The organism is Vibrio sp. 1F255, from assembly GCF_041439145.1.
In the GTDB taxonomy this organism is placed as follows: Bacteria; Pseudomonadota; Gammaproteobacteria; order Enterobacterales; family Vibrionaceae; genus Vibrio; species Vibrio crassostreae_C.
Genome location: NZ_JBGONQ010000012.1, coordinates 1 through 57428, shown reverse-complemented (window position 1 = coordinate 57428; position 57428 = coordinate 1). Strand labels below are relative to the sequence as shown.

Here is a 57428-nt window from a genome sequence, read left to right as displayed (position 1 = left end):
GTTATCGACCCACTCATTAAACAGGTTTGGGTTAAGCAACCAACCAACACTGCCCTCGTAGTAAGATGTGGTGCCCATAGATGCCACGGTGTCACCACCAATATCAATTCGTCTTATACTCGAGTACATCGAAGTGATGTTCTTATCCCAACGCACGAGATCATAGAAAACCTTGGCTTCATTGGCGATATACCACCCTTCAGGATGACCGACATTGCCATTATTCGCCTCGCCCCAGCCGATGCCATTAAAGTAATGCCAACTGGTGCTCAATTTATACTTTCCCCAGTCATTCTTATCTTCGTACATCAGCTTGATTTTAGGCTCGATGATGTAAGCCCAAGCATCAGTATTGAGATATACGCCATCCAGTTGGTCTTGAATAGGCTTTAGCAACGAAGCGCGATATTCATAATCATTGCGGTAGTAAGAGATGTGGTTACCGATTGCAGAGCTGAAGCTCCAATATTCGTCTAGCTGGGACACATTCGCGAATTCGACGTAGCCAGACACTACCGACTCTTTTTGAAAATCGTTTCTGTTTGCTGCCGCGTACTCGACATCGTTCTCGATTCGCAATGCAGACAAGCGTAGCGTCACCTCTTGATGGTTGTCTTCGATGTAACTTGGTAATTCAAATGTGTAAGGCAAACTCAGGGAGGTGATGTTTTGGCGACGACTTACCGAATCATTCGAACCGATGTCTTCATTGTCCAAACTAAACACTTTATTGGGGTCAAAGTTATTGATACCAAAAGTGAAAACATCGGTGTCGTTGAGCAATACACTGGTGGCAAAGCTCTGCTCTAGATCCTTTCGAAAAAGATCAGATAGCGTATTGGCATTAACAGTGGTCGCCAAAGCGGTAAAAAATAGAGGAACCGCAAGCGTCCAAGATGTGTTGGTCATAGAAAATGACTTCGAATGTGGCATTTCTTTTATCACTTAAAGCACTTCCTAGCTCAAACGCTATTAGAAGTATAAATTCAAATATCTAAAAGAGCTCGCCAACTAACGCGCAAGCTCCAAAATGTTACGTTGTACAAAGGTATTTCTACCACTTTGCTTCGCTTGATAAAGCGCTTGATCGACCTTTTCGTAAATAGACGCAATAGATTCGCCACCTTCCGGCACAAATGACAACACACCTTGTGACGCTGTCACTCTATCCGATACCGTTGAGTGTTCATGAGCGTAGTTCATCTCATGCAATGCCTCTTTAACTCGAGTCGCGTGTACCTTAGCGCCTTCACTGTCTGTATCGCTAAGAATCAGAACAAACTCTTCACCGCCATAACGACCTACAAATTCTCCCGCACGAACAAACAGCTGTTTCAAGGTATTAGCAAGCCCTTGTAAGCACTTATCCCCTTGAATATGACCATAATTATCGTTGTAAGGCTTAAAGAAGTCTACATCTAGAAGTATGACTGTCATGGATATATTACGTCTTCCGTGCCACGCTATGCTCTCTTCAAGCTTAGTATCCATATATCGACGGTTATACAATTTGGTCAGGCCATCTTCGTTGGCTTGTTGCTGCAGAAGGATGTTCAGTTCTTCGAGTTTGGCTGTGCTTTGTTTTAGCTCTCGTCTCATGTGCGCGATACGTTGCATCGCAATCAGCTTAGAATTCAAAACAACCTTGTTTACTGGCTTGATCAGGTAATCATCGCCACCAGCGTCAATCGCTTTTGCGATCATCTCAGGTTCTTCGTGACCACTAAGAAAGATGATGGGAACCCATTCTGGGAATCGGCTTCGAACCTCATTCGCCACTTCAAAACCATCCATATCAGGCATGCTGATATCAAGTAACACGAGTTCAGGATCAAAATCAGAATAAACACTCAGGGCTTCTTTTCCGCTACCGACAGCTTCTACAATATGACCCAGTTGCTTGAGTCGGATAGCAAGTTGCATCCTGTCTAGTTGAACGTCATCAACCAGCAATATGCGCATTGAAGATCCCTTTTCTATCATCACATCACCTTTATCTAGTGTTGAATATTCAAAGTAGCTCAAATTTGGGCTTAAATCATGCCCTAATCTCTATATTATATTGACTTTTTTACAGATCTTTTTAGCATTGTTTCTTTTTAAAGAGAAATACTATGTCAGACGCTACAAACAACGAACAACAAGAAATCGATTTAACCACCATCTCACCAGAACTTCGTCAAGTTATCGAATTTGATGGCGTACCAAAAGAGATGCACTTTATGGTTACTTCTATTCACGAAGTGTCTGAAGAAGCAGTACGCGAAGCTTGGGATAGTCTTCCAGCAAGCGCACAAAATGTTTTAGACAACTTCGAGCAGTTCCACGCTCTAATCTCAGTTAGCCAAGCTTTCGCTGGTGTTAACGTGATGGAAGAGTTCCCTACTCTTAAACTTCCAGAAGACATGTCTGACGAAGAAAAAGAAGAGTACCGTGCTCAACTGCTAGACCAAGTTCTACACAACTGTGTAAAAGACATGGTTAAACAAATCAAGAAAGCTCGTCGTGATGCAATCTTGAAGCGTGATTTCAAAGAAGTTTTTACTAAGTAAGTCGCTAGTCGCCTAAACTAGGCTAAGCGCTAACAGTACTACTTAGAATTAAGCCGCATGTTTCTTTAAACACGCGGCTTTTTTATATCCGCTATTTTCTGTTCGTCGATCGTTACGTCTGTATGTTCTTGTTGCTAATGTTCATATGATTCGACAAATCATATGCTTTAACACTCATATAGTGTGGCGCAAAACTGGCAGTATCGCGACAATATCGAAAAGCAAACCTTCTCAGGTTTAATGCGTTACCGCGATATCTCTTTGAGCGACACTCACACCTTTAATTTGAGCGTAAACACGCTGCCCGATTTCTAGATTCAACTCATCCAGCGCCCACAAAGTAATGGTTGCCCATAGATAGCACCCAGACTCTAACTCTAGCTCGACAGCGACACTCTGCTTATTTGTGCCTTGCTGGTGCGTCTCTACACTTTTAATGGTCACTGGAAGGATGTTACGTATAGAAGTCCCTTTCGGCCGTTCTAGCGTGATAGAGACATCATTTGCCCTAACTTGCAGCCTCACTGTCGTACCAAGCTCACTCGATACTTTCTGAACCCATAACGACGTCGACTTTCCTAGCATCAGGCGAGACAGCGCATAATCGTCATTGTGTTCCGCTAATGTCGCTTCAAACAACGAGCTTTGCTCTGAGAAAGATTGCCAAGGTTGCATGGCTCTCGATGCCCAAACCTCTTCCGTCACACCCGACGAAATCACTTTGCCTTGGTCAATAATCACAAGGTGATTTGCCAAGCGTAAAATTTCATTGAGGCTATGAGTGACATAGATGATCGGTATTTGGACGGTTTCGGATAAGTTTTCCAGAAATGGCATCACTTCGCGCTTACGAGGCAAGTCGAGAGACGCTAAAGGCTCATCCATCAACAAAATGCTCGGCTTTGATAACAAAGCGCGGCCAATCGCCACACGTTGCTTCTCACCGCCAGACAAACGAGCTGGGTATCGGTCAAGCAATGAACCCAAAGACAACAGCGAGACTATTTGCTCAAAGTGCGCTTGATCGACGCTTTTCATACCGTATTTAAGGTTCGCTGCCACCTTCATATGTGGAAACAATCGCGACTCTTGGAACACATAACCGACGTTGCGTTTGTGAGTCGGCAAATTAATGCCATTTTCACTATCGAACAGTGTGGTTCCAGATACGCTGATCAGACCTTTATCGGGCTGTTTAAGGCCACTGATTGCATTGATAAGTGAGGTTTTACCCGCGCCAGAACGACCAAAAATTGCCGTAATGCCGCTACTTGGTAATTCCAAGTCGATATCAAAGAACGTTTCACCAAGTTGTTGTTGATATTGGAGGATCAAAGCACTCATGCATTGCCTCCCAAGCGTTGTGCTGACTTTTTGTTGAGCCACTCAGATAGCATCAATGAACCCAGCGCTATCACAATAGAAATGACACACAAACGCGCGGCTTCCATTTCAGCGCCAGGGGTTTCAATAAAAGTATACATAGCCAAAGGAATGGTTTGAGTTTCACCGGGAATATTTGAAACGAAGCTGATGGTCGCGCCAAACTCCCCTAGGCTTCTTGCGAATGAAAGCATGGTGCCGGTAATGACCCCTGGGATCATCAAGGGTAAAGTGATCGTGAAAAACACACGAAGAGGTGAAGCGCCTAATGTAGCAGCCGCCTCTTCAAGCTTACTGTCTACGGTTTCTAGGCTCAATCTAATAGAGCGAACCATCAGCGGCAACGCCACAACCACACAAGCGAGTGCCGCGCCCTTCCAGCTAAAGCTGAATACAATACCAAACACGTCATTGAGCCACGAACCTATGATACCTTGCCTGCCCATCATCACTAGCAGTAAATAGCCAATAACCACAGGTGGAAGTACCAAAGGTAAATGGACAATACTCTCAACAATGCTCTTACCTACAAATTGTTTCTTAGCAAGTAGCCATGCTAAGCCAATACCGATAGGGATAAGCCATAAGATTGCAAACCCAGCGACTTTTAAGCTCAGCATTAAGGCTTGGTATTCGTATTCCGATAAATACATCATTTAACGCACTTCAAATCCAAAACTGTTCAAGGTGTCTTTCGCTTTTTCGCTCTTTAGGAAAGTATAGAACTCTTCTGCCACAACTTTATCACTCAACTTCGCTACAGGGTAACGTATTGGTGTGTGCAGATCTGATGGGAAGGTCGACACTAGGTTTACTTCTTTAGAAAGCAACGCATCCGTTTTGTAGACAATGCCAAGCTTAGCTTCACTGCGCTCGACTAAGGCTAAGGCCATACGAACATTGTTACTTGGTGCCAATCGAGTTTTCACATCGTCCCATACACCTAACGTTTCTAACGCTTCTTTTGCATAGATACCAGCAGGAACCGACATGGTGTTACCCACTGCAAGCCTTTCATTAGTAAGCAGTTTAGCCCATTGTTCACCTTTTGATAGGTCTAACGTTACCGATGTCTCTTTAGGAGCAATCAGCACCAATTCGTTTTCACATAGGTTTGTGACATTGTCACTATAAACCAATTTACGATCGACTAAATGCGTCATCCATTTCTCATTTGCCGAGATAAAAATGTCTGCTGGTGCTCCTCTTTCGATTTGTCGCACCAAAGACGACGTACTCGCGTACACAGGAATCACATCGACAGAATGGTCTTTCTCAAACTCTTCAACCAACAGATTAACCGCATTGGTCATCGACGATGCAGCGTAAACTCGTAGCTTTTCCGCAGCAAAAAGATGACTAGAACTCAATGCCGAAGTTAAAGCCATGGTTAAAAGGAAGACTCGCTTTTTCATTGTTATCACTTATCTATTGTTCGTTTAAGTTCTTTAGCTAACTTCTAAATGGCGGCTTAAGCTGTTAACTCTGGCCAAAGCAGATCAAGATTTAAGTACTCTTCGATGGCATCAGCGATTCGATTAATACCCAGCTCTTTAAGCTGTTCGTGGTCAATCGCGGTCACATCGTTGGCTCCTGCCCATTCGCAAATAAGCGACAACGCATCACTGTTGTCGAATACGCCATGCAAGTAAGTACCAAAAATCGAGTTATCTTGATTCACAGCGCCATCTAGGCTGCCAGATTCTAACTGAACCGGTAAGGCTGTTTCTTTGACATCAGTCCTACCTACGTGGATTTCATACCCTTTTACTTGTGCTGTTTTGCCATCCAGCGTCATGGTGCCGCGTACGTTGGTTAAGGTTTTCTGCTGTGTAAGGGTCGTTTCAGTATCCAGATACCCTAACCCTTCGCTGCTGCCGGGTTCCCCTTCAACGCCATCAGGATCGTGGATGATGTTACCTAACATTTGGTAGCCACCGCAGATACCCATCACTTTGCCGCCTAAGCGCAGGTGGCGTTGAATATCTTTATCCCAGCCTTGTTCTTTTAGGTAATCCAAATCTGCTCTTACCGACTTTGTACCCGGCAAGATAATTAAATCAGCATTGTTTACACGTTCGCCTTTACCGACATAACGTAAATCAATCGAAGGATTCAATCTTAACGCGTCAAAGTCTGTATGGTTGCTGATTCGGGTTAGCACTGGCACCGCCACCTTAAGCTTAGCTTCTCCGTCAGACTCTTGAGCAGAGGTAATGGCATCTTCCGCTTCTAAGTTAAAACCATGCAGATATGGCAAAACACCAATGACTGGCTTGCCGGTTTTTTCCTCTAGCCAATCTAGGCCAGATTGAAGCAGTGCGATATCGCCTCTAAAACGATTTATCACAAAGCCTTTTACACGAGCTTGTTCAGATTCAGACAATAGAGCTAATGTCCCGTAGAGATGCGCAAAAACGCCACCACGGTCAATATCAGCAACGATGAGCACAGGGATGTCCGCTTTCTCAGCAAATCCCATGTTAGCGATATCATTTTCACGAAGATTGATTTCGGCTGGGCTCCCCGCACCTTCAATCATCACGCTTTCATATTCTTCAGAAAGTCGGTCAAACGAATCGATAACTGTATCCATCGCCACTTTCTTGTAATCATGATAACCCGTCGCTTCCATGTTGCTCAGCGCTCGGCCTTGCAAAATCACTTGCGCGCCGGTATCTGAGTTGGGCTTTAGCAATACAGGGTTCATGTGAACGGTTGGCTCTATATTACAAGCTTGCGCCTGAACCGCTTGAGCACGGCCAATTTCGCCACCATCTTTTGTCACAGCACTGTTCAACGCCATGTTTTGTGGCTTAAAAGGTGCCACTTTGATTCCTTTCCTTGCCAAAACACGGCATAAACCTGCCACCAAAACACTTTTTCCGGCATCTGACGTTGTCCCTTGAACCATAAGGGCACTTAATGGTGCTCGCATTTGTACTTAAATCCTTAATTTCTTAATTTTCAATTTATAGCTGTGGGCAATATTTCTCTGCGACCATCTTAACGTCATTGCCGAGTAGATGCTCAATAAAATGAATGGAAAATGAATGTGTTACTCACTCTGGATTCAACCCCAGTGTTGTTTAATAGCTCCATCGAAACGAAGCTTGTGAACGATAACAGGCGCTTCAACAAAAAACGTACTAACGAAAAGAAACGTTTCAAATTCAGAAAAACGTTTCTACTAAAAACAACATTAAGGGATTCACCATGAAAAAAACTGTATTAGCTATCGCATCTACTATTATCCTTGCTCCTACTTTCGCAATGGCTAGTGACCACAACAGCAACAAGCACGAAAGCGCTATTGCTTATACTGGCCCAATTGAAACCGTTTCTGTTGCGACACTACTTGCCGACACAAGCATGTTCGCAGAGCAAGAAGCAATTGTGGATGGCAAGATCGTTCGTCAACTTAAGAATGACACGTTTGTCTTCTCTGATGGCCAGAGTGAAATTCAAATCGAACTTGATGATGATATCCGCCTAGCACAACCACTGACCGCTGATACAAAAGTTCGTATCTTCGGTGAATATGAAGGTGGTAAGACACCTGAAATCGAAGTGGACCACATCCAGGTTCTATAAGCGATTAATATAAAAATACCGACTTCAAATAATTGGCCTGCATATTGCACGCTTTTTTGTATTATACTGCCGCAAAATACAATTTATATGGAGTCACCATGCTAGGTTGCACGAATAAGACTGTCCTTTTAGGACTCGCTGCACTGTGTTCATTCTCTGCGTCTGCAAACAACTTTAACTACAACACATTCGAGCTGCGCATGGGTACTAGCCCAAGTACTTTCGGTGGTGAAGTCACAACAATGTTCACTCAGAACTCTCATTTTGTTGCTCGTATCGATTCAGAATTTGAAAGTGATTGGGATGCAGCGGTAGGTATGGGATTCAACGGCCCAATCAGTCAATTTGCTGACGTTACTGGCCAAATGTTACTGCACAACATTGAACGGAATGACGATAACCACATCAAAACAGAAATTAACCTTGGCTTGAGAGCTTGGTTAATGGCAAACGTTGAAGTTAACGCACGCCTTGGTCAACTGATCGACAACGATGACACTCGTTCAATTTTGGGTATCGGTGCTCGTTTCCATTCAACTGATCAACTGTCTGTTGGTCTTGATATGCGCAATAACGGCACATATGGCCACCAAATCTTAATGTCGGCTCGATTCGGATTCTAATCTAGATTTCAATTACTGAGTAATAAATAGCTAAACGTATTACATAGAAAAGCCCCGAACATATTAATGTTCGGGGCTTTTTTGTTTGTTAGTTTCGCTGGCTTTTAGTCGTTCACGACCTGAGCCAGCGACTTGCTTTATAAGCTAACCATCAGCATCTTTTTCTGGTGATCTAAGTACTCTTCATAAGTACCTTGGAAGCTCACTAGCTGTTGATCTTTTACATCGATGATGTGTGTTGCTAATGAAGAAACGAACTCTCGGTCATGGCTTACGAAGATAAGCGTGCCAGTGTAAACCTTCAACGCGTCGTTCAGGGCTTGGATTGCTTCCATGTCCATGTGGTTGGTTGGTTCGTCCATTACAAGCACGTTGATGTCTTGCATCATTAGCTTGCCGAATAACAGACGGTTCTTCTCACCACCAGAACAGTTACGCGCTTTTTTGTTCGCATCGTCAGCAGTAAACAATAGGCGACCTAGAATGCCACGTACCATAAGGTCATCGTGCTTCACTGTGCGCCATTGTGAGATCCAATCGAAGATGCTCAGGTCGTTATCAAAGTCAGACGTACTATCTTGTGGGCAGTAGCCTACAGATGCGTTTTCAGACCATTTTACGATACCTTCGTTTTGCTCTAGCTCTTGAACTAGGCAACGTAGCAGCGTGGTTTTACCTACACCGTTCTCACCGATAACCGCAAGACGAGTACCCGCTTCAAGCAGCAAGTTACCACCGGCAAACAATGTTTCGCCATCGAAGCCGTGACCAAGGTCTTGAAGTTCAAGCGCTTGACGGTGTAGTTTCTTACCTTCGCCAAAATCAATAGATGGGCTCATACGGCTCGATGATTTCACTTCATCAAGCGTGATCTTATCCATTTTCTTGGCACGAGAGCTTGCTTGTTTTGCTTTAGATGCGTTAGCACCAAAACGGTTTACGAAATCTTGAAGCTCGCTGATTTCAGCCGCTTTCTTAGCGTTGCTTGCTAAAAGCTGTTCACGAATCAAGCCAGATGCTTCTAGGAAGTACTCGTAGTTACCAGGGTAGACACGTAGCTCACCGTAGTCGATGTCTGCCATGTGTGTACACACAGAGTTCAGGAAGTGTCTATCGTGCGAAATGATGATCATTGTACATTTACGCTGGTTTAGCTCTTCAGCAAGCCAGTTGATCGTGTGAATGTCCAAGTTGTTGGTTGGTTCATCAAGAAGCAGGATATCTGGGTTTGCAAACAGAGCTTGTGCCAATAGCACACGCAGTTTCCAACCTGGAGCTACTTGCTGGATCAAGCCGAAATGGAACTCTTCTTCAATACCCGCTTGAATTAGGATGTCGCCAGCACGGCTTTCTGCTGTGTAGCCATCCATTTCCGCGAATTCACTTTCAAGTTCTGCGACTTTCATGCCGTCGTCTTCGCTCATTTCTGGCAAAGAGTAAATGCGGTCACGTTCTTGTTTTACTTCCCAAAGTTTTCTGTCGCCCATGATCACAACGTCGATAACGCTGTACTGTTCGAAAGCGAACTGATCTTGGCTTAGCACACCCAGTTTTTCTCCTGGAGTGATAGAAACGTTGCCCGAGCTTGGCGTTAATGCGCCACTTAGGATTTTCATGAACGTTGATTTGCCGCAACCATTAGCGCCGATCAAACCATAACGGTTGCCGTTACCAAATTTAGCAGAGATGTTTTCAAACAGCGGCTCTGCGCCAAATTGCATTGTGATGTTCGCGGTAGATATCAAAGAACTAATTCCTAAGCGTGTACTGACAGATAATTATTAGGCTATTTCAAGAACCTAAATAAGAAGTACGAAAGTATGGATTAAACAAAAATCGAAGCGCGGATTATATAGAGATCTCGATCACGTTGTCGAGGCTAAACAGTAAACGAATAGTAAACATAGACCATTTAGATGCTTTTCATACGTTATGGGGTGTAAATAAAAAAATCCCCACCAGCAGAACTGGTAGGGATTTCATTTATCAACACTAAAAGTCTTTTAAGCTCGTCACCTTTGAAACTATAGCTCTTCAAAACGAAAAGCTTTGATGACGAGCAGAACTTGTTATTTAGTAATTTTCTTCTGAACGTATTTTTTGCTCACGTCGACAACCGCAACATCTCTAAAGAAGCTTCTACCCAACAGAAGTGGGAAAGAAAGATGCGTTCGGTCGGCTAGCGTAAATTCAGTTTTGTCTTTTAGATCGCCAATTTGAATCGAAGCTACAACCACAGCGCGTCGTTGTGTGCCTTCTGCGCTTGATTGCTTGATCTTAACCCAGCGTTCTACTGGTAAGCTGATCTCTTCAGTTGTAATTCCGTCGTGTTCAATCTTGAACTTAACCCAGTCTTTGCCGTCACGTTCAAAATCAACAATATCAACTGCACTGATTGAAGAGGTTGTTGCACCGGTATCGACACGTGCTTTAAACGCTTCTTTTAAACCAGGAACAAACACCCACTCTTCTTCACCAAGAATCAGTTTGCCGTCACTTGTTTTTCTAACCTTCTCTACTGGTTTTTCAACAGGTGCAGGTTTTACTTCCGGCTCAGTTGGTTTTACTTCTTCAGGCTTCTCAGTAGGTTCCGTTACTTTCTCGCCTTCTGTTGCGTCAGTTTTTGAAGAGTCATCCACAACAGGTTGTTCGATTTGAGGCTTTTGCTCTGGCTCAACAGGAGTTTGAGTTGTAGCCGAACAAGCAAACAGGACACCACTTAGCATTAAAACTACAATCGCTTTCCAATTATACATTCAGTCACCTTCTATTTTGAAACGTTTGCTATCGCTTTTGCTACATAAGGAATATGAGATTCGGAAAGGCCTGCGATATTGATGCGTCCATCACCAACACCATAGACTCCATATTCTTCACGTAATTGATTCATTTGAGTTTCTTTAAAGCCTAGTACACTAAACATGCCTTTATGGCTTTCAATGAAGTCAAATTGTGACGTGTTATAAGTATTTCGCAATTCATCACATAAACTTTGGCGCAGATTTAACAAACGTTGCTGCATTTCACTCAATTCTTGCTTCCAAATCGAGGTTAGCTCTTGATTCTGAAGAATTGTTTTAACCAAAGCTGCACCATGATCTGGCGGCATTGTGTAAGTTGAACGAGCAAGCGTTAGAAGCTTACCTTTAGCATTGCCAACGTGTTCGCTGTTTTTGCCAATCACGATAGCGGCACCCGTTCTTTCACGGTATAAACCGAAGTTCTTCGAGCAAGATGTCGTAATCAACATCTCTTCGACGTTGTTAGCCATGTGTTGAAGACCTTTTGCGTCTTCTTCTAAGCCATCACCAAAGCCTTGGTAAGCAATATCAACGAACGGCAAGAAGCCATTTTTCTGCGATAGTTTGGTAATTTCCTGCCACGCCTCAAAGTCGATATCCGCACCCGTTGGGTTATGACAGCAACCGTGCAGTAGTACCACATCTGATGGACCCGCTTTTGAAAGGTCATCCAACATTCTTGCAGTATCAACTTGCTTCGTTTCAGGACTGAAGTAATTGTAATATCGAACTTTTAAGCCTGCCGCTTCCATCACCGGTTTGTGGTTAACGTAGCTTGGGTTTGAAATCCAAACCGTGGTGTCTGGTTGAGAAACTTTCATTAAGTCACCCAACATGCGAAGTGCACCACTTGCACCCGGTGTTTGAATCGCAGCAACGCGATCCATTGCAGAAGTCCCTTTAAGCAGCAGATCAACCATGCTCTGGTTGAACTCTTCACAGCCTGCTAGGCCAACGTAAGCTTTGGTTTTCTGCGTTTCAACAACGATATCTTGAGCCATAGAAACGGCTTTCATGATCGGAGTTTCGCCTTGGTCGTTTTTGTAAACGCCAATGCCTAAATCGACTTTATCAGTACGAGTATCGCCGCGGTAAGCAACAGAAAGAGATAGAATTGGATCTAAAGTTGGTTTTGGTAGATGTGAAAACATGAAAGTCACAACCCTTTGAAATTCAAGTAATGGCCTCCAAGTTATCATTTTATTTACAATTTAAGAAACAGAAATTCATCAAAGTTTTGATTTTTAGGAGATAACTCTAGTTGAGACTGGTGCAATCTAATATTCCCTATTCCATATAGTTCAATATTCAATCAATTTACAAATTTAGAACGTCATAAAATAAAAAAGCCTCAACAGAGAAGCTGAGGCTACTAATTTGCACTAATGTAGGTTGACGTTAACTAACGAAAGTCTACTAGAGTCGGAACCGATGAATAATTTGGTTTGAACTACCACGCCAATCCAACATTGGATCCGCTTTATCTTGCTCAAAACGACCATCAATCAAAGTATCAACATATTCAAGTACTTGCCTCTGCTTTTCGTCGAGTTCGTCGAGCTCGTAGCCCGTCCACATCCAGATGTCTTTGCCTTCACATTCTGCTTTTACACGCTGAACAAGCTTAAGCACTTCAGACACGTTTGCAGGATGCAAAGGATCACCACCAGAAAGCGACAAGCCACGACGCTTAATTCGCGGATCATTGAGATCAGCGATAATGTGGTCTTGCAGTTCTTGAGTAAACAAATGCCCAGAGTCCAACCTTTGCGTCGATTGGTTATAACACCCGCGACACTGGTGTACACAACCCGACACAAACAAAGTGCAGCGTGTTCCAGGGCCATTTACAACGTCGATTGGGTGATATTGGTGATAATTCATAAGGCAGTATTGAAAACTCGTGATTACTTAATAGTTTGAGAAGATGTGTTGTAAAAGCTGAAACGAAAGAATTGGTATCGACATAACGCCGATACCAATCATATTTCTTGAAACGTAGCTCTTCTAAATAAGCTAGCTAATAATCTTAGAGCTTACTAAAGATGCTTCACTCGGCGTTTAACTTCTTCTTGCTTACCGAAGTTAAATGGTCGTGCATCTGGGCTACCAAGGTAACCACAAACACGGCGTGTTACCGATACTTTGGTTGAGTCGTGGTTGCCACACTTAGGACACGTAAAGCCCTTACTAGTACAGTCAAATTCACCGTTGTAACCACATTCGTAGCACTCATCAATCGGCGTATTTGTACCGTAGTAAGGAACACGTGTGTAGCTGTAGTCCCATACGTTTTCTAGTGCTTCGATGTTCTTCTGCATGTTCGGGAACTCACCGTAACAGATGAAACCACCACTAGAGATTTCAGGATAAGGCATCTCAAAATCGATCTTGTCGTATGGGTTCACTTTCTTCTGCACGTCTAAGTGAAAGCTGTTGGTGTAATAACCACGGTCTGTTACGCCATCAATCACACCAAACTCTTTGGTGTCGATGCTGCAGAAACGACTACATAGGTTTTCACTTGGTGTGCCGTATAGGCTGAATGCATAACCTGTCTCTTTGGTCCAAGATTCTACTTCACGCTTCATGTACTCCACTAGCTCAAGCGCTTTAGCACGCATTTCGCCATCGTCGTACAGGTGAACGTCAGTACCGTAAAGTGCTGTCATCGCTTCGTGGATACCAATGTAACCAAGAGAAACAGACGCGCGGCCGTTCTTGAAGATATCGGCAATAGAGTCGTCCGCTTTCAATCGAACGCCACAAGCACCTTCCATGTAAAGGATTGGAGCAACACGTGCTTTCACGTTTTCTAGACGAGAAATACGAGTTTCTAAAGCGCGACGAGCCAGCTTCAGTTTATCATCAAGCAGTTCGTAGAACTTAGCCATATCTTGTTTTGCGTTAATCGCAATACGTGGCAAGTTCAAGCTAACAACACCTAAGTTGTTACGGCCTTCGTGAATCAACTCACCATTTTCTTCGTAAGTATTCAAGAAGCTACGACAACCCATAGGAGTTTTAAATGACCCTGTCACTTCTACTACTTTGTCGTAGTTAAGAATGTCTGGGTACATACGCTTAGACGCACACTCTAGCGCTAATTGCTTGATGTCGTAGTTTGGATCTTGCTTCTGGTGGTTCAAACCATCTTTGATCGCAAATACCAGTTTAGGGAACACGGCTGTTTTACGGTTCTTACCCAAACCTGCAATGCGGTTTTTCAAGATTGATTGCTGAATCAATTTCGAGCCCCAGCTTTCACCTAAACCAAAACCAAACGTCACGAATGGTGTTTGACCATTAGCGGTGTGCAGCGTGTTTACTTCGTACTCCAGAGATTGGAACGCGTCGTAACACTCTTTCTCTGTGCGAGAGATAGCAAAAGCTTCTGGGCTATGAATGTCCCACTCTTTCGCTAGCGATAAGTGCTTCTCGTAGCTCGCCATAACGTAAGGTTCAAGAACCTCATCGATGCGGTTAATCGTTGTGCCGCCGTAGATGTGACTCGCCACTTGCGCGATGATCTGCGCGGTTACCGCTGTCGCCGTAGAAATAGACTTAGGTGTGTCGATTTCCGCGTTACCCATCTTGAAGCCATGCGTTAACATGCCTTTCAGATCGATAAGCATGCAGTTAAACATTGGGAAGAACGGTGCGTAGTCTAGATCGTGGTAGTGAATATCACCACATTCGTGAGCATGTACGATATCACGTGGCAAAATGTGAGTTTTCGCATAGTGTTTAGCCACGATACCCGCCAGCAGGTCACGCTGAGTTGGGATTACTTTGCCATCTTTGTTCGCGTTTTCATTGATTAGATCAACGTTGCTTTCTTCGATCAAACCTTCGATCTCACGCGTTAAAGCGCTTTGCTTCTCACGGGCGATGTCGCGGTCATGACGATATTCAATGTAGGCACGAGCCAGAGACTTGTATGGTCCCTGCATTAGCTCGTTCTCGACCATGGTTTGAATTTCAGAGATATGAACTTCATCGTAGTCTTCGAGCTTCAACTCAACTGCTAATGCCACATTCAGTGCATAAATAGCAATTTCCTTATCGGCTTTGTCTGATGCTGCTTCCACTGCAGCTTGGATGCGATCTCTACTGAATGGAGCTCTTGAGCCATCACGCTTGATTACGATTGATTTCACCACTTCTCCTTACTCTTGAGGTATTCACAGACTTATCCACAAACACACTATATAGAGCGATTTATCGTTTAACTAACACTAGATATTGTGGCGTATTTAACGAGAACCACCAACTTTGAGTATTGATTTGGATCAATAAAAAGAGAACGCTGACTAAGATCAATTCAATATTATTACGCTAGTTCTCAAGTCGAAAAGAAACAATGTAACAATAAAAAAACTCCTAAAAAGAGTTGAATTTTTGGTAAGTGTTGTAGGATAACGGCTCATCAATATTGGCAGACAAAATTAGGGATATTTGGCATGAAACGACTTCAAAACTGGATAATGTTAGGCTGCTTACTCAGTAGCCAGACATTTGCTGAACCTTTGACCATATCCAGTTGGAATATCGAATGGTTATCAACCAACGAGGCTGTGAATAAGTTTTCTGACAAACGTGATCAAGCTGATTTCGACAAACTCGCAACTTATTTTCAATCCTTAGACGCAGACGTGGTTGCGTTTCAAGAAGTCGATAACGTAAATGCCATTCAGCGTGTGGCTGGTGATCAATACAAGATATTGATGTCTGACCGGGCGCTATCTAAGAACAGCAACCGCCAATTTAAAGAAGTGAACCAATACACGGGATTTGCAGTTCGTAAAGGAGTAGCCCTCACCGACTACGCTGACTTTCCGCTTGAAACCACATCCAACAGTAAACTTAGGTTTGCCAGCTATATCGTTGTAGAAACAAACTTTAAACCCATTCACATGTTGTCTGTGCATTTAAAGGCAGGTTGTAGCGGAGCGTATAAGTCCAACCGCGATTGCTCTCGTTTAAAAGAGCAAGCTCAGCAACTGAACAAGTGGATAAAGCAAAGAGAGCGCAATAACGAAGACTACGCCATTCTTGGCGACTTTAACCATAACCTCGCTTACTCACGAGATTGGATGTGGAAAGAGTTATCACAATATACTGATGCGCAGTTAGCGACACGAAAGACCCGTGCAGATTGTAAGGTACGCTCTAACCGCAACAATTATCGCACACATCAGTTCCGCTCTGTTATTGATCATATTGTGGTGAGTGAGTCGCTAAATGCTTCTCCTGCAAAGCAGAAGGTATTTGAAACACAAGATGTTCTGGACTACAAACTCAGCGACCACTGTCCAGTTTCAACGACTATTAAATAGTAGATTTTAGATAACAGCAGATTGTAGATAACTGAAAATAATAGAAACAGTAAATATAGAAAGAGGCTGACTGACTTTCGTGCTGAAAGCGAGTCAACCTCTATGCTTGGTCAGCTCAGAACGGATAACGTCAAAGCCAATGTAATCAGCTATAAGCTTGCTACTAACACGTTTTGTTCATACGATCCGCCAGCCACATTCCCACCAGCATGCTTATCATAAACACCCACACCGTCGGGTTGCCGCCACTTAGGCTGGTTACCGCAGGGCCTGGGCAAAAGCCTGCAATCCCCCAGCCTAAGCCAAACGCTGTAGATCCAAGAATCAGCTTTCTGTCTATCAACGGATTGTTACGGCTATCTAACGGCTCGCCATTGATGGCTTTAGCGCGCTTTTTAATGACCAGATGATAAAACGGTGCAAAGACCAATAGCGCGCCACCCATGACGAATGCCAAACTAATGTCCCAGTTACCGGTAATGTCTAAGAAGCCGAGTACCTTCTCAGGATCAACCATCCCTGAGATGATCATGCCAGAGCCAAAAAGAATACCTGCGACCAAACCGATAACGATAGTAAATGAAGCGTTTTTCATTATGCCCCCAAGCCAGTCAGATTCTTGATAAACACGGTTACGATTGCCACACCCATAAATACACAGGTCGCAACAATAGAACGTTTAGATAAACGCGCCATTCCGACAATGCCATGCCCGCTAGTACAACCGTTCGCTGTTTTAGTACCAAAGCCCACCAGAAGGCCAGCAATAATCACTAAAGCGAGATTCATCTCTTCTAACTGCGGAAGTTGGTAGCCCGTCGGAATTAATAGCCAACCACTTGCGACCATTCCCACAACAAAGGCGATACGCCAGTGTTTTTCGGTGTTTGCTGTATCCGCATCTTTACGTTCTTTGTTGCTGGTGCCAGTTGGCAATAATCGGCTGACAATGCCACTAATGCCAGCAACTCGACCAATCCCCAACATTAAAACAATGGCCGACACGCCTAACAACATGCCGCCGAAAAAAGCATCCCAAGGAATCAAACTAAGCACAAACCTCTCCTATCCACAAACATCATAAACTCATAACAACCTATAAATTAGAGTTTACTAATAAATATAAATTAGTCAATGCTAATGTACTGCGAGTATGTGTCGTTTTGTAAGTCTGGAATTAACAAGCGCCCTGCATGAAAAAAGCCCCTAGGTGTTAACCTAAGGGCTTAAGATTTATTCTGTCTTTGGTAAAGAACAGCTATTTGACCTTGTTCTTCTCAGCAATCCATTGCGACATGTACTTAGTGCTCGCCATACTATGGTGCTTAAGCATTGAACCAAAGAAATTATTCAGTCGATGCGCATCAAGCTCAGAACCTAGCGCAGTCAGTCGCTCGATCAATTTGTCGCCCAGTTGATTCTGTTCATAGTGCGCTTCAAGAATTGAATGACATTGGCTTTGAGCTTTAAGCCATTTCTTTTCATCTTTATAAAGAGCGACAGCTTGTTCAACAAACTCATCAATATCATCTGACACTGCGCCCGGCCATTGCAGTTCACCTTGCGGTAGCATGCCTTCACTGCCGATCTCGCTGGTTACATTCGGAGTTTGCAGCTTCATCGCATCAAGTAACTTGCCTTTAATGCCAGCGCCAAAACGTAATGGCGCAACACAAACACGTGCATCTTCCATCACTTCTTGAGCATCTTTAGCCCAACCTTTGATATGGAAACCGGTTTTTGGATTATGCAAAGCGGTTGCTTTCGGCGGCGGATAAGATCCATAAATATGAAGTTCAGTGTCAGGTAACTGTTTACGAATCTTCGGCCAAATCTTCTGTAACTGAAGCACTGCATCCCAGTTAGGCGCATGTCTAAAATTACCTATCGTCATGAAATGCTTACGTTCTTCAAAGCTTTTCGTACTTTCAGGCAACGTGTTGAGATCAACCATGAACGGCAGGTGATGTAATAGTTTTGGATCGATATTGAACTCAGATTGGAGCAATTCCATCTCGTAACTTGAGATGATCAACGAAAGATCACAGCGCAGGATTGCAGCGATTTCACGTTTCGCCAAGTCACTGTACAGGCGCTCTTTCGTTAACTCTGTCTCTTTCTTAACAGCTTCATGTCGAGCATTGCGTAGGAATTGTAAATCTTCAGTATCCAGTAGCTTAAAGGCATTGGGACATACCTTCTCGACGCGCCAGCCGAATTGCTCTTCCATCATAAAGCGGTCAAACATCACAACATCAGGTTGCAGCTCTTCGATGTACTGGTCAAAGCTATCGCAATTTAGCTGAATAGATTGGCTTGTAATGCCCTCTTCAGAAAGGTCAATCATATGCTCGGTTTCTTGAGCTGGCGTTGCGAACTCAACGGGCCAACCTTGTCTCTTAAATAGACGTAAAAGAGACATCATATGGCTGCCAGCCGCCGATGAATTCGGTTCTGGCCAAACGTAGCCAATTGCTAAAACTTTCTTCAAAATACTTCCTAAGAAATAACAAAAGGGCCACAGAAGCCCCTAATAAAACGTTAATCGAGTTATGCCGCTGATAATAATGGTTCTAAGAACTCAGCGATCAGATTCGTTCACCTACATTGCGAGCTATCATAAGCACTTCATCGGCTGAGTAAAAGTTTGAAATCGTGGTTTCGACTTGAGCGCCCAATGTCGACTGATAGAGCTTTTGTGCAAAGTTATCTGCTCTGGTGGTCACTAATACATGTTTTAGTGTCGAGCCCTGCTCTGATAGCTTCTGCTTCACTTGAGGCAAAGAGTCTAGAATCAGCTTTTTGCCCAATCCTTGCCCCTGAGCACTCGGTAACACAGCAAGTTGTTCTAGCTCCAAAACAGCTTCAGGCCTAAACCCACTCTTTTGAACCCAAATAATGTAGCCGACAATCTCGCCATCGCTTTCAGCAACAAAGTTAAGAAAGCGTGGCGCAGCATTTAAGTTACATTGTAACCAATTTTTTGAGTTTTGCTGTCGAACAAAAGTAGCTTGGTGAACTAAAGCCGCTCCATCGAGGTCGGCTTCTGTCATAAAACGAACTTGGGCCATGCTGCTACTCATTCTCAGAATTAGGACGCGTTTTACAGTGTAAAATGGCTCTCTCTAGAAGTTCTAATGCCGAGCTATCTGCTTCTGGAAGCTTAGCGTCCGATTGACCTAACGGCTCAACACGGCTACCCCACTTAATATGACCTGCCCCCCAAGTTAAACCGGCACCGAATGCCGCCACAAGAATGTTTGAGTTAGGTTTAACAAAGCCTTGCTCTAACGATTCACACAATGCAATCGGCACAGTCGCAGCCGATGTGTTGCCGTAGTTTTGAATGTTCACAAACGCTTTCTCACGTTCAATGCCCGCCATATCACACAGAGTTTGAATAATTCGGATGTTCGCTTGGTGCGGAATCACAACATCGATGTTTTCAGTTGAGATGCCAGTGCGACTCAATACTGTATGTGCTGCAGCGCCCATTCCTTTCACTGCACGCTTGAAGATCTCTTTACCAACGAAATCAAAATCCCAGTAACCGTTATCAGCAGCAAAGCGGTCCATAGACGTACCGAATTTTGGTACTGCTAGAATGTCACGGCCCTCTGCGTCACAACCGATTTGAGCTTCTTGTAAACCCACTTGTTCTTCAGTACGCGATAAAACCACAGCGCCAGCGCCATCACCGAATAGAACCGCAGTATCACGCTTGGTCCAGTCGATGAAGAATGAAAGACGCTCTGCACCCACAACGATCGCATTGCGGTAGTTGCCCGCTTGAATCAATCGAGTTGCTGTTTCAACACCGTAGATAAAGCCTGTACACGCTGCATTAAGGTCAAAAGCTGCTGCGCTCTTGATGCCTAAGTTCTGTTGAACTTTAGACGCGGTATTTGGAATAAGAGAGTCTGGACTGCACGTCGCTACGATCACAAGATCGATATCTTCGGCTGTTAAACCAGCACACGCCATTGCATGTTGAGCAGCAACGGTCGCTAGCTCAGAGGTATTTACATGACTGATACGACGATTTTCGATACCAGTTCGAGTACGAATCCACTCGTCAGAGGTATCAATGAAAGTGCTTAAATCATCATTGGATAGCACGGCTGGTGGCAGACACTTTCCCCAGCCCGTAATTTCAGCGTAAAATTTTGTCATCATTTACCTGTTTATTGTTTGTTTTTATTTGAGTATCTTATTCTTGTTTTAAACAGTATAAGCGTTCCGTACATGATTCGTAAATCGCGTTAGGCACGGAGACGCAATAAAAAGAGAAAGTTATGTCTACATTCAACACACGTTGCCCTTCTTGCGGTGGCGTAAACCGAGTTCCTTCAGAAAGAATTTCAGAAAGCCCTACTTGTGGTAAGTGCAAAAACGCACTTCTAGACGGTGCACCAATCGAAGGTACGTCACTGAATTTCCAATCAATTTTGAACAGTTCACAGCCTGTCGTTGTCGATTTTTGGGCGACATGGTGCAACCCATGTGTAGGTTTCGCACCTGTATTTAGCGATGTCGCTAAAGAGCGCGCTGGCGATGTTCGATTTGTTAAAATTGATACCGAAGCTCAACAGCAACTGGCGGCTATGTATCAAATCAGAAGCATCCCAACGGTGATGGTGTTCAAGAACGGTCAACGTGTTGATACGATTAACGGTGCACTGCCAAAAGGTCAATTTGATCAGTGGCTTAATCAAGCACTAACTAAGTAATACTATTGGTTAAGCTATTGATTTAGCATTACTTAATTCTAAGTAAGCACACAAAAATAGGTTAGAGAGTCTTACCAAATCAAGACTATCTAACCTACTGTTTTATTTATGGTTATCACTTAACTTCTTGAATAAAACTACAGCTTCGCCTTTCGCTTGAATATTAGATTCTTGCTTGCCAAACCCGTATTGCTGTTTGATTTGATCTGCGACTTTCTCAGCAATCATAATGGTTGGTGCATTGGTGTTTGCCCCAATCAGTGTCGGCATCACAGAAGCATCAATGACTCTCAAATTATCCAATCCATAAACTTTGAGATCTTTATCTACCACAGCTAAAGAATCGCTACTAGGTCCCATTTTACAGGTCCCGATCGGGTGATACTGAGTGTCTGCACGATTGCGAATATCTTGCTCGATAGCCTTGTCATCACTGGCGTCCACAGGGTAGAAAGCATTGCCTCGGATATCATCAAACGCGGAACTCTCTAACATTTGATACTGCTTCTTCCAGCCCTTAATCATGATCTCCATGTCTTCAGGATGACTGAAAAACGCAGGATCGATCTTAGGCGGATCATAGGGATCATTACTATTGAGCGTTACGGTGCCGTAGCTCTTCGGTCGCAATAAGGTGACATGAGAGGTAAAGCCATGACTGGTATGAATTTTTCTAGCATGGTCATCTACAACAGCGACCACAAATACAAACTCTAAATCCGGTACAGCGATATGATCTTCAGAACAGAGAAAGCCTATTCCCTCTGCAAAATTACTGCTCATTTTACCGCGGCGTTCTTTGCGCCATAGTGGTAAGGCTTTGGTCATTTCAGAGGCCATTTGCAGCGAGATACCAAAAGTTTCACGCTTTTCACTGCATTTATACGAATGTATTAAGTCGATATGATCTTGAAGGTTCTTGCCCACTCCAGGTAATTCATGAACCTGTTCGATTCCATGTGTCTCTAGTTCAGTTTGAGCACCGACACCAGACAGTAACAGCAATTGGGGAGAACCAAACGCGCCAGCGGAAAGAATCACTTCTTTGTTGCATCGTATCTGATAACGCTTTCCGCTAGAACCATATTCAACACCAATCGCCTTCTTGCCTTCAAACAAAACCTTATGTGTGGTGGCTTTAGTCACGACCGTGAGATTCGATCGTGAAAGGTTTGGCGTTAAGTAAGCCTTGGCAGCACTGCATCGTTCACCATTCAGCTGTGTTACCTGCGTCGGCATCGCCCCAAACTGAGCAGCGCCGTTAATATCCTCATTGCGAGGTACACCTATCGATTCACACGCCGTTAAATAACGTTCCAACATAGGGCTTGGCGATCTAAGATTGGCCACATTAAGAGGACCACCTTGGCCATGGAACTCATCTTGGTGGACTTCGTTGTTTTCTGCTTTCTTAAAGTAAGGCAAACAGGATTCATAGTTCCAGCCAGCATTGCCCAAGCTTTCCCATCTATCGTAGTCATAGCGATGTCCACGAGCGTACATCATGGCGTTGATAGAGCTAGAACCGCCAAGTGTCTTACCTCTAGGCTGATAGCCTTTACGACCGTTCAAACCCGGCTGTTCAACCGTTTCGAATGCCCAATTATTGAGTTTGGTTGGCATCATCGCCACCACGCCAACGGGTGTGTGAATGAATGGGCTGGTGTCTTTACCACCCGCTTCTAACAAGCAAACCGTCACATCAGGATCTTCCGACAGCCGAGAAGCCATCACACACCCAGCTGAACCACCGCCAACAATAATAAAATCATAACTATCCATTTGCCATCTCCGCTATTTCTAGTGGGTGTAACTCACGCTTCAAGATTTTTCCGGTTGCTGTCATGGGTAAGGCTTTACGAATGAATACCTTACGCGGGTATTTGTAGTCGGCGAGTTGCTCACGACACCATGCTATCAAGGCGGCACTATCACATTGCGTATGTTCGTGAAGAACCACATGCGCGTGGATCTCCTCGCCTAAATGTTCATGATGCTCGCCTACCACCGCGACCATTTCGACATCGGGGTGACACATCAACACTTCTTCGACTTCACGTGGATAAACGTTGTACCCACCACGAATAATCATGTCTTTAACACGGTCAACAATGAACAAATTGCCATGCTCATCGACGCGACCGATATCTCCCGTTAAGAACCAACCATCACGAATAGATTCAGCTGTCGCCTCTGGCCTTTGATAATAGCCTTTCATCACACTTGGGCTTTTAATGCAGACTTCGCCGAGTTCACCCATAGCGACAGAGTTGCCTTGTATATCAGTAATCTTGATGAGGTGGCCACATAAAGGCTGACCGACACTACCCGATAAACGATCGCCATCAATATGATTAAAGGTCGCAACCGGCGCCGTTTCCGAGAGCCCATAACCTTCTAAGACTGGTAATTCAAAACGAGATTCAAACTGTCGTATAACCTCAAGCGGCATAGAAGCACCGCCAGAAACACCTAACCTCAAGCTGTGTTTAACCTGTTCAGAGCGTTTGATTGTGTTTTCTAAACTATCAGAAGACTCTTCTCCCGCCTTTAATAGCGCTATATACATAGTAGGAACACCCGCAAACACGCTGACTTTATGGCTAATGATCTGTTCAATAACCAATGACGGTTCAAAACGAGGAATCAACACCATGGTGGACCCTGTTAGCACACTCGCGTTCATCATCACCGTCTGACCGAAGCTATGGAATAAAGGCAGTGTAGCCATTGTGGTGTCGCTGTACTCCAATCTCATTAGATACTGTGACGACATCGCATTGGTTTGCATGTTGGTGTGGGAAAGCTCAGCCCCTTTTGGTTGACCCGTCGTGCCAGAGGTATAAAGGATCACAGCGGTATCATCGCCATGACAAGCCACAGACTCAAAAGGAGTAAAAGGTTGTGCCAACCAATCAGCGATTGATTCATGCTCCTCATTACTTTCTAAAGTAGTGTCTGTGTTTGTTGGGATAGGCATCTCGACAAAGTGTTCACAGTGGTTTGCCTGCTCAAAACCTTGTAAACCATAGCGACCAATTGGAAGCTCTTCACTGCCGTCAAAACATAAATAGGCCTTCGCGTTAGAGTCATTAAGGTGATAAGCGATCTCTCTGGCCTTGAATAGCACGTTCAAAGGCACGACTACACAACCCGCTTTTAGAATCCCGTAATAGGCTATCGGAAAGTAAGTCACGTTCGGGCATGACAACGCTACCTTATCTCCGTTCTGCAACCCAAGTCTTTTCAAGTTAGCAGCCACGTTTCCAGAAAGTTGTTCTAACTGAGAAAAACTGATTTCATCCGATCCCATACGCAGAGCGGCTTTAGTTGGAAAAAGCGAAGCGCTACGCTCCAAATTAACAGCAAGATTGTGCATCCATGATCTCCTTGTGCGGCTTAGACCTGTTTGTGACGGTCACCGTAGACGTTCTAATCGTTGTAATAAGTCTCTTTCTTGTCATCACGAGCCTGCACATTGGTGTGTCATGTAGATAAGAGTCGTTATTGAGCAAAATGTTTGAGACGCTCCAATGTGCAGCCCAATAAATTACAACATTTCGATAACATTTCGAACAGGTTTCAAAAAGACAAAAACCGGTGATATTCGGACACAGCCTGCGCTAGCCCAATAAAACCTTGCACACATAAACCAAAATTTGGAACAAGCTTGCGAAAGTGAGAACAAGCAACAGGCGTAAATGTTAAAAGTTCGGTTAAGATATCGATATTCAACAAGAGGCAGCTTATGGAATACACCGCAGTTTACGAACCCGACATGCAAGCATTCGGCATTCTGGATCTTCAGTTGCTGCATCGTTACCTGTCGCCTGTTCTCAGTATCGAAGAGTTGCTCGAAGGCAGTAACATCGATGCTCTCCAACTCAACACACCCGATACACACATCACTTTGGCGCAAAAGCTTGCTGTGTTCAGTAATGCGTTAGCGAATTCCAACGAAGACGGATTGGGGCTTAAAGTTGGCCAACAAGCGAGGTTCAGCGATTTCGGCGTGCTCGGTTATGCGGTGTTTAGCAGCGAAACACTACTCGATGCCTTTTTAATCGGGTTTAAGTATCTGCAACTTGCTGGCCCTGTCCTCAGGAAAACCATGTCTGTAGAAGACAACATTGGTTACTTTCGCGCAGAGCAACTTATCGAACTCGATTCTTTACTGCCCTTTTGTTGTGAATACTGGTTCGCAGCGATACACAGTTTGTGCGAAGAGGTCTTACAGCAGCCCTTTCCTTCTCAAGTGATCCGCTTCCCCTATCCAAAACCTGAATACGGCGATCTATACACAGAGATTTTCCGCTGCCCGGTTGAATTCAATAGTGACCGGCTTGAATGGGAGTTCGACGCAACCACCTTGTATTCATCTCTTCCTACCGCCAACCCCATCACTTTACAGATGTGCTTAAAATCGTGTGATGACATGTTGGCAAAAGTCAGTGCACCCAGTAGCCTCAAAGAGAAAGTCTCTCAGATGCTGATTGAAAGGCCAGGATGTTACCCTTCTATAGAATCCATTTCTTCAGAACTGGGCATGTCTTCTCGAACTCTGCGTCGTCACCTGAAAGCAGCGGATACGAGCTATCAGAAGATACTGGACCATGTTCGCTTTCACCTTTCCCGGCACTACCTTTCTTCAACTCGAATGAGTATTGAAGAGATATCTGAACGAGTTGGCTTTTCTGATAGCGCTAACTTTCGTCATGCCTTTCGTAAGTGGAGTGGTAACTCGCCACGTCAATACCGTAAAGAAACTGTCTAACACTTAAAATCCCACTCAATCCAAATCATAAAAAGACAATCACGCTGCAATCTTTTTCTAAATTAAACCACCAATGAACAACGGCTTAACGACTTTTTGCCCGCATAAAATCTCGCCAAACCACCAAATATCGCAACCGTATTTTAGTTTAGTTGGTCGATAAATTTCCTTTATCTTAACGACCATTTTTATTTGTTTTACCCAATTCAGTTTCTCCCCCATAGTCGCGGAAAATTCATCGTTTCTTTTACTATCAGAGGCTCCTGCATTGGACAACATCCAACCAACAACTCGCATAACTGTTCCTGTTATTGCATTGTCTTTTTACGCGATCGCTTCAGGCTACTTAATGAGTTCATTACCATTAATGCTGTCTGAGTATGGCTTAGACAAAGATCTATCGAGTTGGTTGGCGAGTGCATTCTATGCAGGTCTACTGGCTGGTACATTATTGATTGAACGTGCCATTGCGCGTGTTGGCCACAAAGATGCGTTCGTCATCGCATTGAGTGTGTTCATCGCAACGATCCTTGTATTGCCATTGATCCCACACCAAGCAGTATGGCTACTAGCTCGCTTTGTGGCTGGTGTGGCGGTTGCAGGTATCTTCGTGATTGTAGAGTCTTGGCTAATGAGCGGCGACGAGTCACAACGCGCAAAACGTCTCGCTATCTACATGTGTTCACTGTACGGCGGTTCTGCAGTTGGTCAGCTTGGTATCGGTTACCTAGGTATTACTGGTGGCGTACCTTTCATCGCAATGTTCACCCTTCTGTTTGGTGCGATCATTGTGCTGATGTACGGACAAGCAACTCCACCACAGATCCACGATGCGCAATCTTTGTCTTTAAAGCAGATCAGCAAATTAAGCCACAGCGCGCTAATTGGCTGCATTGTTTCCGGATTAACGCTAGGTGCGATTTACGGCTTGATGCCAGTTGAACTTGCTCAACGTAACATTGCACACGAAGACATTGGTGGTTTGATGGCTTTGGTTATCATGGGTGGTATGGCTGTACAGCCGATGGTGACTTGGTTATCTCACCACGTAGGACAAGTGTTATTAATGGCTCTGTTCTGCCTGCTAGGGGTTGCAAGCATTGGTGTGCTGACTATCAATCACGATTTCTACGTACTAGGCATGAGCTTGTTCGTATTAGGCATGGCCACATTTGCGCTATACCCAATCGCGATTAACTTAGGTTGCCGTAACCTTGACCCAAGCTACTTGGTGTCAGTGACTCAAATCATGCTACTTTGCTACAGCATCGGTTCTGTTGCGGGACCAATCGTTGCAGACAGCTTTATGGATTCACAAGCAGGATTGTTCACTTACCTGTTCGCGTCTCTACTTGCTACAACGATCTACATGTTGATTGCTAGCCTAAAGCGCTCTCACCTACAGATTGCAGGCGAGTAAGCTTAAATAGACAGACACTAGATGCGTGTCATTAGGGCTCCGAGTTCAGACTTTATGTCTAAGCGAAGGGCCCTTTTCAACTCATGCCTATATGTAACCTTCTTCTCCCACACTTCTCATTTCATCGTGCAAGGCTAACCAAGAAGTCGATGGCTCTTTCGATATTGACTGGGTGATAAACCGAAATGCTTTTTGAAGCGATGCGAAAAGTTATAAGGATCTTTGTAGCCCAAGCGATTAGCAATCATAGAAACTGACCAATCTTGATATTTCAACAGGCTGGTGGCTTTATCCATGCGTAATTGAATCAATTTACTGCGTGGCGACAGGTTAAATAGCGTCTTGGTGACTCGATTGAGCTGCTCTTCACTGATGAACACTCTTTCGGCCATCCCTGCCACTGTCCATGGCTGGTGCAGACTACTTTCAATTTCGTTATAGAGCGCTTGAACACGTGCAGTGGTGCTGGTCGACTTAGGCTCAAACCCCGTCAAGGTTCGGATAATTTCACTCAAGAGTAACTTACGGTAACTGGCTCTACCGCCTATCTCAAAGTAAACCAAGTTCATTAATGACCAGATCTGCTCACACTCTCCAAAAGGCACAATCCCCTGTCCTAAACTTGCTATGTGCTGCCATTGCTTGGTGTCAGGCGTCAGCATCCACGCCATTTTCCAATAATTATATTGAGGATCGAGTTCAAAACGAAATGGGGTTTCAGCAGGAAGCACCACGAGTGTATAAGGTGTAATCGCTTGGACCGATGTTGCGGTTGTTAGAATGCCGCCACCTTCCATAGTGAAAATCAACGTATGAACATTAACGGATTCGCGCTCAACCCAGTAGCCATCATATAGCTTCGCCATGCCGCCCATATAGACACCAAAGCTTTTCATCTCTGGAATATCTTCAACGGTCAAAAAACGTTCTTTGCACTGTTCAGCGAGAAAAACATCATCATGCCAAGTTGATTTTGGTCTCATTGAATCAATGACGGATTCGCACAGGTTTTGTTGTTTTTTAAACATGTTGTTACTTCGCTCAAATCACTATAGTTCTGCCATAAATCGGAGAGCTTATGACAACTAACATCAACCCTAACTCATCTATGAATAACAAGCCAGAGAGCATCTTACCTCGTATCGTTAAACTGGGTTTACCTGTTGCTTTACAAAGTGCGCTTGTCGCTATTCTTGCCCTTGCTGACGTATTAATGGTCAGTGATTATGGTATGGAAGCAGCTGCGGCTGTGGGAATTGCATCAAAATGGCACTTCGTTGCTATTATGATTATGGCAGGGTTGGCCTCAGCAAACGGAACATTAGTCGCTCAATACTGGGGAAAGAACGACCGAAAAAGCGCGCGAACGGTATCATCTATCGCAATGGTGTTTGGCTTAAAAGTTCTGCTGCCTGTTACTGCAATCATCACTCTTGGTTCTCAGTTTTTAATGATGTTGCAGACCAGCGATCAAACCGTGATTGAACTTGGCGCGACTTACCTGTGGTATGGATTCCCTGTTCTTCTTCTGACTCACATTGTGGTCGTGGTAGAAGCAAGCATGCGCTCATCAGGTGACACCGTAACACCACTATTGCTTGGTGCGGTCACGATTGCCCTCAACATCGCACTTAACTTCGTACTCATTAAAGGTGCCTTCGGTATTCCAGCGATGGGCGTTTCAGGTGCGGCATTGGCAACCACTTTAGCGCGCTTGATTCAAGTGGGTTTGATGTATGGCTATATGCGCATGCGTAAACACTGGTTGTTAACCACGCCTAGCTCACCACATCGTCCATCATTGTGGCTATCTTACCGTCGTATTGCTTTGCCACTAACGATGAATGCCGTGTTATGGGCAATGGGTACTATGGCATACCAAATGATCTTCGGTCACATGGGCACAACGGAACTTGCTGTGTTCTCTATGCTCGCGCCTTTTGAGTCGCTGTGTTACTCGATATTCTTTGGTATTTCTGTAGCGTGTTCCGTGTTGCTTGGTCACTCACTCGGTCGTGATGAGTTTGATGACGCTATGAGTATGGGTCTGACGTTCATCAAAGCCGTGGTTGGTTTTGGTGCGGTTGTAGGCTTGCTATTGTTTATGGGTAAAGAGCACGTTCTGTCATGGCTAAACCTGACCAAAGACGCTTTATACCCGCTTGCTTCACCTGCGATGATGATCATGTGCTTTGCGGTCGTGATTCGCATGCTCAACATGGTGATCATTAACGGTATTATTCGTGCTGGTGGTGATAATGCGTTCTGCCTTCGCATGGATTTCATCGCGATGTGGATGGTGGGCATTCCAGTATGTGTTTACGGCGCGTTTGTCGCTGAATGGGACTTTAAATACATCTATGGTTTGATGTTGGTAGAAGAAGTGGTGAAGTTAGCTATATGCTCGCACCGATACTTGAGCCGACGCTGGATCAACAACCTCACAGTTACCTACGACGAGCCTCAAGCGGCATAAGTTACCGGTCTACCTAGCGAACCTACTAGCTACCTAGCTGCATTCAAGCTTAGATAGAAGTGTATCTACATCAAAAAGGTCTGAGTAATCAGACCTTTTTTGCTTCGATTACTTTCACATTACACATACTTTCACACAGTAAACAATGTGTTACTTCTTATTCATTCGGATATGGCGGTTCGACACATTCGGCAATGGCTTCTCTGGCACTTTCCGCTTCTCATGTATCAAATGTCGTATCGCTAAAATCGGATGCTTGAGTAGCATTCTTGGCCCGGCATAGCGCATCACCAATCGCATTTGCTCTTTCGGGTCTGGTTTATAGCAATGAATCGGACACTTATTACAGGTCGGTTTTGCTTCGCCATAAGGACATCTATCCAGTCGTGTTTCGGCGTAACGCAACAGTTGCTCACACTCCTCACATAACGCGTTATTCTGACGAACTTCACCGTGGTGATCTTTGCAATAGATGTGCACCATCGCAATAACGGTTTTGTACTCCGTTGCGAGCTCACCTTGTAGAATATTGTTATGTTGGAACATGTTTTAATTACCTAATGAGAAACCGTACAGGTTGAGATTAACGCTTTCGCTTATCACATCTTCAACTCGCTCGAACACAAAGCCTAACTTAGTCAGTAGTGTGATACTTCGAATGTTATCAGAGGTAGTGATGGCAACTAAATGATCGATATCAGCATTCTGCTTAGCTTGTTCAATTATCGCCTCCGCGGCTTCTTGGGCAAAGCCTTGACCATAAAACTCAGGAGCAAACCCGTAGCCAATATCATGCGACGCTAAGGTGTCTCTTTTTATTAATCCGCAGATACCAATTGGCGTTGAAGTTTCTTTGATTTCAACCATCAACAAACAGACACCCTTCTCTTCATGCATCTTAAGAATGTTGTTTTCAATGTACTCGACAGCCTTTTCAGTGTCGTTGATTTCCTTATCACCAATGTAACGCAGGAAATCTTCTGAGCTGTATAGTCGTTGAATAAACGCCGCATCTTGAGGTGTGATCATTCTTAATCTTAAACGTTCGGTCTCGACTGACTGCATAGTGATATTTTCCTTGCTGAATACCATGTAAATATTGAGTTCTAGAGCTAAAATGATTATCCTCCACCGCCTAAACTAAATACAAGGCTATGCAGCAATGAACCGTAAGAAAAAAATCAATCAAATTCTAAAAAAGAAGCAGAAACAGGCGAATTCTAAACTGCATAGTAGCAACAAGCCTCGCTACATCTCTAAAGCTGACCGTGCAAAAATGGAAGCTGAAGAACAAGCGAAAGCAGCTCAAGAGCAAGCTGAAGGTTCAGTAGAAGCAACTGTTGAAGCTGAAGAGACAAAAGCTGCAGAGTAAGTTTATACTCGCAGTCCTCTTGTCTGACACTCTTTTCAGAGCCAACAGACAAGAACAAAAAAGCAGCCTCAAATTGGGCTGCTTTTTTGATCCTACCATTTTTAATCGCGCTGGTTAGCCTTTGAATGGCTGCACTTCCCAACGGGCAAACGGCGCTTTTGCGTTGATTCCCGCTCTGCCCCAACGATCAACAGAATCCACTACCAAGATACGCTCATTCGGTACCAATGATTTAATCAAGTTGCTTGGCTTTTTCGCTGTAACTAACCATAGAGCATCATCTTCCGAAAACATCTCTTTAAGCTTGGCTTTGTCCTGCTCTGTCCATTCCAGTTCAGCTTTGAACATGCGTTCTTCAACAAACAGTTGGCTGCCAGAAGCGAAATCTTCCAAGCTTTCTGAAAGCAACAATACTGAATCTACGTCATTGTCGAGCAATACTGCTTGCTGCTTGTTGATCAGTTCACGAACATCCAACATCACACGTTGTAAGTTGCTATCAATCGTTTCAGCTTGCGCAGGCCACAACAACTTAAAGTCATCAGCCACAATTGCCGCCATACGCGTTAGATTGGTTGGGTTTAACCACGCGTATTTAGACACTTCACCATTTGATAACGTCAGCGCAGCAACGCCTTGTGCACGCGGTGTAATCGCTTGAGCGGCATCAACCTCAACTAAACGGATATTGCTTTGTCTTGCGTATACAAACGTAGGGTCGGCTTGCCAGATCGATGACAACGTTACCGCAACGGTCGCCTTTTCACCCGATTGAAGCACTTTACTCGCACCCTTGGTACCAAACCAATTCGACAGACGGTCAATACCGTAGCGCTTAGGTGGTAGATATTCGGTCGTAATGTCCGTGCCTTTGGTTAGCTCTGTCGCCAATGCATAAGTCACAGGTGTACTGGTTAGGATGTCTTCTGCATTCACGTTCAGTGACATCACAGAACCAGCCATTAATACACTACCAAGTACACTCACTTGAGCCGTTGCTTTTACTGAGCTAGCGATACGATTCATTAAACAAGTCATGATTACGCCTTTCTTACAATTCGGTATAGTGTTGCTGCTAGGAAAAACGTTGCAGAAACGATGATGATTGAAGCGCCCGATGGCACTGGCAGTTTGAGTTCCATAGGCAACACGGTTCCAACCAAACATGCGATGGTTGCGAGTAATGCCGACAAGAGAACAAAGCTCCCCATACGTTTAGTTAACAATCGAGCGGTCGCACCTGGAATCAACAATAACGCACCCACTAGAACTGCACCTACGATCTTCACGGCCGCAATTGTCACTAAGGTGATCATCATGACAAACAAGTAATCGTAAAAGCTGGTGTTGTAACCACGAACCTTAGCTATATCAGGGCTGATACAAGTCAGGAGAATGCGGTTGAATGTCGGTATCAAGAGCAAGATGATGATCGCGCAACTACCTGCGAGAATCGCTAAGTCTTGGTCTGTTACCGTAAGAATCGAGCCAAACAGTACGTTTTCAAGCATGTGGATATTGATCTTACGAGCAACATACATCAGTAACGCCGCACCCACTGCCAGTGCTAAAGCAAGGAAAACGCCAACTAAAGTATCGTATGGCACATTGGTTCTGTTTCTTACAAAGTGAAGAAGCAGCGCGAAGATCATACAGAAGCTAAACAAACCAATAATTGGGTTTTCTGGTGGCTCGCCAAGCAAAACACCAATAGCGATACCGGTTAACGCTGCGTGGCCGACGGCTTCTGAGAAGAAAGCCAGACGCTTGGCAATCACCAAAGTACCCAGACCACCTAACAGAGGACCAAGTAGTAACGCTGCAACCAAAGCATTGACCATGAAGGCATACATGAAACTGTCTGATAACCAGCCCGCTTCCACGCCACTAATGGCTAGTTGTCGTAACCAATCCATTACGCAACCTCCTTCGATTTGGTCATCGCAGAGCCACTGCTGTAGTGCTGGAACAGGCTCTCGATTTTACTTGGGTGTAAGACTTGTTCGTGTGGGCCACTATCAACCAAGAATCGATTCACAACATGTACGTTCGCTTCGAGTCGACGCACTGCCGTGACATCGTGGTGTACCGCAAGGATCGTACGACCTTCACTAACACATTCACGAATTAACGATTCAAGATAACGAACGCCCTGCTCGTCCATACCCGTGGTTGGTTCATCCAACACCAGTAGACTTGGGTTATCTAATAGCGCTTGGGCAAACAGCACGCGTTGCTGCTCACCACCCGATAACTGTCCCATGCGGCGGTCGCTACGAGTAGCCATACCAACGCGATCTAATTGTGCGAGTGCAAGATCCAATTGCTTAGATTTACGACGCCAAAACAATGGGATTCGTGTTTGGTTAAGCAGTACGAAGTCCATTACAGTCAAAGGCAAGCTAGACTCGAAGGTCGCTTTTTGAGGTACGTAACCAATACTCTGCTTTTCTGGCCAGTGGATATTGATTTGGCCAGAGAAAGGCGCAAGGCCAAGCACAGAGCGCAGTAATGAAGTTTTACCGCCACCGTTTGGCCCCATGATTACATGGCACTCACCCGCTTTAAGTTCTAGTGAGATATCGTCAAGAATGACGTTGTTGTCATATTGCAGACCGAGTTGATTGATTGAAATCGATGGACCTAACATTATGCGTTCCCGCTTTTAGCTTGGTTCGCCGCCGCAAATTTCATTGCTTCGATTAATGTCTCGAGATTCTTCTGCATCTCAACTTCTACTTTGTCGTCTTCATATTCGCCATGCGTCATGTGAGAGAAACGGTAAAGCTGAACACCCGTTTCCGCTTCAATCGTGTCAACAAAACGGTTTGGCATGTTTAGCTCGTAGAACAACACGTCAATGCCCGATGCGCGGATCTTTTCGATCGTTTCTTGCAACTGGCTCGCAGTTGGTTCAACACCGTGTGCAGGCTCAATCACCGCCGCAACATCCACACCAAATTCTTGAAGGATGTAGCCATACGCATTGTGCGTGGTCGCCACCTTCATACCTGAAGTATCTAACTCACCTAATGACAACATCGCATCGCGCTTCATAAAGCGAAATTGCTTTGCGTATTTACGTGCATTCTTACGATAAAAAGCCGCGTTGTCAGGGTCGAGCTTAGAGACCTCACTCGCGATGGTGTAAACCTTTTGAATTGTTGTCGAAAGCCCAACAAAGGTATGTGGGTTAACGGCACCTTGACCAACAGACTGACCAAGAGCAGGAAGTAGAGGCACTTCTTTGTTTGCTTCGATCACGACTAGGTCATCACGTTGCGCGGCTGAAATCACTTTAAGCGCGAAGTCATCGTGACCAATACCGTTTACCACGATGGCGTCCATCTGGCTCAATCTCTTCAAGTCGTTCGGTTGTGGCAAGTAGTTATGCGGATTAAAGCCGGCATCAACCAAAGGAAGGATGTTCACTTTGTCGCCTACTACTGCTTTTACGTAGCTGTAGTAAGGTTGAAGCGTGATACCAATCGTCAGCTTGTTGCTGTCGATCTTATATTCTTTTGCCAATGCATTGGGTGCCATGAACACCGCTAATAACGACATGAACAGAGTCATAATTCGCATAGTAATTCTCTTATTATTAGTGAGCATCGCTTTCATGATGCTGTTCAATTTCTGATTCGTTCACGACCATTTTCCAACCCGTAGACTCTAGCGTGTGTTGGTCAAAAGTAGCGGGCTGTTTCGCTACACCGCCCAAGAAGATCCAGATTTCAGGAGAAACGCTGTTCGCATTTAAAATAAAGGAATCCGCAAAACCATGATCGGTAGGCGTAGCTTGTTCACTTGGAGTAGAAAAGTAATAACCACGCTCGTCCAGTACCCAAGCATGAGAACCTTTGCGCTTCCAACTCTGATCTTCTACAAACGGGGCAACCCATTCATCTTTAAGTGATGCAACACTCGGCCATTCACCATCTGAGTCCATGCGCAGGTCACGGATTTCTTCATGCGCTAAACGCAGCTCTGATAGCATCGCCAAGTTTTCTTGTTCAACATCAGTCACTAGAATTTGATGATCAAGCACTGCTTTAACGTGGGATTCAGCCTGATGAAATGGGATTGCGACAGTTGCAAAGCAAAGGATGAACACAATGATCAGTCCTACCCATTTGCCCTCTCTGCCGCCCGTATCAGCACGTACGCTTTGAATCATCATTTTTCACTGATCTCTACAACATCAACTTCAACTGGAAACTCATGACCTGAATCGAACACAAGGTAGAACTCAGTGTCAGGATGTGGGAATTCAACGATAGAACGTTTATCTGTCATCTCTTTTGCAATCAAGTTGTCTTCGTAATCGTACATCTCAACTGCGTAATCAATCGCTTTGCTGCCATCCGAATAACCCGCTTCACAAGCAACAGTCTTACCTTCAAACCAGCAGCTCATCAGTGGAAAGTGTGCTTGCGCAGGTAATGCAGCGAAACCAAGTCCCAATGCTAAGCAAGGAGTCATTAAAGCGTTAAGTTTTGTTTTTATTGTCATGGTTCGTACCCTAGCCACAGTGCAAATTCTCAGAAGTAAACTGAGCGATAAAGGGCTCAAATGAGCCCTTAAGTTTTTTTGATTCTTAATCAGGGATCTAGCCCCGATATCACAGACTATTGAAGCAGCGCTTCGAACGTTAGGTGAACGTTCGCGCTTGCTTTGTCTGCCAGTGGGTTGTCAATCAACTCACCTTTGTAGTTCGCTTTCATTACGTAACGACCTGCTACGTCTGGAGTAAACGTGATTTCACCGTTCTCATCACTCACCACATCAATCTGCTCTTGGTGGTTGCGGTAAAGCGTACCTTCACGAGTAATCTCCGCTTTCACGTCTTTCTGGATTTCACCGTTGTAGAAGAACTGGAATGTCACAGGTTCGCCTTCAACGATATCTGAAGGGTGTGTCACAGGCTTCATTTCTAGAAGCTTGCCTTCAATTTTGAACACTGAATCCGTTGGCTTACCTACCGTGATGTAGCTTTCTGCACGAGTGAAGCTGATCTGCGTTACCACGTCACGTGATTTTTCAGGCAGAACTGAGTCACGCTCAGCTTTGTTTGCTTTAATCCACTTCACCGTGTCACGGCGACCCGCTTTGTATTGCGTGTAGTAAGACGGCTGGTTGTTGATCGCCACTTTGTGTGTACCTTCTTCTTCAAAATAGAAGTCGAAGATTGAACGACGCTTGCCACGAATAACGAAGTTAGGACGCTCGCTGCGGCCATCTGGCATGATGACATGAGCATTTTCGCTGCCAGCAGGCTTATCAAAAACAAACGTACCGTGAGACGCAGTAACATCGAACGTTAGCCAATCACCACCTTCTTTAGATACAGTAAAGTGAGATGGCAAAATCCAACGTGGGTGAGCTTGTGCCGTTGTCGTTGCTGCTAGGCCGAATGCCATCACACCCGCTAGAGCAAGTGCTTTGATTTTTGTCTGTTTCATCATGTTCAATTCCATTATTTATAATTGTTAGCCGTGTCGCTCTATCTGAGCCTACGATGACCACTGTCTATTCTGTTCAGCTTGGTTTTAGTTCGTACTTACTAGTTACTGTTCGCACTTACTATTTAGCGATGTAGTTCAGGGTGATTTCACCCGTCTCTTCCGTTGCTTTTAATTCGTAAGATATGTTTGAATCTGCGAGTGATACTTTTTGGCGAAGGTAATTACGGCCACCGTGTTCACGAACCACTTCGATATGAACCGTGTACTCGCCTTGTTCTAACGTTTCACCGCTGTCGCTCTTACCATCCCACACGAAACGGTACTGGCCAGCAGGACGTGTTGCAGACGTCACAGCATCAACCAGTTCACGATCGTAACGGCCAACCTTTCTCCACCAGCTGCGCAGATCCTTAAGCCATTCGTCTTTACCGACCCAAAGCTCGATGGTTTTCACTGACTTTCGTTCGCTATTCTCTACCCACACCGCCACATAAGGACGTGCATACATAGAGGTATCAATCTTTGGAAGCTCAAAGCTGACATCCAGTTTTGCCGTATCAGGAATCGCTTGTGCCATACCTAGGCTTGGCAAAAGAGATAAAGCAAGAAGCGCCTTGCTCCAGTTCATTTTTTTCATTTTTAACAACCTTTTAAATCCGTTTAACCTTAAGTTCGCTCTTCAATCCGATTCATCAATCGAATCAAGCGTTAAGGCACGGCGACAAAATAGATAACCAATGAGATTGCAGACCCAAACACCGTCCATTTGATGGAAGTATTAAGCGTCTTTTTCTTAGGTAACAGTAAGCACACGCCAGTAAGCACAAAGAAGATCATCAATAGCGCAGTGATATCGATAAACCATTTCCATGCTTCACCGCTGTTACGACCTTTATGCAGATCGTTCAACAATGCGATAACGCCGTAATTCGTGGTTTCGACTTCTACAAACTCAGACGTAACGTCAACAAAAACGGAAGCGTTGTAGCCGGGTCCTTTGAAGTCCATAGATACCTCACCGATGAGCAACTCACCATCTTCAATCTCTGCATAGATGTCCAAACCAGAAGGAACGCCGGAGAGGTTGGCTTCTTCGAACAGAAACGTTTCAAAGGCTGTCTCGTCAGCTTTTAAACGTCCGTCTTGAACCGTAAATAAACTTGTAGGAAGCGTTAGCGTAGAGCGTTGGATATTGGGTTGGCTTGATTCAAATAACTCAGGTCGGTTCAGGGTGATACCGGTTACTGAGAAAAAAAGAACCACGAACAGAAGCGCCATAGAAATATAAACATGAAGTCGACGAGCCCATGACTGAACCGCCCTACTTTTTAACGACATACAAACCAATACCTATAAATTTTATGGCGACAATTTAGTTGATAATCATTCGTATTGGCATTCAATTTACATTGTTTACGTTTGCCGAGTGGCGTAAGGAAATTTACATAACATTACATGGGAAGTAATCGAACTGTATGCATATTCTTGCTAACGTGTACTAAAGGGAATGGATAGCTTGTATTTGAGGTCATCGATAGTAAGGTCAAACCTCAAAAAATCTCAATATAAACATGCTTGATTGAGGTTGGTTTAAGGTAGCAGTTGTGGCTTTAAGGAATGAAAGTTGGGACTATTTAAGCTTCGTAACTATTAACCTTCGGAGCTATTTGATCTTTGGAACATTTTGAAGATCATACACAAACGGCGGACTCTTCGGTTGATGCGGTTTGTTAAATACAGACTAGTAACCGATTTAACGATAGCTAATAAGGCTTAAAGGGATTTTGAAATGCGTATTATTGTTTTGGCTTTTACAGCGCTCGTAACAGCGTGTACCAGCCAAATAACCAGCACGGAAGAACATATTCAACAATACATCGGTTCAGACATAACCGATGTACAAGAACGTTATCTCACCGAACGGTCACGCCCTATCAGTTTTTGGGCGTCTCGAAACTATGCTTGGATTGAAACCAAGAAACCGTTAGACAATGGTTATACAGTACACGCATTCAAAAACCCTTATCGTGACTGCACCATTAATTGGGTTGCTGATACCAGCGGCGTGATTCAAAGTGCTACGTCCAGCGGCACGATGTGCGAGCCTTAACTGCCGCATTGGAACGATAAAGTTCAAAAAGCTTTAACCGCCAAAATTAAAAAGGGTGTCATTTGAACCATCAAATGACACCCTTTTCTCTATATTACTTTCTCTTGTCTTCTGTTGTGCTATTCGCAGTTAGACGTTGCCGTTATCACTCACTGTTCTTAGCTGAGTCAGATATTTAATCCAACCTTTTGCCTCAGAAGAGGGCTCAATGTTGTTCGCACGTTTCGCTTGAGCAAGAGCATTATCAAGATTCTTTAGCTTGTACCATGAACGTACTTTCGCTAAAGCAACATCAGCTTGCTTGTTCTTGTCTTTCACTTTATCCAAAACAACCAGAGCACGATCGTAGTAACCTTGCTGAACCAGTAATTGAGCCACATTCCAATGATATTGCGTGTCCTTTTTAGACGCTAACGTCCATACTTCAATAGCACTGTCCCACTCTTTCGCTAACTGCCAGTAGGTTGCTTGCTCAGCCAGGAGTTGAACATCGCTGTTCGCATCATCTAACTTACTAATTTCTTGTGCTGCACGCTCTGGAATACCACGTTTAGCATAAAGCTGAGCCAGTAATCGGCGGTCTGAGTTTTTCAGCTCTACCCCTTGAAGATCAGCCAACGCTAGTGTGTTCAATGCATCGCGGTTACGCTCTAGTCTTAACTGAATACCCACAAGTTGACGCCACCAGTTGTCTTTTTCTGGCTGAAGTTCAATCAGGCTTTCCAGTGTTGGAATAGATTGCTTCCATTGCTTTAACTGTAGTTGTGCACCCAATTTTAGCGAAAGAGGCGACAGTTCTGATTTCGCATTGAACTTGTCGCGATTACCAATAGCAACCAGTACTTTTGACCAGTTTTCGATTTGGTATTCCGCTTGTGCAATTCGCATCCAAAGCACGTCTTTCTTTTCTGCCTCTGGCGCTGTTTTTACTAACTCGTAGTAATGTGGAAGCGCGTTTTTGAACTGTTGATCGTTTAATAACAGATCCGCAAGCATACGCTTCGTTATCCAAGCTTGTTCATCCACCAGCAAATTGGTATCGACGGCGTATGTAAGCTGCTTAATCGCCTTATCGGTTTTGCCATCTTGCCAGTAAAAAACACCTAGCATACGAGCTACGTACGCTTTGTCGTAGCCCTTAGAAAGCTCTAAACCTGCTAGTACGTCAATGGCCTGTTTAACCTGTTCATCTTGAGCAAGCTTATGCGCCTTTTGAACACGAATAGCAGTATATTGGGTTAGCTCTTGTGCCTGTGTTGTAAGGGGCATTAACAACAAGCCCACTAATATCCATATATGTTTCATCATTTTGCCAACTTAAACTCTAGTTTCACGGTTTGACCAACCTGAGCTATCGCTTTTCCATCGACGACTTTCGGTTGATATTTCCATTTTTTAAGTGCTCTCATCGCTTCACGTTCAAACATACGACGTGGGTTTGCGTCAGTGACTTGAATGTCAATTGGACGTCCCGTTTCATCGATAGTAAAAGACATAATCACATGGCCTTCAGCTCCACGCTTAAGCGCTTTCGCTGGATAACGAGGCTCTACTCGATACAAAGGCATTGCTTGTTGGTTTGACCCAAAATCAGAGAATGTCGGTGCGTTAATCGCTAAGCCATCAATGGATGTGTTCAAATCCAATGAAGGCAAAGAAGACATCGAATTCAGAGGCGTAACTTCAGCTTGTGACTGAGACGTTTGCGCTTCCGGTGGCGGCTCTGGCATTTCTGGTTTTTCAGGGACTGCGCGTTGTCTTCTTTGAACTTCTTGTTCTTGTTCCACCATTACCATGTTGAAACTTAACGTCTCGCTATCGTCTGGTGAACGTTGGTGGCCATTATCGACCATCCAAGCCATGAAAGAAAACAGCGCTAAGCCCAACGCGCCCGCTAGCGGTAAAGCAAGAAATAGGCGAATCATTTATGAAGATCCTCCAAGATCATCGCTTATCAGCAGCAAGCGCAATGTTTTTAACACCTGCACCTTTCGCGGCATCCATCACTTTAACAACAGTACCGTTGTAAGCGTGTTCATCCGCTTGAATAACCAAAGAAGCATCAGGTTGTTCTAGCAACAAGTGCTCTAACGTCGCTTGGACACGTTCAACATCTACGACACGCTTGTCGATGAAAATGTCGTTTGCAGAAGTAATCGCAACAAAGATGCCTGCATCCTTTTGGCTTACTACGTTAGAAGCTTGTGGGCGATTGACTTCGACCCCTGACTCACGAACAAATGAACTGGTCACAATAAAGAAAATAAGCATGATAAAGACAATATCAAGCATCGAAGTAAGGTCTATTTGAGCCTCTTCGTTTTTAGAATGACGTCGACCGAGTCTCATCGTTGACTCCTTAAAGATTTTTCTAATTTCAATTCTAAGCGGTTACATACTTTCGCTAAGCGAGCGTGAACGAACATGCCCGCTAACGCTGCAACCATGCCTGCCATGGTTGGCAGTGTTGCTAACGAGATACCTGAAGCCATCAATTTAGGGTCACTGCTGCCTTGTGTCGCCATAACATCAAAAACAGAGATCATACCGGTTACAGTGCCTAGCAAGCCCAACATCGGGCAAATAGCGACTAACAGCTTAATAAAATTCAAGTTTTGGTTAAGCAAGATACTCGCTTGCCCTAACCAACCTTCACGAATGGCTTTGGCATGCCAAGAAGAGTGATCTTCTCTTTCATGCCATTTCGCTATCCAAGCTTGGCGTTGCTTAGGAAAGTAGAACGCAAGATAAAGCACACGTTCTACCACAAGCACCCAATACACTAGGACGACAGCCGCTAGCCACCACAGGACGAAACCGCCCTGCTCCATAAAGCTTGATAAAGACAGCAGCCAGTCACTCGTTAACCAACTCGCTGGTAATAGAGAACCCGACAAAATATCCATTACGCAGCAGTCCCAACTGGTGAAACAACAGCGTTTGATTCAACGGTCTTTTCAGCCTGCTCAGCAACAAGACCAATACCTTGCTTCTCAAGAATATTGCGAATGTTTTCTGCTTGAGTGCTAAGAATGTTGTGTGCCAGTAGAAGAGGCATTGCCGCAACCAGACCAAGTACCGTAGTTACAAGCGCCATCGAGATACCACCCGCCATAACTTTAGGGTCGCCATTACCAAACTGAGTGATCACTTGGAATGTTTCGATCATGCCGGTTACTGTACCTAAAAGGCCCAACATTGGTGCTAGTGCCGCCAATAGCTTAAGCATCGATAGACCTTTCTCTAGGTGAGTCTGCTCATCAACTACCGCTTCTAAAAGTCGCAACTCTAACGCTTCAACCGTTTGGTTTTGTTCCTTGTTGTACATCGCAAGAACACGACCTAGTGGGTTATCACCCGCTTGCTCAGGGTTCTTAAGTTGCGCGCGAATTTTCTGGCGTGCGATAGCAAGAGAGACACCACGAACTAATGCGATGATTAGACCAATAGCTAGTAGGCCAAGAATCACTTTACCAACCACACCACCCGCTTGTAGACGGTCAGTTAAACTTGGCGTAAGTGCTAATTGCTCTAGCATAAACCCGCGAGAAGGATCGACAACCACGTTAGATACTTCACCATTCGCTAACGAAGAAAGTGACGCTAACGTTGGACCATTTTGTGGTTGCTTAAGGTAAGCGATCGCATCTTCACGCTGAGTGTTCCAGCTAACATAGCCTTGCTCTGTCACAAGACCAATCGAACCTAGTCGGTAAGCGTCAACCTTGTTTGTATTGCCTTCACCATTAATGAATGCAATTTGAGATTTGCTAAGCTCAGAACTCGCTTGGATCTGTTCAACCATGCTCATCCACAAACCGGTCAGCTGTGGCATTGAAGGCAGTGATTTAGCATCAATGATTTGATCAACAGTTGCAGTGTGTTCAGCACGATCAACACTATTCACGGTTGAGCTAAGCTCTGCGCCGAGTTCTTTTGCGTTTTGACGAACGACACCGAACAGCTCGCCTAAGCTACCGGTTTCTAAACGCAGCTTCTCTTCTAAGCGAGCAAGCTTGTTTTCGTTATCACTGAACGTTTGAGTCAGAACATCTGTCGCACCTTGGATAGACGTACGCTTCGCTTCAAGCTGAGCTTTGATCGCTTTCAGTTCTTGTTCTGTCTTTTTGAAATCAGCTTCACGCACTACGTTGTGAGAAGCTTGAGTACGGTTTTCTGATTTTGCTTTGTTAACGAGCTGAGCCGTTGAGTCTGAAGCTGAGAAAGCAGAAAATGAAAGTGATGTAATGCAAAGCAATACTGCTAATGATTTTAAGTTCATTACTTAACCTCCGCAACAATTAAAGAAACAGGTAAAGTAATTAGGCTTGGCGCCGCTTGTTGGCTTGCAATGTCGTAAGCTTTATCTAGCTCAGATTTCATTGAAGAATCTAGCTCTTGCCACTGATTTTGTGTTTGATTCCAAGACCAATATTGGCTGCCATTTAGGTTACGAGCCACCAAAGAGATACGACCTAGGTGCAACACGTCAGCTTCAATCGTTCTGTCGTTGCTCAATGCAACGCGGCCTTGGTAAGCACCGAGCTTGATGCCGTAGTCCATCTCGATTTGGTATGCCTCTAGGATACGGCGGTATTTCTCAGCGTCACTTACGTCAGCACGAGTCATCATTGCTTGTAGCTTTTCTACTCTTTCTAGACGCTGTTCTTTCTTAATCGGCACGTCTTTCTCTACCAACTGTTCAAGACCATCGATCATTTGATACATCAATGGCACAACACCTTGGCGTGTGTATTTGATTTCTTCGATCTGCTCTTCAATGCTTTGAGCTTCTTGGTTTTGGCTCTCAACTAATGCAGCAAGGTGATCGTGATAGATTTCTAGGTTTTTAACTTCTTCTTGCAGACGCTCAATCTCAGCTTGCAGCATTAAAGTCGCTTGTGAGCTTTTATCAATAACCTTTTGGCTCGAAGCCGACGCGTTATTGGTCTTGTTTTGAATTGATTGAGCTTGATCCAAGCTGTTTGCCATAGAAGACGTTGCAACCAAACTGATGGCAAGCGCTAGGCTAGTTTTTAAAAGATTCATAATTGTAGTCATTTACTATAGAAGAAGGTCAAATACATTTTATTGATAAATACTATTATTGATAAGCACTCTCATTATCATTAAAAGTCACTCGCATTACTAGGGATATTTTACTGAATAGCAGAATCACGAAAGGAGAAAGCCGAAACTTTCCCCTTAGTATTTAGGCTAACAATAGTACCCTACTAACAAATTAGTATTTTACCTGTAAAGTCGCCATGTAGTTACGGCCTTCGCCGATTACTACGTCTTCAGCAAATTGGTGGTTTGAAGATGTTGAACCGCCACCCGCTAGGTATTCTTTATCAAATACGTTCTCGACTGTTAGACGCGCTACGAAATCAAGAGAATCGTCGTACTTAAGCGTGTATGCAGCACCCATATCTACACGTGCGTAGCCGTCTTTCTTGAATGTGTTCGCGCTATCGCCGTAACGAGAACCTTCGTAGATAAGACCCAGGTTCACATCAACTTCGTTTGTTGCTGCATAGGTAGACCAAACGCTTGCTGCAAACTCAGGTACGTCTACTGGACGGTTACCTTCATATGTTTCATGGTTCGTGATTTCAGCATCTAAGTACATTGCAGAACCAGACATTGAGAAGCGCTCTGAAATAAAGCCTTGTGCGGCTAGCTCAGCACCACGGTGAACTTGTTCGCCACCTTGTGTCTTCGTCCAATCGCCTGATGAAGTGTCTTCTACATCCATTGAAATGTTTTCTTGGGTAATATCGAATACCGCACCAGAAACGAATAGACGTTCGTCCATCAGTTCCCACTTAGTACCGACTTCGTAAGACACGCCCGTTGCTGCGTCAAGAAGTTCGCCATCGTTGGTGTAGTTGCGGCTTCCGCTAGACACAACACCTTGTGGTTCGAAACTTTCAGAGTAAGAAGCGTAGATACTACCGTTTGATGCTGGGTGGTAAATCAGGCCAAGCTTAGGCGCTACATTTTCTTCTGCTACGCCATCACTTACTTTACGGTCGAAACGAGCACCCGCAAGAACTTGCCATTCATCATTAATAGTAATCAAATCTTGGATGTAGAAGCCCCAAGTATCGTAAGTACTCATCTTACCTAGCGATGTTGGACCCACTGACGGCGCTGGTACTGTTGCATCTGGTGCGTATTCAGCGCTGCTGAAGCGATCCATACCACGGTAATAGCTGTAGCCTAACCAGTTAGCACCGAATAATAGTTGGTGCTCTGTGCCCGCAAGATCAGCGGTTGTTGTTAGATCAACGTAAGCCGTTCTGAAACGCCATTTATCATGACGGTAGTTACCGCCTTGAGTCACGGTGCCCGTACCATCAGGATTCATGTTTGAAAAGCTTGGGTAGCTTTCCATATCAATACGTTCGAAATCTTGGTAGTTGAAACCTGTTTTTAATGACCATGTATCAGTCAGGTTAGCAGCAATATCAAAACCAACGTTCTCAACATCATTCTCGATCTGTGACCACTGTGCATCCCAGATGTGCTTGTCGCTACCTACTCGGTTGCCGTCTAGCGTGTATAAAGCGCCAGAATCTACGCTACCTTCGTCGTTAGTTTTGTCGTAATGAACAGAAACTGTCACGTCTTCAGTTACATCGTAATCAACGAATACACCACCAACAAAACGTTCTGTTTGTGGTTCAGTTCCGTCACCATAAGTTCTCCAAGAGCCGTAGCTTTCTTTAGATAGAATCGCGCGACCACGTAGAGTTTCAGCGTCGTTCAAAGCGCCACTTACGTCTACCGTTGTACGAGAATGGTCATTAGAACCGATATCTTGGCTAACACTTACTTGCGTATCGTAAGTTGGCTTTTTGCTTACCATGTTGATCAAACCACCTGGTGCAGAAATACCGTAAAGAAGACCAGAAGGTCCTTTTAGTACTTCAACACGCTCTAGCAGTTCGATTGGTTGACGGTAGTGAGACCAATGTTGCTGGCCATTTTTAAGGAAGCCCGAAGAGCTTTCTACCGAGAAACCACGTAGAGAGAAACGTTCACGGTTACGGCTTGTACCGCCAGCACTTACACTCGCGTCATTCTTAAGCACGTCACCAAGCGTTGTTGCACGCTGTTCATCGATGATTTGCTCATCGATTACTAAAACTTGTCCCGGAGTCTCTAATTGAGTCGCCTCCATGCGCATTGCTGTTGTGTTCGTGTCGGCTTTATAACCGAAGTCACGACCTTCAACAACCATATGCTCGTCTGTTTTTACTGTTTCTGCCAATACTGCTGGTGAAGCTAATACTGCGCCGATCACTAAAGCCAATGGGCTCTTTGAAAACATGTCCTTTACTCCGCTTTTATTCTTTTAGACGAACACTTTGTTATTTATTCGATGTGTTCGCTGAACCGTTGCCGGTACCACTGAATTATTTCGGGAGTGAATATAAGTGATAACTATTACCATTTGCATTAAATTTACATTCTTTGCATTCGTAAAGTTTTGTAAAGGCCTGTCGGTGAGTCATATTTGAGGAGTTCAACAAAACCATTCAATACAAATAGTTAAGGCTCATGGACGTAAATCGACTGGTTATCTTCACCGAATTTTTTGAAACAACGGTATTTGTTCGGTCAATTGAAGACGTGAAGATTGATAAGAAAATCATCTCTTCTTATTTACTACCTTTGAAACGACAAATTTATGTATAAAACCCTCGATAGATGTAAATTAATAGTGAATTATTTTGTTTTTAATTGTTTAATTTACACAATTATCAGTGATTTTGATCACATCTATAATTCCAAACTCATTTTTTGTTTTTCGAATTGATTATCCGACTGCTAATCTCCTGCTCACTTTGAAAAGGTATCAAAGTTATAAATAATAAGGAGTGTTCTAAATGAATACCAAGAAACCTATGTCTCTGACTGGTCGAGTAATCCTCGGTATGGTCGTAGGTATATTAACGGGATTCGCCATTCAATCCCTTTTTGCAGACAACGGATTTGTTAACAACTACATCGTTAACGGACTCTTTGAAGTGGGCGGACAAATCTTTGTCGCCAGTTTAAAAATGCTTGTTGTGCCTCTAGTCTTCGTTTCACTAGTGTGCGGTACAAGTTCTCTTAAAGACTTATCAACTCTTGGCCGTATGGGTGGCAAAACGCTTGCACTTTATATCGGTACTACTGCCGTTGCCATCACTCTAGCATTAACTATCGGTAACCTGTTCCAACCTGGAGCTGGTGCGGATCTTACTGCTGCGAGCTCTTTCAAATCAGCGGATGCCCCTTCTCTGGGCCAAGTAATCATCGACATGTTCCCAACCAACCCTATTCAGGCGATGGCTGAGGGCAAAACGTTACAAGTTATCGTATTTGCAGTGTTGTTTGGTATCGCAATCAGTGCAGCGGGCAAACCCGGTGAACGTATCGCTGCAGTTTTCTCTGATCTAAACGAAGTGATCATGAAGCTAGTTGCGCTACTAATGAACCTTGCTCCTTACGGCGTATTCTTCTTGATGGCGAAACTGTTCTCTGGCCTTGGCTTAGGTGCAATTTGGAACCTAGCAGAATACTTCTTAGTGCTTGCTGGTACCCTGCTGTTGCATGGCTTGGTGACTTACAGTGCGATGCTTAAAGGATTCACAGGTCTTAGTCCGATTACGTTCCTACGTAAGATGGAAGATGCAATCATGTTTGCATTCTCAACAGCATCTTCGAACGCAACAATTCCAGTAACTATGGAAACGGCTAAGAACCGTATGGGCGTAGACAACAAAGTCGCTTCTTTCACAGTACCACTAGGTGCAACTGTGAACATGGACGGCACTGCAATCATGCAAGGTGTTGCGACGGCGTTTATCGCGCAAGCGTACAACATCGACCTTTCAATGGGTGATTACCTAATGGTTATCCTAACGGCGACACTGGCGTCTGTTGGTACTGCAGGTGTCCCTGGTGTTGGTCTTGTTATGCTAGCGATGGTATTGAACCAAGTTGGCCTGCCGCTTGAAGGTATTGCTCTAATCATGGGTGTTGACCGCCTTCTTGATATGATTCGTACCGCTGTAAACATCACAGGTGATAGTGCCGTATCTATCATCGTTGCTAAGTCTGAAGGCGCTCTAGACGAGTCTCGCTTCAACGACCCAGCAGCAGGTGAGAAAGAAGAAGAAGTTAAGCTAGCTCGCCAACAGGCATAGTCTCGCTTATCTTATGCTCTTGTCTTCAAGCTCAGGCGTAATTAATGGCTACGCCTAGCCCATACCAAAGCGCATAAAGAAAAACGCCACTGCAGATGCAGTGGCGTTTTTATTGGGTATCGCTTAAGTCAGTACTACTGAGTTGGGACAGTTATCAATTTAAGGTAATTATCAATAGGGAAAGCTAATCACCGATTGGGAACATCAAGTTCACTCTCAGCCCCCCACCTTCTCTATTCTCAGCAGTTACATGTCCATTCATCACACCCATCGCTTCTTTAACAATCGCAAGGCCCAGACCGTAGCCACCAGACCGTTTGTCTCTTGCTGATTCAATACGAGTAAACGGGTCGAATATACCTGCAATCTTGTTATCAGGAATACCGTCACCGTCATCTTCTACAGATATTACACTGTAACGTCTATCCATTACCTGTTCGTATGTCGTCACGACCACATGAGCGTTCTCACCCGCGTATTTAATGGCATTCCCGACCAAGTTACCAATGACTCGAAGCAGTAGCCTCTCATCAACGTTCACCATTGATATCGGCGTCTCTAGGGAACCAATCAAAGTTTGATTCGGTTTTAAATCGTTTTGCATCTGCGCGATCAACATTGAACAATAGTGCTCAAGGTGCATTAAACTTAACTTGGAGTCATAGCGAGAGGTTTCTAAGCGGCTAAATTCAAGTATCTCACCCACCAGCTTATTCATCTCTTCTGTTTCATTTTCCATTCGTTCTAGCAAACCAATGCTTTTATCATCAACCTTGCTGCGCAGCAGGTGTAGTGCGAGGTTTTGCCTTGCTAATGGTGTTCTTAACTCGTGTGAGACATCACGAATCAAACAACGTTGCTTTTCAGCCAGAGATTTAATCTCAAAGGTCATATAATCAAAATCGTGTGCAAGCTCGTTGAATTCACGCGTGGTGGAGTTCAACTCCGACACCACACTGACCGTGAAGTCACCTTGAGCCAGTCTGCGGCTCGCTTCTCTCAATCTATCCAACGGTTGCTGAAGGCTTTTGGCCATGATAATCGAGAACAGAGACAATACGACCAATGCAATCAATGCTTTAAGCATATAGGAATATGGCGCAAAAGATTTTGCGGGATGAAACTGGTGCGGTAGTTGGATAACCAGTGTTTTACCGTTATCCAGTGGTAGGCCGAAGATCGGCTTACTCACACGATCACTAAGTTGGTGATCTAACGTTCTTAAGTATTTGAGCTTAAATTCAAAATGTGGGTGCATGTGACGATGTGTGATCGGACGATTGTCTTTATCAATGACGAACAGATAATACTGCTGAGCATTACCCCAGTCCGCGAGTTCATCCATGTCCCCTTCTTCGATCAACACATTCGCTTGGTAAGCAAGGTCGAGCATTTCCGCTTTTACCGATTCTGGGACTTTAAGCAGCGCTTTCATCAAGGCTCTTTCAGCGACACCTTGCAGGATCAAAATACTCACCAAAATGACGGTCAGGTAACTGAACAGTTGGAAAGTGAGTCCGTCTTTACGCTTAGCAATAAAATCAGGGCAACGCAGCAGTTTTTTACTCATGCTCCGACCGACTCTAGGTAACTGTAACCTTTACCACGAACGGTTTTTATATGTTGTTTAGACAAACCTGCCTGAACGAGCTTTCTACGTATATTGCTGATATGCATATCTAAATTACGATCGAAGGGACACAATTCTTTCTTGAGTACATGGATTTGCAGATCAGATTTTGAGACGACAATACCGTCATTTTTGACCAAATAATCAAGCAAGTCTTTTTCAGTGCCAGTTAATGGCAAACGAGAGAGTTGTTCACACAAGCCGTGATTAGAGGAAGCTAAAGATTGTCTTTGGCGTTCAAAACCCACTCGGCGCAAGATCACCTTAATACGGGTTAAGAGTTCAGGAACATTGAAAGGTTTAGCGATGTACTGGTCGGCGCCTGCTTGGTAGCCATCGAGCATTGAGGCATCGTCGTTAAGCGCGGTTAGCATAAGAATGGGAGTAGCAAAACGCTGACAAATACGTCTTGCTACTTGAATGCCGCTTAGGTTCGGAAGCATTACATCGAGTAGAACCAAATCGACAGGGTGAGATTGAATAAACTCAAGCGCGGATTCACCGCAATGAACAGTATCAACGTGATACCCCTCATTTTCTAACACTTCACCCAGTAATTCACACAACTGAATATCATCATCAACAACTAAAACGCGAGACATTACACATACCGATAAATAAGAACTGTTTGCATTCTAATTATCGTTATTATTGATTTCAATTATAAAGTGCCCGATTTCCTCTATAGAAGAAAATCTTTTTCAATCGGTACAAATTTTGATGCAGAATCGATAAGATTTTGAGCAGTTAACCCGGGAACACCATACACTTCAACAGGCTTGCCAAAGCGCTCTTTGATTCGCTCTACAAGGATTTCGAAATCACCGTCTCCTGATACCAAAACAATCGTATCAACCGTCTCAGCAAGTTCTATCGCGTCTAACGCAATACCCACATCCCAATCGCCTTTTGCACTGCCATCTCGACGCTGAATAAACGGCTTTAACTTCACATTAAAGCCCACACCACGAAGGATATGATGAAATTGACGCTGCTTTGGATCTTGGCTTGAGATTGCGTAAGCATTAGCTGCAATAACGTTACGCCCTTCCGTGGCAACATACCAAAACTGGTTATAGTCGAAGTTAGAACGGTATTTGTCGCGCGTCGTGTAGTAAACGTTCTGAACGTCGACCAAAATTGCTATGTTTTCCATAAATTCATACCTTTAGATTTTCCGTATACCCTATTCTATTCAATTGTAAAATGCGAGTCGCTTTACTCAATAAAAATGAACCTGCCAGCTATCGTTAACGTAAATCTAATATCTTTAGCGTAAAGCTAAGTGTCTTTACGTAATCCTAACTATGCTTATTGTAAGTGGATTTGTTTTGAGCGTTTCTTAGGTGGTTCTGATCTTCACCTTCTTCTTTACGTAGCGTTCAAATCGTACTCAGGCTTAGAGTTTTTAAAGGGAGGTTGGCAATGCTGCACCGACAAACACACAATTCGATCGTAAGCATCGACACAACCAAAGCGATGCAAACTTTAAATCAACCATCAAACTCTGGTAGCTGGTTTAGTTTGCTTAAACTACTGACCATCTGCACGGTAATAATCATGAGCTTAACCATCAATTCAGTACTCGCCTACCCCGCTTATTCTCACTCAAAGCCTTTGCCACACCGCAGTGTGATTTATTTCGCTCCAAAGGAAGATTCAATCGTTAAAGAGTTTCTGAATGAAGTGTTACTCAATAACTGTCAATTGGACGAACGAGATGTCGTCATTATGGTTATTGCTGAGAGTGGTTACACAGTCCCAACTTGGTTAGAAGAAGAGTTTAACTTAGAAGCAGTCACCAGTATTTACGAGATCCCGAAAGGATCACATACCGCTGTTTTGATTGGTAAAGACGGGAAAGAGAAGCACCGATGGAGTGGCAAAACAGATTGGAAACAGATCACCAATATCATTGACGAAATGCCGATGCGCCAACAAGAAATGCAGCGACAAGGCAGCCGCTGCAGTATTTGATTCTTGATGGACTCAGTAGTGGCTTAGAGATCCAATTAGAAGGTCAAACGATCAAGCTTGTTTGTTAAACCAAGCAAGTTTTTCATGGAGCTGAGCCACGCTGCCTACAACAATCAGCGCTGGGCTCTTTGCGGCGCTCGCAAGGTCAGCTAAATCACGTAACCCACCTCTAAACACCTTTTGTTCTTGGCGTGTACCGTTTTCGATGATCGCAACTGGCATGTCAGCTCGCATACCATTATCGAGTAGATTCTTCTGAATGTTCGGACTCTCTTTCAAGCCCATGTAAAACACGATAGTATGGTTGTGCTGAGCAAGAGATTGCCAGTCAATATCTTCGCCATCTTTCTTCAAGTGACCTGTAATAAACTGCACGCTTTGTGCATGATCACGGTGCGTTAACGGAATGCCCGCATAAGCCGTTGCTCCGGCAGCAGCTGTGATGCCCGGAATCACTTCAAATCTCACGTCATTCTCAGCTAGCGTTTCACACTCTTCACCACCACGACCAAAGATAAACGAGTCACCACCTTTTAGGCGTACTACGTGCTTGTTCTCTTGCGCTTTGGTCACTAATAGTTGGTTGATCTGATCTTGCGGTACACAGTGATGATCAAGCTTTTTGCCCACATACAGCATTTCTGCTTCTGGATTAGCCATCGCCAAAATATCTTTTGATACCAAGCGGTCATAAACCAACACGTCTGCTTGTTGAATCACTCGTGCGGCTTTTAGCGTAAGTAAGTCTGGGTCGCCCGGACCTGCACCTACCAATGAAACAAATCCTTTGTTTACTTCTTTAACATTCGATGGCGATACTTCTGACATGCTTTGCTCCGAAAGTTAGCTTGTTATATTTCAAGCTTAATTCTGTATGACGATTCATCGTTGTATGAATCACCAATATCCCTACTTCTTAGACTATCAGTTGTTGCCATAAAACTTTACGATTAATTCTAATCAAGATAGAAGTTTATATAACAAAACAATCTATTACGTTGGAAAACCCTGACATTTGCACCATCATCAAGCACACATTGCTCGCCTTAGGTGCACGGTTATCAAAGTAGAGAGTGTTAAGATCAAAAAAGCCCCAAATCAACAGCTTGGGGCTTAACACACATTATTAGTTGCTCATTAACCTAGAACTATCTAATTACTTAGCGCCTAGAGAAGGAGCTGTTTTAGCATGAGTTAGGTATAGAGGAACACACGTCATTAATAGACCACCAACGATGTTACCTAGGATTGTTGGGATAAGGTTGAAGTTCAACCATGTCGCAATACCGAAGTCAGCGCCAAGAATCATACCCAGTGGGAATAGGAACATGTTTACTACTGTGTGCTCAAATACGAGTGCGAAGAAGATGAAGATTGGGAACCACATCATTGCTACACGGCCAGATACTGTGCGTGCAGTCATGTTGCCAATCACACCTAGACATACCATAAGGTTACAGAAGATACCGCGTACGAAACACGTGATCCATCCGTCCATACCCATGTTTTCAAAACCTAGGCTACGACCTGTAGAAACAGCAATGAACTTTTGAGCAACAGCGTTTGGTTCTAAAGAGAAGTTACCCGTTAGTGATACTGCAACAAGGAAAGCAACAATCAAAGAACCGATAAGGTTACCAAGACCAACAATACCCCAACAACGTAGGATACGACCCCAAGTAATACCTGGGCGGTTGTCGAATTTCGCTAAAGGTGCAAGGCCGAATACGCCAGTTACTAGGTCATAACCCATTACACTTAGAATGACGAAGCCAACTGGGAACACAAGTGCGCCAACAAGGCCAATACCGGTTTGAACCATTGCTGTAATAGCAACAACAACCGCTAGAGAAAGGATGATACCAGCCATAGTGCTTCGAATCAGAAGATCGCGAGTACTTGTTTTCGTTTTCGCTTCACCCACATCAATCATCGTTTGAACGAATTCAGCTGGTTTGTAATCAGGAGACATAAGGTTGTCCTTAAAAAGTTTAAATTAAAAGTTAAAATTGGATAGGAAAAGGCTCTAGTTGCCGAGTTAAGGCAATATCGAGAACTAGAACCCTTGAACTATCAAATCTTACTCATCCGAAGATTAAGCAGAGATTTCTACAGCGCCTTTGGCAACACGAGCTTTGTACGCTTTCACGTTGAAGTTCTCGTCTTCCATGCACACACCTGTTGCTAGGTTAAAGCGTTGCTTCTTAAGTGGGCTTGCTACCCAAAGCTCTTCTTTGTGCTCAACAATCAAGCCACGTGATAACACGTTTGACTGGAAGTAAGGGTCTGTGTTGCTAATCGCGAATACTTCTTCAGCTTTCGTTGGGCGGAATACAGCTACTTGCTCACCACCAACCAACGCACAAACACCTGTACCTGGGATAATGTCTTCGATCTTACAAACTTTGGTAAATGCCATGATGTCGTCTCCCCTTAAACAGATTCTACGTGAATGATGTCGCCCTGATGCTTTGAAGTAATGGCTTCAGGGTGTTTCTCAGTGAATGTCGCAGGACGGTGTTGTTCACGACCATCTTCAACAAACACAACGTTATCATCGCGGTCATCAGCATTGATGAAGTGTGCAAAGCGCTTAAGTTGAGCTTCGTCGTTGATTGTATCTGTCCATTCACAAGCGAAGTTATCAACTAGGCCAGCAATGTCAGTTTCAAGTTGGTCATTGATACCAAGCTTGTTGTCTACAATCACTTCACGTAGGTAATCAACACCACCTTCTAGGTTGTCCATCCATACCGAAGTACGTTGTAGTGGCGCAGCCGTGCGGATGTAGAACATCATGAAACGGTCGATGTACTTGATTAGCGTTTCTTGGTCTAGGTCGCTTGCCAGTAAGTCTGCGTGACGAGGTTTCATACCACCGTTACCACATACATACATGTTCCAACCTGCGTCAGTCGCAATAATACCTAAATCTTTACCTTGAGCTTCAGCACACTCACGAGTACAGCCAGACACACCAAACTTCATCTTATGAGGAGTACGGATGCCTTTGTAACGGTTCTCGATCATCACGCCTAGGCCAACTGAATCTTGAACGCCGTAACGACACCAAGTAGAACCTACACATGTTTTCGCCATACGAAGTGCTTTTGCGTAAGCTTGACCCGTTTCGTAACCTGCAGCGATTAACTTCTTCCAGATTGCTGGTAAGTCATCTTTCTGAGCACCAAATAGGCCGATACGTTGTGCACCTGTGATCTTGGTGTACAAGTTGTATTCAGCAGCAACATCAGCAAGAACGCTTAGTGCTTGAGGTGTTACTTCACCACCCGCCATACGAGGGATTACAGAGTAAGTACCGTCTTTTTGCATGTTACCTAGGAAGTTGTCGTTGGTATCGTGCAGCTTCACTAATTCAGGCTTAAGGATGTGTTCACCCCAGCAAGAAGCAAGGATAGAACCTGCTAGAGGCTTACATACTTCACAGCCGTAGCCTTTACCGTATTTCTCTAATAGCTCATCGAACGTTTTGATTTCTTCGATGCGAATTAGGTGGAAAAGCTCTTGGCGAGAGTATGCAAAGTGCTCACACACGTCGTTCTTCACTTCAACACCAGCTTTAGCAAGTTCAGCGTTTAGTACTGAAGTCACTAGTGGAATACAACCACCACAACCAGTACCTGCGCCTGTTACTGCTTTGATATCACCGATTGTGTGGTGACCTTCAGCAACCGCTTGAGCGATCTTGCCTTTAGTCACATCGAAACAAGAACAGATAACAGCAGACTCAGGAAGAGAATCCGCGCCAAGTGTTGGCTTTTCAGCACCAGCATGAGCAGGAAGAATCAATGCATCTGGGTGTTCTGGTAGGTCGATTTCGTTCAGCATAAGCTGTAGAAGATCACCGTAGTCAGACGTGTCACCAACCATTACTGCACCAAGCAGCTTCTTGTTGTCTTCAGAAACGATTAGACGCTTGTAAACTTCTTGTTCTTCGTTTTGGTAAACGTAGCTCTTACAGCCAGGAGTACGACCGTTCGCATCGCCGATAGAGCCTACTTTCACGCCCAAAAGCTTAAGCTTCGCAGACATGTCAGCACCTTCAAATGTGCTTTCGTTACCAACAACGTGGTCAACCGCTACCGTTGCCATTTTGTAACCAGGAGCCACTAGGCCGTAGAACGTTTGGTTCCAAGACGCACACTCACCGATTGCGTAGATGTCTTTGTCTGTCGTTTGACAGTGATCATTAATCTCGATACCGCCACGTGGTGCAATACCCAGCCCCATTTGACGAGCAAGTTTGTCTTGTGGGCGAATACCAGCAGAGAATACGATGAAATCAGTTTCTAGCTCTGTACCGTCTGCAAAGCGCATTACGTTACGAGCTTCAGTGCCTTCAGGAGCAATCTCAAGCGTGTTCTTACTTGTATGTACGTTAACGCCCATACGTTCGATTTTTTGACGAAGTTGGTTACCACCCGCTTGGTCAAGCTGCTCAGCCATTAGCTTTGGAGCAAACTCAACAACGTGCGTGGTTACACCAAGAGCTTTTAGTGCGCCTGCAGCTTCAAGACCAAGCAAACCACCACCAACAACCACACCAGATTTAGAATTCTTAGCGGTTGCTTCGATAGCTTTCAAGTCTTCGATTGTGCGGTAAACGAAACAGTCTTTACCTTCGTTACCTTTGATTGGCGGAACGAATGGGTATGAACCTGTAGCAAGGATTAGCTTGTCGTATTGAATTTCACGACCAGTACTTGAGTAAACTGTTTTCTTTTCACGGTTAACGTTAATAGCACGCTCACCGATCAGCATGTTGATGCCGTGTTTCTCGTAGAAGCCTTCTTTAACTAAAGAAAGTTCGTCCGCAGTATGGTGTGAAAAGTAAGAAGAAAGGTGCACACGATCATAGGCTACGCGAGGCTCTTCACAGAAGACTGTGATGTCCATGTTAGCAACGTCTGTCTTCTCGACTAAATCTTCGATATAGCGATGGCCGACCATCCCGTTACCGATTACGACTAGCTTCATCTTGCTCATAAGAATTCCTGAAGGTTATATATTTCTTAACTGAGCGAATAATGAATTATGAAAGAAAATGAAAATATGATGTAAATCAATTACGAAATCGAACTACCCTAAAGGGGTAGGACAAAAGAGGTAGATCTGCTGATTTATCATACGAAGCAAACGAATAACCGTAGGTTTAATAAGGTTTAGCGGGGTTTTATATACACTTTCGTGCAGTAGATAAGATGTTGTAAAGTTTCACAATAGGTTAGCAGTAACACAAGTAAATGACAATCATTTTCACTTGCGGTCATAATAAGTGTAATAACTCATGAAAGCGTTACAGGATCATGAGCAACTATGTATAAATATGAAGAATTTAATGACGCAAAAGACAGTCGCCCTTTTCCATTCCCCACTCATTCCACTCACAAACGGCGCAATTGGTTAACAGATGCTGTTGGTTGTTTAGCAAATGATAGGTTTACATAAGGAAAAGACCGGCACAAAAGTGATCTGATATAGCTTGTTCCTAGTGGTGCTACTGATTAGAGAGCATACGTGGAAGTTTGAACATAGCATGAGGGTTTAGAATTTCAGATAGCAAAAAGGCCAGCATTTCTGCTGGCCTTTCAACTTTGAATAGTGGAGGCGCCTCCCGGAGTCGAACCGAGGTCCACGGATTTGCAATCCGCTGCATAGCCACTCTGCCAAGGCGCCTTCAATAGTGTTTTAAGAGAACAACTCTTTTGATTAATACCAAGCGAGGTAATAATCAAATAGATGGTGCCCCGGGCCGGACTTGAACCGGCACAACGCGAACGTCGAGGGATTTTAAATCCCTTGTGTCTACCAATTCCACCACCAGGGCACGCAATTCTTTATTGCGATGCCGATTACTGAAAAGTAAAACACCATCTTAATGTCGAAATGAATCAACACTACAAAATTTGGAGCGATACATCGGGTTCGAACCGATGACCTCAACCTTGGCAAGGTTGC

57 protein-coding genes and 2 tRNA genes (1 of these 59 running past the window's edge) are annotated in these 57428 nt (G+C 44.3%); 12 read left to right on the top strand and 47 right to left on the bottom strand.

Annotation, left to right across the window (positions count from 1 at the left end):
• Together ACED41_RS09195 and ACED41_RS09190 are read right to left on the bottom strand one after the other, a co-directional pair.
• Positions 1–933, bottom strand: the 5' portion of a protein-coding gene (locus ACED41_RS09195) for a Solitary outer membrane autotransporter beta-barrel domain (RefSeq protein WP_029235232.1). It extends 78 nt beyond the left edge of the window; 933 of the gene's 1011 nt are visible here — the first part of the coding sequence; it begins with the start codon at positions 931–933; its stop codon lies beyond the left edge, outside the window.
• 78 nt (positions 934–1011) lie between these two features.
• Entirely contained in the window at positions 1012–1962 is a 951-nt protein-coding gene (locus ACED41_RS09190; protein WP_017060107.1) for a diguanylate cyclase, read from the bottom strand.
• Between the two features lie 152 nt (positions 1963–2114).
• Between ACED41_RS09190 and ACED41_RS09185 the strand changes: the two genes are divergently transcribed.
• Complete coding sequence (locus tag ACED41_RS09185) at positions 2115–2552, top strand: DUF3069 domain-containing protein (RefSeq protein ID WP_017060108.1); 438 nt, start codon at positions 2115–2117, stop codon at positions 2550–2552.
• A gap of 237 nt (positions 2553–2789) precedes the next feature.
• Here the strand turns inward: ACED41_RS09185 and modC are convergent, their stop codons facing one another.
• The 4 genes from modC to ACED41_RS09165 are packed head-to-tail and all read right to left on the bottom strand — an operon-like array spanning position 2790 to position 6873.
• On the bottom strand, positions 2790–3896 hold the full coding sequence (gene modC / locus ACED41_RS09180; RefSeq protein WP_017067812.1) for a molybdenum ABC transporter ATP-binding protein ModC: 1107 nt from the start codon (positions 3894–3896) through the stop codon (positions 2790–2792).
• The gene (gene modB / locus ACED41_RS09175) at positions 3893–4591 is read right to left on the bottom strand and encodes a molybdate ABC transporter permease subunit (RefSeq protein WP_017060110.1); all 699 of its coding nucleotides are present in this window, start codon (positions 4589–4591) and stop codon (positions 3893–3895) included. The genes modC and modB overlap by 4 nt, the downstream gene beginning before the upstream one ends.
• Positions 4592–5350: a molybdate ABC transporter substrate-binding protein gene (gene modA, locus ACED41_RS09170; RefSeq protein ID WP_017060111.1), complete on the bottom strand. Its 759-nt coding sequence runs from the start codon at positions 5348–5350 to the stop codon at positions 4592–4594. It lies immediately after the preceding gene.
• A gap of 56 nt (positions 5351–5406) precedes the next feature.
• Positions 5407–6873, bottom strand: coding sequence for a cobyric acid synthase (locus tag ACED41_RS09165; protein ID WP_171733216.1), 1467 nt, complete (start codon positions 6871–6873; stop codon positions 5407–5409).
• Between the two features lie 278 nt (positions 6874–7151).
• Here ACED41_RS09165 and ACED41_RS09160 point away from each other — a divergent pair, with 278 nt between their 5' ends.
• Both ACED41_RS09160 and ACED41_RS09155 read left to right on the top strand, forming a co-directional pair.
• Positions 7152–7529, top strand: coding sequence for a YgiW/YdeI family stress tolerance OB fold protein (locus tag ACED41_RS09160; RefSeq protein WP_048608277.1), 378 nt, complete (start codon positions 7152–7154; stop codon positions 7527–7529).
• A 98-nt stretch (positions 7530–7627) separates the two neighbouring features.
• A complete protein-coding gene (locus ACED41_RS09155) occupies positions 7628–8152 on the top strand; it encodes a hypothetical protein (protein ID WP_017060115.1) in 525 nt (174 codons plus the stop codon).
• Between the two features lie 137 nt (positions 8153–8289).
• Here the strand turns inward: ACED41_RS09155 and ACED41_RS09150 are convergent, their stop codons facing one another.
• The 5 genes from ACED41_RS09150 to nrdD all read right to left on the bottom strand — a co-directional run bounded on the left by ACED41_RS09150 (position 8290) and on the right by nrdD (position 15113).
• The gene (locus ACED41_RS09150; RefSeq protein WP_371724849.1) at positions 8290–9897 is read right to left on the bottom strand and encodes an ABC-F family ATPase; all 1608 of its coding nucleotides are present in this window, start codon (positions 9895–9897) and stop codon (positions 8290–8292) included.
• A gap of 324 nt (positions 9898–10221) precedes the next feature.
• A complete protein-coding gene (locus tag ACED41_RS09145) occupies positions 10222–10908 on the bottom strand; it encodes a RimK/LysX family protein (protein ID WP_371724848.1) in 687 nt (228 codons plus the stop codon).
• Between the two features lie 11 nt (positions 10909–10919).
• Positions 10920–12104 carry an amino acid aminotransferase gene (locus ACED41_RS09140; RefSeq protein WP_017060118.1) on the bottom strand — a complete coding sequence of 395 codons (1185 nt, stop codon included), beginning with the start codon at positions 12102–12104 and terminating at the stop codon, positions 10920–10922.
• Between the two features lie 265 nt (positions 12105–12369).
• Positions 12370–12837: an anaerobic ribonucleoside-triphosphate reductase-activating protein gene (gene nrdG, locus ACED41_RS09135; protein WP_017064571.1), complete on the bottom strand. Its 468-nt coding sequence runs from the start codon at positions 12835–12837 to the stop codon at positions 12370–12372.
• A gap of 155 nt (positions 12838–12992) precedes the next feature.
• A complete protein-coding gene (gene nrdD / locus ACED41_RS09130) occupies positions 12993–15113 on the bottom strand; it encodes an anaerobic ribonucleoside-triphosphate reductase (protein WP_017064570.1) in 2121 nt (706 codons plus the stop codon).
• A gap of 303 nt (positions 15114–15416) precedes the next feature.
• Here nrdD and ACED41_RS09125 point away from each other — a divergent pair, with 303 nt between their 5' ends.
• Positions 15417–16292 (top strand): endonuclease/exonuclease/phosphatase family protein, encoded by an 876-nt coding sequence (locus tag ACED41_RS09125; protein WP_017064569.1) that lies wholly within the window; start codon positions 15417–15419, stop codon positions 16290–16292.
• A gap of 163 nt (positions 16293–16455) precedes the next feature.
• On the opposite strand, the gene ACED41_RS09120 is transcribed toward ACED41_RS09125, so the two are convergent.
• The 5 genes from ACED41_RS09120 to ACED41_RS09100 form a co-directional block, all read right to left on the bottom strand.
• Entirely contained in the window at positions 16456–16887 is a 432-nt protein-coding gene (locus tag ACED41_RS09120) for a YeeE/YedE family protein (protein ID WP_016787649.1), read from the bottom strand.
• Positions 16887–17348 (bottom strand): YeeE/YedE family protein, encoded by a 462-nt coding sequence (locus ACED41_RS09115; protein ID WP_010429747.1) that lies wholly within the window; start codon positions 17346–17348, stop codon positions 16887–16889. The genes ACED41_RS09120 and ACED41_RS09115 overlap by 1 nt, the downstream gene beginning before the upstream one ends.
• Positions 17349–17550: 202 nt before the next feature.
• A complete protein-coding gene (locus ACED41_RS09110) occupies positions 17551–18783 on the bottom strand; it encodes a glycosyltransferase (protein ID WP_371724847.1) in 1233 nt (410 codons plus the stop codon).
• A 97-nt stretch (positions 18784–18880) separates the two neighbouring features.
• Positions 18881–19345, bottom strand: a complete 465-nt coding sequence (locus ACED41_RS09105; protein ID WP_029235379.1) for a GNAT family N-acetyltransferase — start codon at positions 19343–19345, stop codon at positions 18881–18883.
• A 22-nt stretch (positions 19346–19367) separates the two neighbouring features.
• The gene (locus ACED41_RS09100; protein ID WP_102333615.1) at positions 19368–20465 is read right to left on the bottom strand and encodes a ketoacyl-ACP synthase III; all 1098 of its coding nucleotides are present in this window, start codon (positions 20463–20465) and stop codon (positions 19368–19370) included.
• Positions 20466–20587: 122 nt separating this feature from the next.
• On the opposite strand from ACED41_RS09100, the gene trxC reads away from it, so the two are divergent.
• Entirely contained in the window at positions 20588–21022 is a 435-nt protein-coding gene (trxC, locus tag ACED41_RS09095; protein WP_017060125.1) for a thioredoxin TrxC, read from the top strand.
• Between the two features lie 102 nt (positions 21023–21124).
• On the opposite strand, the gene ACED41_RS09090 is transcribed toward trxC, so the two are convergent.
• A complete protein-coding gene (locus ACED41_RS09090; RefSeq protein WP_371724846.1) occupies positions 21125–22804 on the bottom strand; it encodes a GMC family oxidoreductase in 1680 nt (559 codons plus the stop codon).
• Positions 22797–24401, bottom strand: a complete 1605-nt coding sequence (locus tag ACED41_RS09085; RefSeq protein ID WP_371724845.1) for a long-chain fatty acid--CoA ligase — start codon at positions 24399–24401, stop codon at positions 22797–22799. Before ACED41_RS09085 ends, ACED41_RS09090 begins: the two co-directional genes overlap by 8 nt.
• A gap of 369 nt (positions 24402–24770) precedes the next feature.
• On the opposite strand from ACED41_RS09085, the gene ACED41_RS09080 reads away from it, so the two are divergent.
• The gene (locus ACED41_RS09080; RefSeq protein ID WP_017069105.1) at positions 24771–25796 is read left to right on the top strand and encodes an AraC family transcriptional regulator; all 1026 of its coding nucleotides are present in this window, start codon (positions 24771–24773) and stop codon (positions 25794–25796) included.
• Between the two features lie 57 nt (positions 25797–25853).
• Here ACED41_RS09080 and ACED41_RS09075 read toward each other — a convergent pair whose 3' ends face one another.
• Positions 25854–26093: a hypothetical protein gene (locus tag ACED41_RS09075; protein WP_017060129.1), complete on the bottom strand. Its 240-nt coding sequence runs from the start codon at positions 26091–26093 to the stop codon at positions 25854–25856.
• Between ACED41_RS09075 and ACED41_RS09070 the strand changes: the two genes are divergently transcribed.
• Positions 26065–27216, top strand: a complete 1152-nt coding sequence (locus ACED41_RS09070; RefSeq protein ID WP_029235229.1) for an MFS transporter — start codon at positions 26065–26067, stop codon at positions 27214–27216. The genes ACED41_RS09075 and ACED41_RS09070 overlap by 29 nt on opposite strands.
• 134 nt (positions 27217–27350) lie before the next feature.
• On the opposite strand, the gene ACED41_RS09065 is transcribed toward ACED41_RS09070, so the two are convergent.
• The gene (locus ACED41_RS09065; protein ID WP_017060977.1) at positions 27351–28244 is read right to left on the bottom strand and encodes an AraC family transcriptional regulator; all 894 of its coding nucleotides are present in this window, start codon (positions 28242–28244) and stop codon (positions 27351–27353) included.
• Between the two features lie 50 nt (positions 28245–28294).
• On the opposite strand from ACED41_RS09065, the gene ACED41_RS09060 reads away from it, so the two are divergent.
• Positions 28295–29692, top strand: coding sequence for an MATE family efflux transporter (locus ACED41_RS09060; protein WP_371724844.1), 1398 nt, complete (start codon positions 28295–28297; stop codon positions 29690–29692).
• A gap of 150 nt (positions 29693–29842) precedes the next feature.
• Here ACED41_RS09060 and ACED41_RS09055 read toward each other — a convergent pair whose 3' ends face one another.
• On the bottom strand, positions 29843–30238 hold the full coding sequence (locus ACED41_RS09055) for a nitrous oxide-stimulated promoter family protein (protein WP_017060975.1): 396 nt from the start codon (positions 30236–30238) through the stop codon (positions 29843–29845).
• 3 nt (positions 30239–30241) lie between these two features.
• Positions 30242–30757, bottom strand: coding sequence for a GNAT family N-acetyltransferase (locus ACED41_RS09050; RefSeq protein WP_017067858.1), 516 nt, complete (start codon positions 30755–30757; stop codon positions 30242–30244).
• Between the two features lie 97 nt (positions 30758–30854).
• On the opposite strand from ACED41_RS09050, the gene ACED41_RS09045 reads away from it, so the two are divergent.
• Positions 30855–31064: a DUF2986 domain-containing protein gene (locus ACED41_RS09045; RefSeq protein WP_017060973.1), complete on the top strand. Its 210-nt coding sequence runs from the start codon at positions 30855–30857 to the stop codon at positions 31062–31064.
• Between the two features lie 114 nt (positions 31065–31178).
• On the opposite strand, the gene ACED41_RS09040 is transcribed toward ACED41_RS09045, so the two are convergent.
• The 9 genes from ACED41_RS09040 to ACED41_RS09000 form a co-directional block, all read right to left on the bottom strand.
• The gene (locus ACED41_RS09040) at positions 31179–32102 is read right to left on the bottom strand and encodes an ABC transporter substrate-binding protein (protein WP_371724843.1); all 924 of its coding nucleotides are present in this window, start codon (positions 32100–32102) and stop codon (positions 31179–31181) included.
• A 2-nt stretch (positions 32103–32104) separates the two neighbouring features.
• On the bottom strand, positions 32105–32980 hold the full coding sequence (locus tag ACED41_RS09035) for a metal ABC transporter permease (RefSeq protein ID WP_065206162.1): 876 nt from the start codon (positions 32978–32980) through the stop codon (positions 32105–32107).
• A complete protein-coding gene (locus ACED41_RS09030; protein ID WP_371724842.1) occupies positions 32980–33714 on the bottom strand; it encodes a metal ABC transporter ATP-binding protein in 735 nt (244 codons plus the stop codon). The genes ACED41_RS09035 and ACED41_RS09030 overlap by 1 nt, the downstream gene beginning before the upstream one ends.
• Entirely contained in the window at positions 33714–34649 is a 936-nt protein-coding gene (locus ACED41_RS09025) for a metal ABC transporter solute-binding protein, Zn/Mn family (protein ID WP_371724841.1), read from the bottom strand. Before ACED41_RS09025 ends, ACED41_RS09030 begins: the two co-directional genes overlap by 1 nt.
• Before the next feature lie 16 nt (positions 34650–34665).
• Positions 34666–35244: a DUF6162 family protein gene (locus ACED41_RS09020; protein ID WP_029235381.1), complete on the bottom strand. Its 579-nt coding sequence runs from the start codon at positions 35242–35244 to the stop codon at positions 34666–34668.
• Positions 35241–35576, bottom strand: coding sequence for a hypothetical protein (locus ACED41_RS09015; protein ID WP_017062543.1), 336 nt, complete (start codon positions 35574–35576; stop codon positions 35241–35243). The genes ACED41_RS09020 and ACED41_RS09015 overlap by 4 nt, the downstream gene beginning before the upstream one ends.
• A gap of 116 nt (positions 35577–35692) precedes the next feature.
• Complete coding sequence (locus ACED41_RS09010; protein WP_017062544.1) at positions 35693–36529, bottom strand: DUF4198 domain-containing protein; 837 nt, start codon at positions 36527–36529, stop codon at positions 35693–35695.
• Between the two features lie 118 nt (positions 36530–36647).
• On the bottom strand, positions 36648–37166 hold the full coding sequence (locus tag ACED41_RS09005; protein WP_017062545.1) for a DUF2271 domain-containing protein: 519 nt from the start codon (positions 37164–37166) through the stop codon (positions 36648–36650).
• A gap of 71 nt (positions 37167–37237) precedes the next feature.
• Positions 37238–37867 (bottom strand): PepSY-associated TM helix domain-containing protein, encoded by a 630-nt coding sequence (locus tag ACED41_RS09000; RefSeq protein ID WP_371724840.1) that lies wholly within the window; start codon positions 37865–37867, stop codon positions 37238–37240.
• Between the two features lie 451 nt (positions 37868–38318).
• On the opposite strand from ACED41_RS09000, the gene ACED41_RS08995 reads away from it, so the two are divergent.
• Complete coding sequence (locus tag ACED41_RS08995) at positions 38319–38639, top strand: hypothetical protein (RefSeq protein ID WP_371724839.1); 321 nt, start codon at positions 38319–38321, stop codon at positions 38637–38639.
• Positions 38640–38768: 129 nt separating this feature from the next.
• Here ACED41_RS08995 and ACED41_RS08990 read toward each other — a convergent pair whose 3' ends face one another.
• The 7 genes from ACED41_RS08990 to ACED41_RS08960 form a co-directional block, all read right to left on the bottom strand.
• Positions 38769–39947 (bottom strand): tetratricopeptide repeat protein, encoded by a 1179-nt coding sequence (locus tag ACED41_RS08990; protein WP_371724838.1) that lies wholly within the window; start codon positions 39945–39947, stop codon positions 38769–38771.
• Positions 39944–40564 carry an energy transducer TonB gene (locus tag ACED41_RS08985; RefSeq protein WP_008219721.1) on the bottom strand — a complete coding sequence of 207 codons (621 nt, stop codon included), beginning with the start codon at positions 40562–40564 and terminating at the stop codon, positions 39944–39946. The genes ACED41_RS08990 and ACED41_RS08985 overlap by 4 nt, the downstream gene beginning before the upstream one ends.
• A 19-nt stretch (positions 40565–40583) precedes the next feature.
• A complete protein-coding gene (locus tag ACED41_RS08980; protein WP_004739212.1) occupies positions 40584–40988 on the bottom strand; it encodes a biopolymer transporter ExbD in 405 nt (134 codons plus the stop codon).
• Positions 40985–41545: a MotA/TolQ/ExbB proton channel family protein gene (locus ACED41_RS08975; RefSeq protein WP_010429842.1), complete on the bottom strand. Its 561-nt coding sequence runs from the start codon at positions 41543–41545 to the stop codon at positions 40985–40987. Before ACED41_RS08975 ends, ACED41_RS08980 begins: the two co-directional genes overlap by 4 nt.
• On the bottom strand, positions 41545–42921 hold the full coding sequence (locus ACED41_RS08970) for a MotA/TolQ/ExbB proton channel family protein (RefSeq protein WP_371724837.1): 1377 nt from the start codon (positions 42919–42921) through the stop codon (positions 41545–41547). Before ACED41_RS08970 ends, ACED41_RS08975 begins: the two co-directional genes overlap by 1 nt.
• Positions 42921–43688: a DUF3450 domain-containing protein gene (locus tag ACED41_RS08965; RefSeq protein WP_371724836.1), complete on the bottom strand. Its 768-nt coding sequence runs from the start codon at positions 43686–43688 to the stop codon at positions 42921–42923. Before ACED41_RS08965 ends, ACED41_RS08970 begins: the two co-directional genes overlap by 1 nt.
• 193 nt (positions 43689–43881) lie before the next feature.
• Positions 43882–45978, bottom strand: a complete 2097-nt coding sequence (locus ACED41_RS08960) for a TonB-dependent siderophore receptor (RefSeq protein WP_371724835.1) — start codon at positions 45976–45978, stop codon at positions 43882–43884.
• Between the two features lie 559 nt (positions 45979–46537).
• Here ACED41_RS08960 and ACED41_RS08955 point away from each other — a divergent pair.
• Positions 46538–47842, top strand: coding sequence for a dicarboxylate/amino acid:cation symporter (locus ACED41_RS08955; protein WP_017062553.1), 1305 nt, complete (start codon positions 46538–46540; stop codon positions 47840–47842).
• Positions 47843–48026: 184 nt separating this feature from the next.
• Here the strand turns inward: ACED41_RS08955 and ACED41_RS08950 are convergent, their stop codons facing one another.
• The 3 genes from ACED41_RS08950 to ACED41_RS08940 all read right to left on the bottom strand — a co-directional run bounded on the left by ACED41_RS08950 (position 48027) and on the right by ACED41_RS08940 (position 50628).
• Positions 48027–49412 carry a sensor histidine kinase gene (locus tag ACED41_RS08950; RefSeq protein WP_017064547.1) on the bottom strand — a complete coding sequence of 462 codons (1386 nt, stop codon included), beginning with the start codon at positions 49410–49412 and terminating at the stop codon, positions 48027–48029.
• Positions 49409–50074: a response regulator transcription factor gene (locus ACED41_RS08945; protein WP_017062555.1), complete on the bottom strand. Its 666-nt coding sequence runs from the start codon at positions 50072–50074 to the stop codon at positions 49409–49411. The genes ACED41_RS08950 and ACED41_RS08945 overlap by 4 nt, the downstream gene beginning before the upstream one ends.
• An 80-nt stretch (positions 50075–50154) precedes the next feature.
• Positions 50155–50628 (bottom strand): NYN domain-containing protein, encoded by a 474-nt coding sequence (locus ACED41_RS08940; RefSeq protein WP_010429860.1) that lies wholly within the window; start codon positions 50626–50628, stop codon positions 50155–50157.
• 323 nt (positions 50629–50951) lie between these two features.
• Here ACED41_RS08940 and ACED41_RS08935 point away from each other — a divergent pair, with 323 nt between their 5' ends.
• A complete protein-coding gene (locus ACED41_RS08935) occupies positions 50952–51449 on the top strand; it encodes a DUF4174 domain-containing protein (RefSeq protein ID WP_371724863.1) in 498 nt (165 codons plus the stop codon).
• 51 nt (positions 51450–51500) lie between these two features.
• Here ACED41_RS08935 and cobA read toward each other — a convergent pair whose 3' ends face one another.
• The 6 genes from cobA to ACED41_RS08905 form a co-directional block, all read right to left on the bottom strand.
• Positions 51501–52277: a uroporphyrinogen-III C-methyltransferase gene (cobA, locus tag ACED41_RS08930; protein WP_371724834.1), complete on the bottom strand. Its 777-nt coding sequence runs from the start codon at positions 52275–52277 to the stop codon at positions 51501–51503.
• Between the two features lie 328 nt (positions 52278–52605).
• Positions 52606–53421: a formate/nitrite transporter family protein gene (locus ACED41_RS08925; protein WP_017062558.1), complete on the bottom strand. Its 816-nt coding sequence runs from the start codon at positions 53419–53421 to the stop codon at positions 52606–52608.
• Between the two features lie 123 nt (positions 53422–53544).
• Positions 53545–53868, bottom strand: coding sequence for a nitrite reductase small subunit NirD (gene nirD, locus ACED41_RS08920; RefSeq protein WP_017069123.1), 324 nt, complete (start codon positions 53866–53868; stop codon positions 53545–53547).
• 14 nt (positions 53869–53882) lie between these two features.
• On the bottom strand, positions 53883–56456 hold the full coding sequence (gene nirB / locus ACED41_RS08915) for a nitrite reductase large subunit NirB (RefSeq protein WP_017062560.1): 2574 nt from the start codon (positions 56454–56456) through the stop codon (positions 53883–53885).
• A gap of 616 nt (positions 56457–57072) precedes the next feature.
• Positions 57073–57146: transfer RNA gene (locus ACED41_RS08910), tRNA-Cys, on the bottom strand.
• A 64-nt stretch (positions 57147–57210) separates the two neighbouring features.
• Positions 57211–57297 (bottom strand) — tRNA-Leu (locus tag ACED41_RS08905).
• Positions 57298–57428: the final 131 nt, after the last annotated feature.

Excerpts from the sequence above, each read along its gene's own strand:
- ACED41_RS09190 (WP_017060107.1), bottom strand. The coding sequence starts at position 1,962 with ATGCGCATATTGCTGGTTGATGACGTTCAACTAGACAGGATGCAACTT.
- ACED41_RS09185 (WP_017060108.1), top strand. The coding sequence starts at position 2,115 with ATGTCAGACGCTACAAACAACGAACAACAAGAAATCGATTTAACCACC.
- modC (WP_017067812.1), bottom strand. The coding sequence starts at position 3,896 with ATGAGTGCTTTGATCCTCCAATATCAACAACAACTTGGTGAAACGTTC.
- modB (WP_017060110.1), bottom strand. The coding sequence starts at position 4,591 with ATGATGTATTTATCGGAATACGAATACCAAGCCTTAATGCTGAGCTTA.
- modA (WP_017060111.1), bottom strand. The coding sequence starts at position 5,350 with ATGAAAAAGCGAGTCTTCCTTTTAACCATGGCTTTAACTTCGGCATTG.
- ACED41_RS09165 (WP_171733216.1), bottom strand. The coding sequence starts at position 6,873 with ATGCGAGCACCATTAAGTGCCCTTATGGTTCAAGGGACAACGTCAGAT.
- ACED41_RS09160 (WP_048608277.1), top strand. The coding sequence starts at position 7,152 with ATGAAAAAAACTGTATTAGCTATCGCATCTACTATTATCCTTGCTCCT.
- ACED41_RS09155 (WP_017060115.1), top strand. The coding sequence starts at position 7,628 with ATGCTAGGTTGCACGAATAAGACTGTCCTTTTAGGACTCGCTGCACTG.
- ACED41_RS09145 (WP_371724848.1), bottom strand. The coding sequence starts at position 10,908 with ATGTATAATTGGAAAGCGATTGTAGTTTTAATGCTAAGTGGTGTCCTG.
- ACED41_RS09140 (WP_017060118.1), bottom strand. The coding sequence starts at position 12,104 with ATGTTTTCACATCTACCAAAACCAACTTTAGATCCAATTCTATCTCTT.
- nrdG (WP_017064571.1), bottom strand. The coding sequence starts at position 12,837 with ATGAATTATCACCAATATCACCCAATCGACGTTGTAAATGGCCCTGGA.
- ACED41_RS09125 (WP_017064569.1), top strand. The coding sequence starts at position 15,417 with ATGAAACGACTTCAAAACTGGATAATGTTAGGCTGCTTACTCAGTAGC.
- ACED41_RS09120 (WP_016787649.1), bottom strand. The coding sequence starts at position 16,887 with ATGAAAAACGCTTCATTTACTATCGTTATCGGTTTGGTCGCAGGTATT.
- ACED41_RS09105 (WP_029235379.1), bottom strand. The coding sequence starts at position 19,345 with ATGACAGAAGCCGACCTCGATGGAGCGGCTTTAGTTCACCAAGCTACT.
- ACED41_RS09100 (WP_102333615.1), bottom strand. The coding sequence starts at position 20,465 with ATGACAAAATTTTACGCTGAAATTACGGGCTGGGGAAAGTGTCTGCCA.
- trxC (WP_017060125.1), top strand. The coding sequence starts at position 20,588 with ATGTCTACATTCAACACACGTTGCCCTTCTTGCGGTGGCGTAAACCGA.
- ACED41_RS09090 (WP_371724846.1), bottom strand. The coding sequence starts at position 22,804 with ATGGATAGTTATGATTTTATTATTGTTGGCGGTGGTTCAGCTGGGTGT.
- ACED41_RS09085 (WP_371724845.1), bottom strand. The coding sequence starts at position 24,401 with ATGCACAATCTTGCTGTTAATTTGGAGCGTAGCGCTTCGCTTTTTCCA.
- ACED41_RS09080 (WP_017069105.1), top strand. The coding sequence starts at position 24,771 with ATGGAATACACCGCAGTTTACGAACCCGACATGCAAGCATTCGGCATT.
- ACED41_RS09075 (WP_017060129.1), bottom strand. The coding sequence starts at position 26,093 with ATGCGAGTTGTTGGTTGGATGTTGTCCAATGCAGGAGCCTCTGATAGT.
- ACED41_RS09065 (WP_017060977.1), bottom strand. The coding sequence starts at position 28,244 with ATGTTTAAAAAACAACAAAACCTGTGCGAATCCGTCATTGATTCAATG.
- ACED41_RS09060 (WP_371724844.1), top strand. The coding sequence starts at position 28,295 with ATGACAACTAACATCAACCCTAACTCATCTATGAATAACAAGCCAGAG.
- ACED41_RS09055 (WP_017060975.1), bottom strand. The coding sequence starts at position 30,238 with ATGTTCCAACATAACAATATTCTACAAGGTGAGCTCGCAACGGAGTAC.
- ACED41_RS09050 (WP_017067858.1), bottom strand. The coding sequence starts at position 30,757 with ATGCAGTCAGTCGAGACCGAACGTTTAAGATTAAGAATGATCACACCT.
- ACED41_RS09045 (WP_017060973.1), top strand. The coding sequence starts at position 30,855 with ATGAACCGTAAGAAAAAAATCAATCAAATTCTAAAAAAGAAGCAGAAA.
- ACED41_RS09040 (WP_371724843.1), bottom strand. The coding sequence starts at position 32,102 with ATGACTTGTTTAATGAATCGTATCGCTAGCTCAGTAAAAGCAACGGCT.
- ACED41_RS09035 (WP_065206162.1), bottom strand. The coding sequence starts at position 32,980 with ATGGATTGGTTACGACAACTAGCCATTAGTGGCGTGGAAGCGGGCTGG.
- ACED41_RS09030 (WP_371724842.1), bottom strand. The coding sequence starts at position 33,714 with ATGTTAGGTCCATCGATTTCAATCAATCAACTCGGTCTGCAATATGAC.
- ACED41_RS09025 (WP_371724841.1), bottom strand. The coding sequence starts at position 34,649 with ATGCGAATTATGACTCTGTTCATGTCGTTATTAGCGGTGTTCATGGCA.
- ACED41_RS09020 (WP_029235381.1), bottom strand. The coding sequence starts at position 35,244 with ATGATGATTCAAAGCGTACGTGCTGATACGGGCGGCAGAGAGGGCAAA.
- ACED41_RS09015 (WP_017062543.1), bottom strand. The coding sequence starts at position 35,576 with ATGACAATAAAAACAAAACTTAACGCTTTAATGACTCCTTGCTTAGCA.
- ACED41_RS09010 (WP_017062544.1), bottom strand. The coding sequence starts at position 36,529 with ATGATGAAACAGACAAAAATCAAAGCACTTGCTCTAGCGGGTGTGATG.
- ACED41_RS09005 (WP_017062545.1), bottom strand. The coding sequence starts at position 37,166 with ATGAAAAAAATGAACTGGAGCAAGGCGCTTCTTGCTTTATCTCTTTTG.
- ACED41_RS09000 (WP_371724840.1), bottom strand. The coding sequence starts at position 37,867 with ATGTCGTTAAAAAGTAGGGCGGTTCAGTCATGGGCTCGTCGACTTCAT.
- ACED41_RS08995 (WP_371724839.1), top strand. The coding sequence starts at position 38,319 with ATGCGTATTATTGTTTTGGCTTTTACAGCGCTCGTAACAGCGTGTACC.
- ACED41_RS08990 (WP_371724838.1), bottom strand. The coding sequence starts at position 39,947 with ATGATGAAACATATATGGATATTAGTGGGCTTGTTGTTAATGCCCCTT.
- ACED41_RS08985 (WP_008219721.1), bottom strand. The coding sequence starts at position 40,564 with ATGATTCGCCTATTTCTTGCTTTACCGCTAGCGGGCGCGTTGGGCTTA.
- ACED41_RS08980 (WP_004739212.1), bottom strand. The coding sequence starts at position 40,988 with ATGAGACTCGGTCGACGTCATTCTAAAAACGAAGAGGCTCAAATAGAC.
- ACED41_RS08975 (WP_010429842.1), bottom strand. The coding sequence starts at position 41,545 with ATGGATATTTTGTCGGGTTCTCTATTACCAGCGAGTTGGTTAACGAGT.
- ACED41_RS08970 (WP_371724837.1), bottom strand. The coding sequence starts at position 42,921 with ATGAACTTAAAATCATTAGCAGTATTGCTTTGCATTACATCACTTTCA.
- ACED41_RS08965 (WP_371724836.1), bottom strand. The coding sequence starts at position 43,688 with ATGAATCTTTTAAAAACTAGCCTAGCGCTTGCCATCAGTTTGGTTGCA.
- ACED41_RS08960 (WP_371724835.1), bottom strand. The coding sequence starts at position 45,978 with ATGTTTTCAAAGAGCCCATTGGCTTTAGTGATCGGCGCAGTATTAGCT.
- ACED41_RS08955 (WP_017062553.1), top strand. The coding sequence starts at position 46,538 with ATGAATACCAAGAAACCTATGTCTCTGACTGGTCGAGTAATCCTCGGT.
- ACED41_RS08950 (WP_017064547.1), bottom strand. The coding sequence starts at position 49,412 with ATGAGTAAAAAACTGCTGCGTTGCCCTGATTTTATTGCTAAGCGTAAA.
- ACED41_RS08945 (WP_017062555.1), bottom strand. The coding sequence starts at position 50,074 with ATGTCTCGCGTTTTAGTTGTTGATGATGATATTCAGTTGTGTGAATTA.
- ACED41_RS08940 (WP_010429860.1), bottom strand. The coding sequence starts at position 50,628 with ATGGAAAACATAGCAATTTTGGTCGACGTTCAGAACGTTTACTACACG.
- ACED41_RS08935 (WP_371724863.1), top strand. The coding sequence starts at position 50,952 with ATGCAAACTTTAAATCAACCATCAAACTCTGGTAGCTGGTTTAGTTTG.
- cobA (WP_371724834.1), bottom strand. The coding sequence starts at position 52,277 with ATGTCAGAAGTATCGCCATCGAATGTTAAAGAAGTAAACAAAGGATTT.
- ACED41_RS08925 (WP_017062558.1), bottom strand. The coding sequence starts at position 53,421 with ATGTCTCCTGATTACAAACCAGCTGAATTCGTTCAAACGATGATTGAT.
- nirD (WP_017069123.1), bottom strand. The coding sequence starts at position 53,868 with ATGGCATTTACCAAAGTTTGTAAGATCGAAGACATTATCCCAGGTACA.
- nirB (WP_017062560.1), bottom strand. The coding sequence starts at position 56,456 with ATGAGCAAGATGAAGCTAGTCGTAATCGGTAACGGGATGGTCGGCCAT.